Here is a 57,671-nt window from a genome sequence, read left to right as displayed (position 1 = left end):
AACAGATACGCATAACAGAAGAAGCTTAAACGGCCTACTTAACCAGCTTATGCTAAAGCAAACCCCATTCGCTATATTAGAAATTGATATCGACTTTTTTAAACGTGTTAACGATACTTTTGGACATGATAAAGGCGACGAAACTTTAGTTTCGCTAACAAATATAATTAAAAAACTATCAAGAAGAGACGACATAGTATCAAGAATCGGCGGTGAAGAATTTGTTCTTGTGCTACCAAATGAAAACAGCCAAAGTGCCTATAAAATAGCAGAGCGTTTACGTAAAACAGTAGAATCGACAGAAATAAACACCATAGGAAAAATCACTATTTCTATAGGTATTGCGACCTGGCCTGAGCATAGTACTGATATTACCCAAGTATATAAATGTGCCGATAAGGCGCTATACCATGCTAAAGAGCATGGTCGTAACCGATGCGTAGTGGCCGATATTAGCTAAGCGCAGCTTAGTTAAGTAATACACTGTATTACTTTAAATTGATAAATACTTTACAGAGAGTTTATTAAGCCAGCCATCTGCTTTTGATGGCTTGTAAATCATTACTATGCCTTTGCTATAGTGACTGTTAACCCCCTTTACAGTTATTTTTGTAAGCCCTAAATCGTCAATCACAAAATTTGGTAAATACGCTAATGCCAAAGCAGTTTTACTACCAAACTAACCTTTTAAAATCCGTTATATGTTGAAAAGCTAACGACAAATAAAACACAAAAAATGCATTTTCATTAGTAAAACTAACGCAGCAACAAGGCTTGGTAATTCATAAAATACAAAGTAATCGTTAAGCTTAGTGCCGCTTACTAGGGGGAAGTATAACGGGGAATTAGAGTGCGACAGCGCAATAAATACAACGCTTGCAAGTAAACTAACGGCATGTTTTAAAAACGCCCCCAGCTATTTAAAAACCCTTTACCTGAGTATACTCACCATTAAGTAATTTGACTTGAGTAAATATGTGCAATAAACGCTGCATACCCATGCAGCGTTTATTGCCATTTGTTTAGCCCTAATTAAAACTGATAGCTTACCCTTGCTGAAAAGTTACGCCCAGGTTGGGTGTATTGGCTAAAATCAGCACTTTGCGATTGACCTGCAATCAACTCAAAAGGTACATATTCTTTATCGAGCAAGTTAAGTACACCTACATTTAGCTGCCACGCTTGCCATTCGTAGTTTGCGTATAAATCAACAACGCCGTAGCTATGCCCTTGCGTAGTTTTATCATCGTTTGCATCAAGTACTACATCCGATTGCGATTTAGCTAAACGCAACGCAGCGTTCCAGTTAATATTACCCAGCTCTGTACTTAACAATATTGAGCCATTTAACGGGCTAATGCTGGTAAGTGGCTGATCGGTTTCTTTGTTTTCACCATCAACGTAGGCCAAGTTTGCCTCAAGTAATATATTTTCAGCGACATACATGGCAATTCCGGCTTCTACACCGCTTATTTGTGTTTCGCTAATATTTTGATATTGATACAAAGTTTTGTTTACGCCAGGAATGTACGTTGGCTCAACACCCACTACGGCGGTTTCAATAAAATCATCGAATGCTGCATAAAAAGCACTTAAGTTTACGCTAATATCGCTGCTGGCGTATCTTAGCCCAAGCTCAAACGAATCACTGCTTTCAGGGTCTAAATCGGCGTTTGGTAATATTTGATAAAACGGCTCAACGCCGTGGCTTTGATAGGCTTGGTCGTGTGGTGGTATTTTAAAACCTCGTACGTATTGCCCATACCACGACAAGTTATCATCCACTTGATATATTACACCTAGCTTAGGCGAAAAAGCAGATTCGGTAATATCATCAAGCTGCGCATCGGCGTATAGCTCATCACTTTTAGCTTCTAGGGTGTAGTAATCATATCGCACGCCTGCAATAACCGACCAGGCACTGTTTTTAAACGAAATACTGTCTTGTACATAGGCGCCAATTAAAGAGGTGTCAGCCCCCGGAAACGCTTTTTGTTTTTGGTCTGTAAAATCAACGGTGCCATCAGCTAAAACACGCGTTTTTAAACGTGGCCGAGTGGTGTCGTATAAATCGATATCAATCCCGTATACCACTTCGTGATCGGCACTCTCTGCGTTAAATCCTTTATTAAATACCGCTTTTAAACCTAAAATATTTTGCTCAAAACGATAGTCGTTATAATCGGTGTAGGTGCTTGCGCCACTAATTTGATCACTTTGTTGCTCGTAGCTACTATAAGACACTTGCCCATACCACTTATCGAACGCAGCTGTAGCTACCTCTGAATGATAATCTAGCGCCAGTGACCAATTAGTGTCGTCTTCTTCGGTTTCTTGAATGGCGGGAGTTATTACTTGCTCAATTGTTTGATTAAAGTAATCAAGGGTGTATTTAAGTGTGCGTTTTTCATCAAGCTGTTGCTCAAATTTAACTAATAAAGCATCCGACTTTGCATCGTAGCCGGGTAGGTTTTCGTCATAGTTTTGTACTTCTTCGCTGTCGCGGTGGCTATAAACGGCGCTTACTGCAAAGTCACCTAAGTCTTTTGCAGCGGTAATATCAGCGGCAATTTGGTTGCTTTGGCCTTGATACCCTAGCGCCATTTTTACAAAGCTGCTGTTATCTTTTAAGTAATCGCTTGGATCTTTAGTGGTTATAACCACAATGCCACCGAGTGCATCAGAGCCATATAAAGACGATGCAGCACCTTTGGCTACTTCTACTTGTTTTACGCCTGCTACATCAAAGTAATTACGGCCAACTAAATAACCCCCTCCGCCTGCATAGCCATCGTTGGTACGTCGGCCATCTTTTATAAATACAACACGGTTACCACCAACACCACGTACAGTAAGTGTTTGCGCGCCTGCGCCACTGCCTGTGGTTGCAATGCTTGAATCGTATTTAAACATAGTTTGTAAATCTACAGCTAGCTGGCGCTCTATGTCTTGCTCGGTAATAACAGTAACTGAGCCAGTTACATCTTTAAGCTTTTGTTCAAAGCGCGAGCCACTCACAACAATATGATCGTCAATTATGTTTTCGGCAAATGCAGTGCCCGATCCGAGTAATAAGGTTGCTATAGCAGTAAATTTAAATGTAGAGGGGTTCACTTTAACTCCAAATGATAATAGTTATTATTTATGGCGAGGATGTTACAACTAAGTCAAATTAAGATCAATTAATTATGATAATCATTTTCATTTAGATTTAACTGGTTATAATAGCCGAAAAATAAAAGCCGGAGTTTGTAATGAAATACCTATTTATATTGTTTGCTTTAGTCGCTCAACCTGCACTTGCACAGGAGCGCGTTATTAGTGCTGGCGGCACCCTTACAGAAATAATTTATGCACTGGGCAAACAAAGTACCCTTGTAGCAGTTGATCAATCTAGTATGTACCCGCAGCAAGCTACGCAATTACCACAAGTGGGTTATTACCGCGATTTAGCGGCAGAAGGCGTACTTTCAATGCGCCCAACCACCTTATTAGCGCTTGAAGGCGCAGGGCGAAGCCAAGCACTTAAACAAATTGAGGCAACAGGGGTTAAGCTAATTCATTATAAAAAGCCCACCTCAGTTAATGAGCTACTTGATCTAATTAAACGCCTTGGTACCGACTTAAACGCCAAGCAAAAAGCACAGTCACTTATTACGCACATTACAAACTCATTACCTGTAAAAGCAAAAACGCAAACACACAGCGCGCTATTTTTACTCTCAGCTAATGAGCGCGGGCTTGTTGCCGCAGGGAAAGAAACCGTCCCTAATTTATTATTTAGCTATGCGGGCATTACTAATATAGCCGCTACGCATACTGGCTTTAAAGCAATTAATAGTGAAGTACTTGCTGTAAATCAACCCGACTTTTTAGTTGCGCCAAAGCATGTTGTGCAAAGCATTGGTGGTAAACAAGCCTTTTGTAAGCAAGCTCCGCTACGCTTATTAAAAGCCGCGCAAAGCTGTAACTTACTTGTAATGGATAGCTTACTTTCGCTTGGCATGTCGCCGCGTATTGCCACAGCAATTAATGAGCTTAACGAATATAAAACCCAATTATGAACACCCTAACATTGAGCCGCTTTACGCGCATAACGCTTAGCCCAACCCATAAATGGATGCTATTAGCCTCTGTGTATATTTTTGCTTTGGCGCTACTAAGCATAGGGTACGGCCCTGCAGGATGGGATTGGCGTTTGGCCATTGCTTGGCTTGCGCCCGAGTATTTTAATCAGTTTGATGCACTGCAAATTAATGTAGTAATGCAAATACGCTTACCACGTTTTGTACTTGCTGTATTAGTAGGGCTGATACTTGCCCAAACAGGGGCGGCAACTCAAGCACTGTGTCGTAATCCATTAGCCGATCCATCTATTATTGGCATTAGTGCAGGTGCGGCTATGGTTGCTGTGGCGTTTATAGCACTTAGCGCGCAGTTTAATTTTAACGCGCAGCTGTACTTACCTTATGCCTCGTTTTTAGGAGCGCTTGGTGTTACCTCGCTGGTATATTTTATTGCCAAGCAGCAAGGGCAAATTAATATCACCACACTTATATTAGTCGGGGTTGCTATTAACGCGTTAGCATTTGCGATTATTGGGTTATTGAGCTTTTTTGCCGACGACAGTGCATTGCGATTAATAAATTATTGGACCATGGGATCATTAGGCGGGGCAAGCTGGAGCACGATTATTCAAGCGGCGCCGTTACTGCTTATTAGCCTTATTGGCCTTTGGCGATTAAAAGAACCAATGAACTTACTCCTGATTGGCGAGTCACAAGCTCAGTACCTAGGAGTAGACACTAATAAACTTAAATTATATGTAATTATACTCGTTGCATTAGGAGTAGGTGCGGTTGTAGCGCTTACCGGTTTAATAGGGTTTGTTGGCTTGGTAGTCCCGCATATTGCTCGCTTAATGGTAGGGCCGCATTTACGTAATATGCTGCCGCTTTGCATGTTAATTGGCGTAGTGGTATTGCTACTTTCTGACTGGTTAGCACGCATTGTTATAATGCCAGCAGAGCTACCCATTGGCATTATTACCGCGCTATTGGGCGCGCCATTGTTTATTTATTTAATCGTTAAAAATAAGCGAGGTTGGTCATGATCACGTTTAATAACTTAAGCGTTGGCTTTGATAATCATAACGTTTTAAACACCATTAGCGGCAGTGCTAAAGCAGGGCAGCTTGTCGCACTACTTGGTGAAAATGGCGCGGGTAAATCAACCTTACTGCATACCTTAGCAGGAATATATTCCTTTACAGGCAGTGTACTTTTTAATACAAAGCCTTTAGCCTCACACGCTAAAAAACGCCTTGCAACACAGCGCGCAGTCATGATGCAAGCTAACCACGTAGGGTTTGATTTTACTGTATTTGAGCTTATTGCAATGGGCCGCTACCCGTATGTAGAGTCATTAAAAATGCAAAGCGAAAAAGTACATAAATACGCCGCTATTATGGATTTAAGCCATTACTTAACTCGCCGCGTAAGTGCGCTTTCGGGCGGAGAGCAACAACGTGTTCATATGGCGCGTACTTTAGCGCAGCTTAATGCCTTTACACAATCGGCAGAGCCTAAACTAATGCTGCTCGACGAGCCTACATCAGCACTTGATATGCGCCACCAACATGCACTGCTCAGCTGCGTTAAAACCTTTGTAGAGCAGGGCAACAGTGCCATTATTGCAATACACGACCTAAATTTAGCCAGCCTTTATGCAACCGACGCTATTTTACTGCACAACAAAAAAGTGCTGCAAAGTGGGCCTATAAACACCGTATTAACTGAACAAAACTTACAACAAATGTACGCCATGAAACTGCACGTAAATCCTCATCCTTATAACGATGCACCCATGGTTTTTTCCCAACGTCAGGAGTTTTTATGAGAGAGCAAGCATTAAACGATGCACGCACCTTGGTTTACAAAACCAATGCCGGTGTTATGTCGACTATTTCAAACAATTTACGCGGCTACCCGTTTGGCTCGGTAACCCCCTATATGTGCGACGAACAAGGCCGTGTTTACTTTTTTATTAGCGATATAGCCCAGCACACTAAAAATCTAAAGCACGACTCTCGTATGAGCCTTACTATATTTGACGCCGCCGACTACGGCGACCAAAACGAGCACGGGCGAGTAACGCTTGTAGGTGATGGATCTGTTGTGCCAAGTGAGCAAGCAAACACTTTACTTAATAACTATATTGCCTTATACCCCGAAGCCGCCAGCTATCGCAATGCGCACGACTTTCAATTATGGCAATTAGACGTAATACGTGTGCGCTACATTGGCGGCTTTGGAAAAATATTTTGGCTTGAACAAAACGAATGGCAAGACGAGGCAAAGAGTTGGGACGAAAGCCAGCAGCAAAGCATGATTAATCACATGAACGACGACCATCAAGATGCGATGTCGCTCATATTAATGCAGCACTACAGCGTAGCTGATAACACCCCAATAATGAGCGGCTTATTACCCACTGGTTTTTATATACAAAGCCAAAAGCGTAATTACTTTATTAATTTTAAAACCCAGTGCAACAGCCCGTTAGAGGTACGTAAAGCGCTGGTTGAGCTAACCAACCAAGCCCGAAATAACTAAACTAAATACATGACGACATAGTTAACCTGAGCCCTGGTTAAGAGATTCACTAACTATGTCGTTATTTTATAAGCAAGCTGTTTGCTCGCCTCGTTTGGCTAACGCTTTAAAAGCCGCTTGTTGATGTTCTTTTTGCACATAACGGGGTGGCAAAGGGTTAACCTGCAACTGATATCCACTTTTATTAACTTGCACACTCGTTACCGGCGATATCCACACAACCTTAAGCTGCGGCGCTAAACGCTTAATAATACGCGCTATTCCTTCGCCATTTTTCACATGAAAATCGCCCGCTATATGCATTACCTGCGTATCTTTATGATTATTTAAATAGTTAACGATAGACTCCCCCATGGTTTCATCCCATGTAACTTGCGCAGCATAATAATTCTCGTTTTGACTCGGCGAGCCGTGGTGCATTGAGGTCATAAAACGTTGCTTGTAATCACTGGGAGACGTATCAATAGTGGCTGCAATATAGCTCTGCTGTGTTTCATCAAGTTTATTTAGGTAACTTATGCCTTGCCTGCCAATACACGTAACAATATTTTTAGGCGCATTTGCAGCTATTACATCGCTATTGTTCGTTTTTGCCAGCTCTACCAGCGCACGGTAATCACTTTTGTAGTTAGGCCACGCTTGGGTGTTATCAATTAAGTATTGCTCACCAATTTCACTCTTAACGTACTGGTTTAAAGTATGCTGATCCGCGCGGCTAAATTGCTCAAGCGACAGGGCTGAGCGTTTATTACTTTTGCTTAATTGCTCAAATAACTCAGCCTGAAATAAATGCACGCCCGGATGTGTATGCAATTCACCCACTAAAACCACATCGGCATTTAATAGCATAGGCTCTAATGATACAGAGCTAACAGGCTTTGCTTGTGCATTATAAAGTGCTGAGTAATAAAGCGATGAGCTTTTATCAGGCACCGTGGCTGTTGTGCTACAACCACTCAAACCCGTAACTAACGCCAGAGTTAACATAGACTTATTCATACACACCTTTAAAACCCTTTAATGCAAATAATTATCAATATCATATACTTGTAATACCTATTAAGCCAGCCAAACTGCTGCTTACTTACATAATCAAGGAAATGAGCGAAACGCGCATTTATATGCCTTAACTTTGCTTGTAAATATTAAATAGCTTTTGATAGCAATGCCTTAGGTAATTTGTTAAAACTGTATAAAGTAGAAACATGAGCGTGACATCGGCAGAAGTATGCTCGATTCGCGGCCTATAAAATTGTTAGATGTTAAATGGAGTTCTATGAAGCATCCACTTTTTAGTGAAAACATGGAAGATGGTTTTAGCCTATTCTTACTAAAATGTTCAGAATCAAGAAGCTGTCTCTTATTTGGTACCTCAGCTCTTTTGTTATTTATATTTGCAAGTCAAAACACCAGTTTTATGAGTTTCCTTAATGAACACTGGTTTGGTAACATTCTTAAGATTTAATGTGTAATTGGAGCTTTATTAAGTTGGTTTTCAGCACAAGCACATTCATATGAAAATGGACACTTTAAACTAGTAGCTTCCATATTCTTACTTTGGCCCATTATCTATATATACTTGTTTTATATACAGTTAACTGAAAAAACCTAACGTAAATATCAAATGAAAATTATAGTTGGCTTTTTTTTGTTCCTAAAACCATTTTGGTCAACTATATTTTTCCGCTTATGTAAGCGTTAGGCACTGGAGAAGGTTTAATAGATGGAACCAAATTATTCAGAATATTCTGTAACCGAATTGCAAGAAGCTATCACGTCTATTGATAGGGCTTTGTACCCTGAACGCTTTGAGCTATTAAAAGCCGAACTATTAAATAGAGACGAGGAAGAGCATAATGCTTCTCAATTAGTAAGTCTTTCATCAAAGGACTTACTTATTAAGCTCAGCAATGCATTTTTTGTAATTCCGTTGATGATCTATGTAGGAGTAGATGCACTTAATAGCGGTGAAATACTCCTTAAAGGAGCAGCTATATCAAAAAATGAAAACTTTATATTATTTACATTAAGCGTAATGTTTTGTTTTTTAATCTCAGCGGTACTGACATGTAGCCTGTTTGTGGATAAGAGCAAAAGTTCCTGACAAATACATTATGTCGTTCATAAATTCACTAGGACACAGTTCGATTGGTAGTGTTTTTCTGGAGGTTGATAATATTTTCAACTCAGGGCAAAACATGCTGCACAAGCTAAGCAAAAACAAGTTATAGAGAATAAGAAGACGGTGAAGTGTATTTAAAAACTCTATAACTGAAACAAAAAGACCGCAGTAATAAATACTGCGGTCTTTGTTTTTAGCTAAGTGCTATTTAGTAAGCGCCTGCGCTGTAAATTAGCTCGTAGCTGTGGCTGTAAATCTCAAGTATGTTACCAAACGGGTCTTCCATGTAGATCATGCGGTATGGTTTTTCACCTGGGTAGTAATAACGTGGGGCTTCCATACGTTTTTTACCGCCAGCTTCCACAATACGCTCGGCTAAACCTTCTACATCAGGGTCTTGAACGCAAAAATGGAAAATACCAGTTTTCCAGTATTCAAAGTTGTCTTTAGGGTTTTCTTGGTTTTTAAATTCAAAAATTTCGACACCAATACGATCGCCTGTAGATAGGTGTGCTATTTTGAATTTTTCCCATTTTTCACCAAACACTTCTGTACACATTTCACCAATTGGGCTTTTATCTTCGGTTATCAAAGTAGGTTCCATAATAGTGTACCAACCCATAACCTTTGTATAAAACTCAACGGCTTTTTCAACGTCGGGTACTGAAATACCAATGTGCGAAAAACTACGTGGATATGTATGACTCATAATGCTTCCTCTTTAACGTGTGACTTATTTTGTCTTACGACTAGTTGATGGAGTTAGTTTACGAACCGCTACATATTAAGTAAAATTATCATTAATCATCATTTTGAGTACATTTTGTAATGATAAATCCAACATGGCTAAACACCTTTTGCACTTTGGTTGAAGTAAATCACTTTACCCAAACAGCTGAGCGCCTTTATATGACCCAGTCTGGCGTAAGTCAGCATATTAAAAAGCTAGAGCAGCAAGTTAACTGCGCTTTACTTGAGCGCCATGGTAAGCAGTTTTCTCTTACTCCTCAGGGCCAAAACTTATATCAGCAGGGCAGCCTACTTCTTAAAGATTGGCAATTTTTAGAACAACAATTAAAAGATGATTCGCCGTACAGCGGAGCGGTAAAGATTCAATCTCCGGGCAGTTGTGGTTTAAAGTTTTATAATCAATTATTAGCACTGCAATCTGAGCATAAAGAACTAATTATTGATTACCGCTTTGCGCCCAATGTAAGTGTTGAACAAGCTGTAGCAAACCACAGTGCCGACATTGGGTTTTTAACTCAAGCTCCAACATTTAGCGAACTAACCAGCCATAAAATAAGCCAAGAGCCACTACTACTTGTAACGCCTGCAGGTATAAACATGCCTAATTGGCAAACCCTGTGTGAGCTAGGGTTTATTGCTCATCCCGATGCAAGCCATCATGCGCAGCTACTACTAAGCGAAAACTACAGTGAGTTTGAGCATATTGACCAAATAAGACGTACGGGATTTTCTAACCAAATTAGTTTGATACTAGAACCTGTAAGCTTAGGGCTGGGTTTTACGGTATTACCTGCTCATGCTGTTGGCGCATTCAATAAACCACAACTTATAAAAACACATCATTTAGAATGTCCGGTTAGTGAATCTATTTATGTGTGCCATCACCGAAATAGGCCGTTGGCAAAACGTATGAATACAGTGATTGAGCTAATAAAGGCGGGAGTAAATAGTTAAAACGTAAACCCCCTTTACACCCACGGCACTTAATACCATAAGCAAAAGGGGGAATAGAAAATTAGTTAACGCTTTCTAATTTTGCTTTTAAATCGAGTAAGTCGGTTGCGATAGTATTTGGCTGTATTTCCCACGGATCGAAAATAGATTCTTTAGATCGTTGAATCCACGCCGCGCGCATGCCGTGCGATATGGCACCGGTTACATCAAACGGGTTACTTGATACAAGCCACGTGTTTGCGCCTGTTGAATTGGTTTCGCGTAAAAAGTGGCTATAAACCCCTGGGTTTGGTTTAAAGGTTTTAACGTCGTCGGCACTTACTACCCCTTCAAAAAGCTCACTAATGCCAGCGGTTTCTAATAAGGTATGAACTGCGTCGGCAGCTCCGTTTGAAAATGCAAACAAACGGTAATCTTTTGCTTTTAATTGCTCAAGGCCTGCTTTTACATCGTCGAATGCAGGAAGCGTTTTATAAAGCTCTAGCAGTTGCCCCTTTTGATCTTCACTTAGCTCGGTTTTGTGCGCTAAGCAGGCGTAATCGAGTGCGTGTTTTGTACATAGCGAGAAAAGAATATAATTTTGCATTAATCCACGTCTAAATGAATACTCTAATTGCTTTTCGCGCCATGTATTTGAAAATGCTTGGGCGTTATCGCCAATCATGTCGTCGAGTAAGGACAGTACGCCGTGAGTGTTTATTAGCGTACCGTATACGTCAAATGCAAGTGTAGTTGCCATGTTTGCTCCGCAATAAAATAAATTAAGTTGGTTTTAGAGTACTTGCTTACAGCTTAACTTAATTTGAACGAACGCTCAAATTAATAAAACTTATAAGCATCGAGTGCCAAAATATCCATTTCTATACCTTCATGTATTTTTTTTGCTTTACCGTCACTACTTCCAAGCGCTGCAAAAAGAGGTAAAAAGTGCTCCTGGGTAGGGTGATTAAATAAAGCATAGGGTGCTTCATTTAAATAGTTAAGTAACGCTTGGGTGTTTTGCGCTATTAACTTTTGCTCAACCCAATGAGTAAACTCATTAACCATTTGAACACGATTAGGTGTAGCAGGGCTTTTAAATATTTCACGTAGATTGTGACTAATACCGCCGGAGCCAATAATTAATACGTTATCGCTGCGCAGTGGTGCAAGTAACTGTCCGTATTTATACATCGCCTGAGCGCCTAAACGCGTGTTAATAGACACCTGAACAATGGGAATATTAGCTGCTGGGTACATTAAGCGCAGCGGGATCCACACACCATGATCCCACCCTTGATCTGCACTTTGCACCGTTTTAATACCCGCTTTGTAAAAGTGCTCACTAATAGTATTAGCAAGCTTAGGGTCTCCTGGTGCTGGGTATTGAATTTCATATAGGGGCTTGGGGAAGTTATAAAAGTCGTGAATAGTATGCGGCGCATCTCCTGATGTAATAACTATATCGTGCGCTTCATCAAAGTGGGCAGAAAAAACCACAATAGCACGTGGTTTACTAAGCGTTTGAGCTAATGATGTAAGAAAATCTGACGTAGCCGATTGCTGAACAGCCATCATTGGCGAGCCGTGAGATATAAATAAAGCAGGCTGAGTCATACTAAAACCTTAAACAAATAGACGTGTTATAAACACTATATAAGTTTCTAATTTGACGATAAATATGATACTTATTTATACATTATCAACAAAGTATTGTTAAAAAATGGATAAGCTCACCACCATGAAGACCTTTTTAGCCGTTGTGCAAGAAGGATCGTTTTCAAAAGCGGCCGATAAACTCGATATTTCGCCGCAGTTAGTCAGCAAATATATTTCTGCGCTGGAAGATAATCTACGCACGCGTTTATTACACCGTACAACGCGAAAAGTAAGTGTTACAGAGGCTGGAAATCAATATTATCAGCGTTGTCAGCAGGTGATTATTGATATTGAAGACATGGAAAACTCACTAAACAACTTAAGCGAAAATGTCTCGGGTGTGCTTAGTATTAGTGCGCCTATGTCGTTTGGTACTAAGCATTTAGCAGTTTTGTTGGTTGATTTTCAAAAGCAGTATCCAAATTTAAAGTTAGATTTACGGCTCACCGACCAATATGTAGATATAGTAGAGCAGGGTATTGATATTGCTCTGCGCATTGGTGTATTAAAAAACTCAACGTTGATAGCTAAAAAAATTGCACCTATACACCTAGCGGTGTTTGCATCACCCGACTATTTAGAACGCCATGGCACGCCACAAACGCTTTTAGATTTACAGTCACATAATTATTTACGCTATTCCCACAGCGAGCCCACAAAGCGATTATTTGGGGTTAATGAGCTAAAAAGCGAGCTAAAGCTTGAAAGTAACTTTGTGGCTAACAATGGTGATTTGCTACTAAATACAGCCATTGCGGGTGGTGGTATTGCTATGCAGCCAACATTTATAGCAGGGGAAGCACTGGCTCAAGGTAAAGTAGTGCGCATTTTAAAAGACTATGAACCCGAGCCGATGGGGCTTTACATGGTGTATGCAAACAGACAGTTTTTACCCAGTAAAGTACGTGCGTTTGTTGATTTTGCAAGTGGCTATTATGGCGATACACCTTACTGGGATTTAGCGTAATAAAAAGTAAACCGCCTAACAGGCATTATATAAAAGCTAAATTTTTAAAAAATTCCGTAGTAAACTTCTTAGTACTTTAAACACCTCTTGATTACTGTGTTGCTGATGCTGTAATACATCAACATTAGCCATCCAACCCATTTCTTCAAACTCAAGAGGAAGTTTAACCAGCTCACCACTTTGTACTGCATCTACAGCTACATGGTTTGGTAATAAGCACCACCCGTTACCTTGTATTGCTAGCTCGAGTAATACAAAGTAATTATCGGCATACCAAATCTCTGGGCTAATTTTTAGCTGAAAGCTACTTGTTTGCGTATTGCGAGAACGAAGAAGAAGTTGTCGATGCAGCCGAAGGCCATCCATATTTTCACATCTGATCCCCGCTAAAGGGTGCAATTTAGCAACATATAAATCAAATTTTACTGATCCAATACATTCATAGTCTAAGTAACTCGGTATATTTAATTCACTAAAAATAATACCCGTTATAGGCTTTTCGCTGTTTAGCATGTCAATTATGTCATGGCTGGATGCACTTAAAAACTCAAGCGATACGTAAGGATACTTACTTTGCAGCTTGCTAATAATACTCGCGATAGTTTTAAACGGGATCCCTTCGTCAAGTGCGATAGTGATTTCGGTTGGTGTTTTTTCGTTTAGTGCTAATGCAGAGTTTGTTAATCGCTGGTGTTGATTAAGCACGGCCTTAGCCTGGGGTAGTAACTGTTTACCGGCTTCGGTTGATTTTGGATAGCGCCCTGTGCGCTCAAATAATGTCGCATTACAGTCTATTTCTAAATTAATAATATGCTGGCTTATTACCGACTGCGCTTTACTTAAACCGCGCGCAGCAGCTGAAAACGATCCAGCTTCAACGGTAGCCACAAATGCTTGAAGCTGTTCAATACTAAACATATCGCTTTTACCGATACTAAGTAACTAACACATATCTTTATAATGAATGAAAATACAGCCATCGTCATCAACTTAAGAAGTTATTTATATATGAACACAGCAGAACGTATTTTTCAGGCACTAATATTTGAGATGATAGCATTATCTTTTGTTGTACCTGCATCATCTTATTTTGGTGGGTTTGCAACAGGAGAAATGGCAATAGTAGGTATTGGTTTATCAATCTTCGCCATGCTTTGGAATTACATTTACAACATAGTGTTTGATAAAATAGTTGGGCATAACCGAATCGAGCGAGGTTTAGTAACCCGCATTACGCATGCATGTGGCTTTGAGCTGGGTATGTTAGTAATAACGCTGCCAATACTTGCTTGGTATTTAAATATTACATGGCTAGCCGCTACAGCATTAGAAGCTGGCTTTTTAGTTTTTATACTCATATACACGTATATTTTTAATGTGTTGTACGATAAGTACCAACCTTACAAAAGATGGGTTAATAAATCGCAATGTGCTTGATATTTTTAAGTTTATAAAAGCAACGCTGTGGAGTATTGAGATCGTTTTGGCAAAAGCGCAATGGCAATAAATAACGGTAAATGTGGCTTTTAATTAAACCAATTAGCACTGCTCAATTGACTAAGTAGTGCTAATTTACTATTTGTACTATTTACCGGCTAACTGTAATGGGGGTTTACAGTAACTTTTTGCTTTATATATTTAGCCCTTTCAATATGTTCCACACGCTCTCACCACTAGGATGAAGCGCAGCATGATACCGATACGCGTAATATGTAATAGGCACGTAATAATGCTTTTGACTACCTAATAACTAAGTTTAAAAACTTCGTTTTTAAACGCCAGCAAGCTGCGCTTATACAAATGCCCAACAATCAATGTACTTACTACTAAGCGTTGCTTAAAAATAAACCACACTGACTATAACTAGGTGTGCCAAGCAAATGGCACACCTATTTTGTTATGTGGGTATGGGGGCGTTTTCTGCAATAAGCTGTTTAGATTTCAATTCACTCCAAAATTCGCTTGGTATGGTAACTTTCATTGAGGCTACATTAGCTTTAATTTGCTCTGCCGTGCGTGCGCCAGGAATAATTGAGGATACCGTTGAAGGTGCCTCTGCGAATTGCAGTGCAGCTGTTTTAATATCAATCCCATGTTTAGATGCAATGTCGCTTATTGCATTAAACTTTTGCTGCATAGGCCCAGGAATTTTAGGTGAATAATTAAAGCGGTTACGACCGGCTAAAAAACCACCATTAAGCGGAGCACCAATGACTGCTGAAACACCTCGTTTATCAAGCATAGGAAAGGTTTTATCAAGTGCCTGCTTATGATCTAAAATTGAATATTGCAGCGCTAGTAAGCAAATATCAGGGTCTGACATATCAAGCGCTTTATAAATAGCATGAGGTGTATTTACTCCAAAACCCCAGCCTTTAATTATTCCTTCATCACGCATTTTAGTTAACTCAGGAATAGCCCCTTTTGCAGCCTGATCAAAATACTTAAGCCAATCATCTCCCATATCACTATTTTGCGGTGATAAATCGTGAATATAAACAATATCAAGTGAGGCGACACCAATACGATGTAACGTGTCTTCTATTGAACGACGCGTACCTGATGCAGAGTAATCATATTTATAATGAAAAGGTGAGTGATCAGCCCAATGCCAACTATTTTCTAGAGGCTCTGCTGAAGGGGTAAGAAGGCGACCTACTTTTGAGGATAAAACATAATCTTCACGCTTTTTGTTTCGAAGTAAATCACCGAAGCGCCTTTCACTTAAACTCAAGCCGTAAAAAGGTGACGTATCAAAATGACGAATACCAGAATCCCATGCTGCATTTAGCATTGTTAAAATTTCTGCATCGCTTGATATAGTATTAAAGCCATTCCCAGCGGCAAGACCGCCTAAGCCCATTCTTGATTCAGGCCGGTAATGCTTAGCGTTAGTAACATCGTTTGTGGGCAGAGCAGCGCTTTTATCTATTGATCCTTTAGTTTGCATAACACTGCCGTTAGACATTTTTACTTTTAATTGTTCAGCCAAAGCTGAAGCACTAAAAATAGAGCCTAAACTTAAAGCAGCGCCTGCTTTAATAAAATTTCTGCGAGATACCATGTAACTATTCTCCTTGAGTAAGGTTAAATATCTACGCTATAAACTAGTATAAATACCAACCAAACTCAAGCGAGAGGAAAGCAATAAATACCAATGGATTCAATAAGATGGTTAAATTAACAAACGCTGAACGCGCACTTGAATTAACATTTTAGAATGATTATTTTCTTTACTCGTACAGTACTTTAATATGCACAAAATAGTGCACTTTAATAGCTTGATAAAAAAGCAAACTTCCAAATTGGTGCACGCCTTAATACTCATTTACACAACATAAAAATGGTTACATTTATTCAAGTGTAAAAATTAGTAAACAAAACCGGAATACATAAAAAGAGTAAATACCAAAGCTTAGTTAATCTCTCTAGCAAAGCGATTGCGGTAACGCTTAGTTAATTTAACCGAACGTAGCTGGTCGCTAATTAAAGTAAATATTGGTGAAGCGTTTGTTTTTACAGGTTTGCCTTGGCCTAAACGGCGTATTTGCCTTTTTACCAGTGCCATAGTGGCAAGCCCTGCAAGGGTTTTATCTTGCCAAGTAACACTGGGTAATACGGCTAGTTGCAGTGGCTCATTTTGCCATTTGTTTGGTAAATTTGGTTGGTATGCAAGCGCAGTGGCAATACCCACGAGGGCCACTCCACTTTCAATCACGTTGTTGGCAATAGATAAGCGACTAATGCCGCCGGTGGTCATTATTGGGATTGATGAGCGGTGGCTAATCGCTTTTGCAAACTCTAAAAAGTATGCTTCGCGGGCAAGTGTGCGTTCGTCACCTGTTTTACCTTGCATGGCAGGGGCTTCGTAGCTACCACCCGAAAGCTCTACAAAATCAACATTGAGTTCATTCAATAAATCCACTACAACTTGCGCGTCACTGGGTTCGAACCCACCACGTTGAAAATCTGCAGAGTTTAACTTTACTGAAACCGAAAAGGTCGGGGAACAAACCGCTTTAATACTGCGGGTTATTTCGAGAAGTAAACGGGCTCTATTTTGTAAACTTCCCCCCCATTTATCGTCGCGCTTATTGGTAAGTGGCGATAAAAACTGGGCAAGTAAATAGCCATGCGCTGCATGTATTTGTACGCCATTAAAACCGGCTTTTTCGGCTTGTAGTGCAGTTTGTGTAAAGCGGGTAATAACATCGTCAATGTCGGTTTGCGTCATTGCCTTTGGTACGCCAAATAAGTGCGAGTGCTTACCCATATTAAGTGCAATACTTGACGCTGATAGAGCCTTTCCACCCATTTTTTTAAATACTTGCCTACCAGGGTGATTAATTTGCATCACCACTTTGCAATTATTTTGCTTTGATAAACGAGCAAGCTCGGCAAAGGCAGTAATATCGGTACTTTGCTCAAGCACAAGGCCACCAGGGCCTGTCATCGCTAAATGATCAACCATTACATTGCCAGTAATAATTAGCCCTGTACCGCCTTTAGCCCATGCGCTATAAACGTTTTTAAGTGCTTGGGAGGGTGTTTGGTCCTCTTGTGCTAGGTTTTCTTCCATAGCGGCTTTGGCAATACGATTTTTTAATACTAAACCACTTGGCAAGGTAAAGGAGGTAAACACAGGGTTGCGCATAATTATTGGCTAATTAAATTGACATTAAAACAACTATAACCTTAAAGTTAGCTTGAAGGTCAACCTACTAAGTTTATGTAAAGTGGAGTTATTATTAGTTATGAAAATAGGCGAACTTGCAAAACTTACCAATATACCCGCCAGTACTATTCGCTTTTACGAAAGCAAAGGGTTACTAAAACCGAGTATTCGCAATAACAATGGTTACAGGCAATACACATTAGGCAGTGTAGATGAGTTAAAACGCATTAAGTTTTCACAAAGTTTAGGGTTTTCAATCGATGAAATTACAACGCTAAAAAAATCTAATGATGAGCTAAACCATACCGTTATTATTGAGCGTTTAGAGAAAAAACAAAAAGAGGCTGATGAGCTCATTGCACAAGTTAAACGTAAATCAGAGCGTTTAAGTTCTTTAATCTATTTGCTAAATAGTCATTGGCTAAAAGGGCAATGTCTACCTGATAGTACTTTACGTGAATTATTAGATCAGTCAGATTATTGACTACCATAAAATTATAGAACAGATTACATCTGATGATTTATAGATGCCTTGAGGCAAAAAAGTGATTGAAGTAATACTTGAACAAGATGCTACAACAAATGACTTGTTGATAAGTTTCACGAATAAATATGACAAAGTATGTTTTATAGATCACATGCATGTATTCAAAAATCAAAGATACACTCTCGCTTGCCTCGATATTTATGATCAGGCGGGAACAAAAATACCAAGAATAAAATATTTAAAGCTACGCGCATCTAAATTTCCTGACGATTACCTAAAACTTGAACCAGGACAAATTTATTTAACATCGCTTGATTTAAATAAGCATTTCAAGATTGAAAGTAATGAAATAATTGTTCAATACAATTGTTGTAACAGCTCTCCTATTTCAGAAGAGCATCAGAAAATTAGTTCAAACAAACTAACGATGAAGATATGATTTTATAGCATGTCCATTGTAATTTGAATTAACGTTAAAAATTATCCTTAATGTTAAAGTGATGAATAAAAATATCACTTTAACTTTTTAATACCAATTAACACACAGATGGCGCCGCCAATAATACCCGCCCATGCTTCTATTGGTGTATCACCACTAAATGCGCGGCTTAACTGCGAAGCCGCCGCATCATAAACGTCATATCCCCACATAATTAAAGCGATACCTATAACTATTAAAACAATACCTATAATCTTATTATTCATAAACACCTCTGGTTTCTAACGTACATTATTTAACATACTTAATTGAAAACACTTAATAAATCTAATCAAGCTCTAGCTGCGCACGTTCAACGCTCTCACTAGGTAACTCTTTTTGTACCGATACACCAAGCTCTTTAAACTCTGATGCTTGTTTAATTAAATTACCTTTACCGCGGTATAATTGCGAGAACGCTTTGTCGTAACTTTCTTTCGCTTTATCAAGCTGCTTACCAACGCCTTCCATACTTAATAAAAAACCATTGAGCTTGTTATAAAAACGCTCAGCCCGATTTGCCAGCTCTTTTGAGTATTTGGTTTGCTCTTCAAAACGCCAAAGCTGTTTAACAATATTTAAACTAGTAAGCAGGGTAGTAGGTGTAGCTACCAGTATATTTTTTTCGATTGCTTGTTGGTAAATATCACTTTGATATTTAAGTGCTTCTACAAAAGCTGATTCTATTGGTACAAACATAACCACAACTTCAGGCGAATTAAGCCCTGGTAAACGGTCGTACGATTTACTCGCAAGCTCATTAATACGTGCTGTAACGGCGTTTACATGCTCTTTAATTGCTTGATTAGCATCTAGCTCATTTTCAGCGTTCACATAGCGTGTATAAGCATTTAATGATGTTTTAGCATCAATGACTAAGTGGCGGCCTTGTGGTAAGTAAACAACTACATCAGGGCGTAAGCGGCCATCTTCAGTGTTAAACGACACTTCGCGCTTATAATCAACGCCAGCACGTAAGCCAGCGCTATCTAAGACGTTTTCGAGCATGAGTTCGCCCCAATTACCTTGGGTTTTCTTTTGCCCTTGTAACGCGTTGCTGAGCTTGTCGGCTTGATCTGTTATAGCTTGGCTTTTAGCTTGCAAATGCAATAGCTCGGTTTTAAGCGCGGTTCGTTGTTTTATGTCTTCAACATGTATTGATTCCATTTTTTCTCTAAAGCCTTTTAACTCGCCTTGAACCGGTTTTAATAATTGTTCAATGCTTTCTTGATTTAAGGTTTTAAAGCTTTGTGATTTTTCTTCTAGAATCTTATTGGCTAGGTTTTCAAATTCTTTTTTGAGCATATTTTTACTTTGCTCAATTTGCGCGAGTTGCTCGGTAAAGCTTTGTTGTTTTTGCTCGAGGGTAGTGCGCATATTATTATATTCAACATCGCGTTGATTATATTGCTCACGAAGCGCTGCAAGCTCGCCTTCGGCTTTACGCCAAAAGTGATTGTATTGAATGCTTTGTTTTTCTTGTTCGCTAAAACGCGTTTTAAAATGCTGGGCTTCATCGCGCTGTTCTTGGTGAGTATGTTCTAGCAGTTCGTGATCTTCTTGCAAGGCACTATATTGCAGCTCTTTATTATCAAATTGATTTTGTAATAGGGAAAGCTGTTGCTGCTGTTCGCTTATTTGTAGATGTAGCTTTTTGCGAAGCTGTGTTGATACAACGCCGTAAAATACAACGCCTAACGCAACACCAGCACCGGCGCTTAGCCAATCAATATTAGTGAGTACTTGAGTGAGCATAAAATAAACTTATAAAATTTAGAGACATGCCATCATAACCAATAACACGCAATAGAAGTAGGGGAGCAAAGAAATTACAGACATAAAAAAACCAGCTCAAAATAAGCTGGTCAAATATTACTAAATTAAGTAATCAAAGGGAAAATCAACATGTGCCCGAGTAAGCTGCAACTTAAATACATAATCACCAAAATAACTAATATTACTGGGTGAGGCTATATAACAACAGGCATTAGAGTAGACCGGAAAACAAAATAATTAATTCAAATTAATTTACGAAAGATCATTTATTTTTATTCGGGTTGATTTAAACAAATCAAATTATGCGCATAAAAAAAGCCAGTTCAAAATGAACTGGCTTAATCATTACTAAAATTAGTAATCAAATAGGGGGAAATCAACATAAAACCTGTATTAACTGCAATTAATCAACAAGCATAATAGTAGACGCCGCTCTTTGAATTAAGTTCATAAAAAGATCAAAACTTTTAAAATAAAATTGAATGCTAAATTTAGGCATAAAAAAAGCCAACTCAAAATGGGCTGGCTCAATCATTACTAAAATTAGTAACTAAATGGGGGGAATCAACATGAAAACTTGTATTAACTGCAATTAATCAACAAGCATAATAGTAGACGTCCGTTTTTTAATTAAGTTCATAAAAAAGTAAAAACTTTTAAAATAAGTGCCGAACGCTAAATTTTAGGCATAAAAAAAGCCAACTCAAAATGGGCTGGCTTAATCATTACTAAAATTAGTAACTAAATGGGGAATCAACATGATGCTTGTGCTAACTGCAATTAACCAACAAGCATAATAGTAGACGTCCGCTTTTTAATTAAGTTCATAAAAAGATCAAAACTTTTTAAATCAATTTAGTTTTTAATTAGCGATAACATTTGTTGTTCATCAAACTTTGTAAAGCTCATTGATTTATCAGTAAATAACGCATCTACAAGGGCCTGTTTGTCTTGTTGCATTTTAAATACTTTTTGCTCTATTGAATTACTCATTATGAGCTTATACACAAATACAGGGTTAGTTTGGCCAATACGGTAAGCTCTATCAGTCGCTTGTTTTTCTACAGCAGGGTTCCACCATGGATCAAAGTGAATAACTGTATCGGCTTGTGTAAGGTTAAGGCCTGTACCGCCAGCTTTTAAGCTAATTAAAAACACTGATGTTTTACCACTGGTAAACTCGTCGATTACTTTATCGCGGTGGCGCGTTTGGCCTGTAAGCATACTAAAGTTAATGTTTATTTCTTCGAGGCGTTGGGCTATTAAATCAAGTGCCGATGTGAACTGACTAAATATAATAATTTTACGACCGAGACTTAACATAAGCGGTAAGTGTGTTGTTAACCATTCAAGCTTAGCAGAGCCTGCTTGAGTGTCTGGATCTATTAATTTAGGGTGGCAACAAATTTGCCTTAACTTTAAAAGTGCCTCTAAAAATGCAAGTTTACTTTTTTGTGCGCCTTGTTCGGCAAATAAGTCTATTAGCTTCTCTTCTAATGAACGTGTAATACCTTGATACATTTCTTTTTGCTTAGGCTCAAACTCAAACTCTTTAGTTAGCTCTGTTTTTTCAGGCAGCTCTTGCGCTACTTGTGCTTTAGTGCGGCGCATTATAAAAGGCATAATTAACGCTTTTAACTGCTCAGCTCTCTCCATATCAGCTTCACGCTCAATAGGCGTTTGAAAGTGCTGCTTAAAGTGGGCTTGAGACCCAAGTAACGATGGCATAGCAAAATCGAGTAACGATTTAAGCTCAAGTAAATTATTCTCGATTGGAGTACCACTTAAACAAAGTTTAAAGTCGGCATTTAAGCGTTTAACTAATCGCGAAACCTGTGCGGTATCGTTTTTAATGTATTGTGCTTCGTCGAGGATTATATTTTCAAAATATAATGGCGAATAATATGCAATATCACGCTTTAAAAGTGGATATGTAGTAAGTATACACTGCGCTTGCGCTAAGTGCTGTAAAGGATCGTTACGATTTGAACCAAAAATAGTGGTGACTTTTAAGCTTTTAGCAAACTTAATAATTTCGTTTTCCCAGTTACTCACCAAACTAGTTGGACACACTATAAGTGTAGGGCCTGCTTGCGGGCGGTTAAATGTACTGGCTAAAAATGCAATAACTTGCAAGGTTTTACCCAGGCCCATGTCATCAGCTAAAATACCACCTAATTGGTGACGTTTTAAAAAGCTAAGCCAGTCAACACCTTGCTGTTGGTACTCACGAAGTGTTACTGAGTCATTTAAGCCATGTAATGAAACCTTAGTAATTGCTTTATCGGGACTATTTAGCTCTTGTAAGTATAGCTCTAATGAATCGTCGTGAAGCTCTACGTTTATAGCAGTGTGCTTTACTAATTCAGGTAAATACGAAAGCGGAATATTAAATTCGTCTCGTGTTTTTACAAATTCAAAACGCTCTTTAAATTCATTTAATAAGTTAATTGCTGACTTATTGATAACCCCAAATTCACGACCAAGCGGATAGTAGTAAAATAGTTCACTTTGGCGATTTAATGACTGATATAGCGGGTCAGTATTAGTAAACAACAGCGATGCTTTAGCATCACATAGCAATACTTTGCAGTGCATTTGATGCCCTGCTGCGCGGTGTACATGTAAACTAACTTCACACTGCGGATTAGGACTCGTTACTTTACTTACACTTACTTGCCAACCACGTTGCTTAAAGCCAGGGAATACTTCGTATATTAGCCAATGCAAATGGATTGAAGACTGCTTTGTAAATACCAGTTCACTTTGTAAACCCCCTTTACAAAATTCAAATCCTAAGTTAATTAGTTCGTTAGTTACAGTATTTTCAAATGCACTATTAATCGTACTTGCAGGTGCTGCACCTGCTAAATAGTTTTTATTTTTATACTTAAATAACAACGAAAGAGATAAACCTTGATCGCCCATAGTTACTTTTAAAACAGCATTACTAGAGATTTTAGGCAATGTTGGCTGTAAATTAGTAGGGTGGGGTATTACACCTGCACCAAAGTTATCGGCAAGCTGCTTGTATATTCTATCAAAATTAGCGTCATGCAAAGCAGGCATAGTTTGTAAATGTGCTATTTCGTCTGCACTCAATGGGGTGCGAAGACGGCCCGCTTTTAAATGATCTAAATCGAGGTAAGTAGGTGGTGTTGTTTTTAATAAAGCCCAGTTTTGTGTTTGCTCAAGCTTAATAACTAATTGTGAGAGATCTTTATCTTGCTCCCAACTAAAACTTAATGCTTGGCCAGATTGCGCTTTAATTGGTACTCGAGAACGCTGGAAAAACAGGCGTTCTGTAGCTATCAACTGTTGTAAGGCACTAAAACCCCACTGGCCTTTTAGCTCAATACTTCCCACTGCATTTTGTGAGCGTATCCAACTAAATAATCTAAAATCACTTTCGAGTAAGTCACTCGGCGTTACAAAACTATTTAACTGCTGCTCAGTCAGGTTTCGACCTAGCGTGTAATTCTTTTTAGTCTCAACATTCGCTATTTTAGGTGTTAAGAATACTTTGTTATTTTCAATATCTAATACAAATAATAATACTTGCGATGGCGTGTTTTGATCACCACTTTTAAGTGCGCTTAATTCGCTAAACCAATCATTAATAAAATAATCTTCGCCATATTCACCAGAGTGCTCTATTTTGAGCTTAAATAAAATAGCAGCTAAGTGTCGGCATTTAGTTTTTGCATTACACGTACAATGCGTATCAACAGAATAGCCAGTTGGTACTTTACTGATCTCAATACGTTGGTTAAACGATGATCCATTATCCACTTGTACAGTAGAGTCGACTACAGAAAAATTAGGGGTGTGTTCTAGCCAAGTGATTTGACCTTTCTTGTAATATTCTTTGCCTTTATCTAAAACATTTTCACGGAAAAGCTTTTTGATAAAGCGTTCAGACAGAGGAAACTGGGTAGCCTGCTCATTTTTAATTTCTTCAAAAATAGCCATTAAATCATTTTTTGATAAGTTAGCAGACATGTCACTCTAAGCATTAAATTTTAAAAATAATCCTGCCAGTATATGCCTTATATGCTCTGAGCTAAAGCACTATTAACAAGATATAAACTGGTTGGAGCTGATAACTTAGTAAAAAATCGGTTTGTAAGTAAAAATAAGCATCCAATTTTACAAAATAATATTTAAAACAACTGCAATGGTAGAAGTTACATATAGTTAGAAACATAAAAGTAGGCATTACAGATCACGATTTTACTAACAATAATAATAAATGAAGGAATGTAGCTAAAAAGAGGAGATTAGTTAGTAAAAAAGTGATCTTGAAGAAGGAATATGATTATTTAAAGAGGAAATAGGCTAGTAAAGATCAGATTTTTACTAACAAAACAATCTGCCAGATCACTATTTAACTAAGTAAATATGCCTGACAGATCATTATTTAACTAACTAATTAAAGGCACTTAATAACTTAGTTAATTGCTCTAAGCGCTTGTCTGTCATTACTTTATTATCAATTTTGATAGAGACATCACCGCTTTTTAAATTGCGTTGTACCGATATGAAGTTATTTTCTAGTACAGCTTCGCGCTTAACAGCTACTTGTGGCTCTGAAGTTAGGCATCTAGTGATCGCCATTGCACGCTTGTCGTCGCTTGTAATCGCATTTAACTCTTCATCACTAGCAAGGGCACTAACAAGTTGATTAAACGCCTCTTCGTCTCGCTCCTTTGCGCTAACAAGCTTTTTAGCGACTTCGCGACCTACGTGATTAGCAGTAGGGTAAAGCGCAATGACATCAGCAGGAATTTGCTCATAAGCTTTAATTGCATCTGCAATTGCAGTATGCGATACACCTTCTACCGCGGCAATCTCTCTGTAAGATCCTTTATTACCTTGCTCAATAAGCTCATTTTTAGTTTGTTGGTATGCTTGGCCAAGCTCCCATAAACTAGGAGCAATGTATTGATCTGAAGATACCGCTAAAATTTTTGCATCTTGATCAGTAAAATCGCTTGAACTAAGTACTAAATAATCTGCGTTACCTAAAATACAGGCCATACGACGACGTGAACCTGCCAGAACTAAACTTTTGTCACCTTGATCCCAAAGTAGGGCAGGATGTTGATTTCGACCATCCTCACGAATTGCAGGAAGAATGTCTGATACTGACTTTTCGTTTAGAAGTGCCTGTACACGACGATTTTTGCCATATACACCAGTGGTAGATTCAATATCAGCATGTGCGATCACTTTACAAACAAGCGTAATTTGACGAGCGGGGTCACTCGGTGCAGGCATTCTAATTACATCGCCAGCATTGGCTTGTTCTAGTAATGCATCAAGACTACTGCTGCCTACAGCAGTTGCAAATGGATCTAAGCGGGTGTCATTTTTACGTTTTTTAGCCATTTTTATTTAACATCCTTACTTAGGGGTATTGAGTGTTGATTGAGTTGACTGCCAATTTGAACGAATAAGCATTTCTAGCTCATCGACCACATCTTTAATATTTTCTTGAGCGCGCATTAATGACTCACGACTTGCTAAGCTGTCTGATGCTTTTTGATCAAAAATAGTGTTGAAAGACGATGAACTAGCGGTAATCGCGGAGCTGTGATTGATTGGGTAGCTCATTACTTGGCGACCAAATGCACTACGAACATCTTTGACGATATCGCGCTGTGAGTGATTACCTTTCACATAGTTGGTCACTAAAAATTGCATAAAGTCCCAGCCCTCATGGCCAAGTGCTGCAACTGTATGGTAAATCTCACCTAGTCGTTTTAAATATTTGTTATTAGCATCAAAATCTACAGCTTCCGGATGAACAGGAATAAGCATCGCCGTAGAGGCCATTAATGCATTATAAAACATGAAGTTAAGGGTAGGTGCTGTATCAATTAAGATAATATCAAACTCGTCTTTAACGGGATCAATTACTTTCTCAAGTAACTTGTGGTAATGGCGAGTTTGCTCATAATTTGAGGTATCTTTGAGCAATGTTGCCGTTTCGTGCTCAAAGTAAAAGTCATCCATACCCGATGGTAATACACGAATATTTGGGATATGCGTTGGTAAAAATGAGTTAGACACAAATTCAGGCCATGTTTCACCCTCGTCTAAATCTATGCAATCACGCATTAAATCACCAACAGTAATCGGGTCGTGCTCACTTGAAGGAAAAAAGCTTGAAGAAGAGCCTTGTGGGTCTAAATCTATAATACCAATGCGATAACGTTTAATATTTGTAGTTGCAAGCGCTGCCGCTATATTAACCATACTGGTAGTTTTACCGCAGCCGCCTTTGAGAGAATTAATTACAATAACTTGCAGTTTGTCATCACCAGTACGATGATCTGGTTTAATGTCCATAATATCGGCCATAGCAAAAATATTTACTAATGTGTAAGCATAGTGACCGTTAGCACCGCGTTTTATGTTTAAATCATCGAAGTCACCATTATCATGACGTCTTTTTAAAGTACGATTATTACAACCTAATAAATCAGCAGCTGCTTTTTGTGTATACGTTCTTAATTCTTTTTCTTCTGATTTAAGATGGGCACGGTAGTGCTGAATACGTCCTTCTAATGATTTTTCAGCAACTTCAGCTGTGGCTTTCAAAAGCCGATAGGTACTTAATGCGTTATTGTTGATAGACATACTTTCTTCCTCAAAGTTAGGCAGTTAGTATAATGTCCATTCAAATAGCTGTAAACAACTATTTAAGACGACATGCATTTTAAAAACAAGACATCTAAAAATATTTTTACACCTTTAATATTGCTTAGTATAAATAAAGAAGTTTAAAGGTGGTTAAATATATAAGGTAATAAAGGTTAAGGGTGTAAAATTAGCACATAAAATTATGATTTATATGAATAATGTTTAAAAAAGCAGATCAGGTTTATACTTGGTTAAGATCAGATCTTTATCTACCTGCGGATCAGCTTTTTACTAAGGTCTATTTTAAATATAGAGTTATGCACAGGTTACGCATGAAGTTATGAACAAAAAGAGCCCTGCAGATCAGTTTTTTACTAAGTAAATTATAAAGTTATACACTAGTCGCAACATAAAAATACGCTTTTAATTAGTATAGATCTGATCTGTACTTGGTACAGATCAGATCTATTCTAACTCGATAAGGCTTTATCCACAGGGGAATATATTTTTTGGTGTATTTGTCGTGCTTAATTTTAAAATTAAGCCATTGTAATGGACAAAATAACAGCTGAGTTAGTAAAAATTAGATTTGTGATAGTCCAGTTAGTATAAATATGATCTGAAATCGTAAGTAATGTACATCACTTAGTATAATAGTGATCCAAACGTTTTATTTAAAGTCAGATCACTTTTATACTAACTTAAACATTTAACTTTTGTTGCTTAATGTGTTGTTATTAGCTGTCGCAATAAAAATGGAAATAAGAACAATGAGCCGAAAGGTCAACATCTCGGTAGATAACTTGCCCGATACACTTAGGGGCCAAATCCACGGGGTGGAAAGTGCAATAGATAACGAAAGTTTAGCACTATTTACAGACAACAAAGACGTGCGAATTTCTATTGAAAATGCAGCACATGGATTACGTGCATATTCAAACACGTTTAATCACTATGATTTGTGGGGACGCTTTGTTCGCTCGGGCTATAAAAAATTGCCACTTGAAGAAGCGCCTAAAAAAACAATTATTACGCGTAAAATATCTGAAAAAGTAGATGGTATTTTGTACGATGGCGAAATAAAAATAACGCCAGCTGTTGTAAGTACACGCAAAGATGGCGAAGATGTTGAATACCTTGTTTGGCCATCAGATAGAGAAGAAAAAGTAGAGCGAGCACTTATTCGTTTAGCTTCTAAAGGCAAAATAGTTAAAATTAATTTTAAATCCGGTATTCAATACGCGGTTGTTTTTTCTATGAACGAATTAGCACAAGAGCTCAAAGCGGTAGGGCAGTCAATGCCATATCCTGCAATAAAAGAGTCACTTGAAGCATTGCAAGGTTCTAAACTTTCATTTAAATATTCGGCAACAGATACTAAAAATTCTGATATAGATGATTCGTTTTACGAGTCAAACATGAACTTTTTATCGTCACTGCATTTTAGTGGCAAAAAAGGTCAGGGTGGCAATGTAAAATGCGTCGCCTGTTTAAATGCATTTGTTCATAACATGATTGATAACCTTGAATACAAAGGGTATTACTTTAATAGCGCACAAGAATTAAAACGTGGATTATCGCGTTGGATGATGCTTCGTTTGTATCACCTTTGGCGTTATGCAGCACCAGGTAAAACGTACCATTTTAGATTACTTTCTATTATGGAAAAATACGGATCTATTTATTCAACTGATGATATTACCGAAAATAAATTAAAAGCACTTCGTCGTGATATGACCACCACAATGAAAGATTTGATTGAAAAAGGTGCAATATCAGAATACAGCATTACAAACGTTAAAGATGACAAAACCGGTAACATTATCGATTACACATACGAAATGCACCCGTCTGATCAGTTTTGCGATGAAATACTTACATTGAACAAACACAATAAACGCATTGAAATCCAAGGCGGTAAACGCATTGTTGAAAATGCCGTGCTGATTGATGAAGATAAAATTGAAGAAATAGTAGAAAAATAATAACCGTTATTTTAAATACTGTACGCATAACTAAAAAGGCCACACTATGTGGCCTTTTTAACATAATGACTACCGCTCAACCTGTTCTAAATATAACCTATCAACCAAAAAATCATACTCGCGCTTACGAGGGTGAGTTTCGGGTTTTTGATAATCAGGTAATATACCTAATTTTACGTCTGGTTCTGGATTAATCAGAATAAAGGGTAATGCAGCACTCACATGATAGCGATTTTGCGCCGTATATCTCACATTTACCTGTGGACTCACTCGAGTAGGGCGGCGAATTCTAAGTTTTTCCTTTTCGCCTAAACTAGCAACCCGTAATTGTTCTTGAGCTACAAGTGATTGCCATTTTTGTTGATCTATCATTCTTGGATTTCGATAACTGGCCGATTTGTCGAGCATTTCGAGAGCCATTTTTTTAGTCAGCGTTTTAGTTGCGTGTTTGTGCATCCAAGTAAACCTAACCGAAAATGGCGATTCGCTTTCACTATGAATTTTACGATACGCAGCAAGCGTTATTAAATTTGGTATAGCATTGTGAACTGCTTCAAATCGAGCATCGTTGCTATCAATAGCTAAAATACATTCTTTAAACGTAGCTTTAGCTTTATTTACTTGAGCTATACGATTATTTAAAGCTTGTTTATCTGCATTTTTAATAACGAGCAAACCAGGGTGCCTTTTTAAAACACGACTGCTTAATCCTGATTTTTTATACATGTCTGAAAAAGAGTTTAGGATTGATTTTTGAGCAGGTACTCCAGTGATTTTAGAAACAAGTATAGATTCTGGAACTTTACTCTCATCGAAACTACTTACATCAGGTAATTGATAATATTCCGCTTTGGAGAATTCACACTCTTTTAGTTCTTCAATCAACCTCAAAGTTAATTCGTTCATTAAATCAAACTGACTTCTAATTTGTACTTTAGTTACCATTACACACCTCAAAGAACACATCTTACTAGTCTTATATTATTACATGCACTTTGCTTTGTCTAAATTAATAATTAACAGCACTCGGTGATTATACTTACATTATAATTAAAATAAGTATGATGTGTTCTTTATAGTGAGAATATATATACTAAGAAAGATTGAAACTCCTTACTAATTTATATGACATTGGAGTATTTACTTTATCGTATATAAAAAGGCTAATACGCCAAGTACTAGATTATCTACGTAGTAGGTGATAAAACTAAGTTTAGAAAAATGAGTTAAGCGGAGTTATATAATTTTCATATATTTATCTAACAGTCTTAGTATTTATAATTACTGACTCATATTACACCGTGTTGGCAGTACGGTGATCAGCCTAAAGGTTACAATGACTACAAATGCTTTTTGATATCAGTTCCTCTTTAAGGATACTTCAAGCAGTAGGGGCTTTAATCATGATGAATTGTAAATTAGCACTATCACTTTGAAGAGAAAACTTAATGGCCTACCACACCTTTAAGTTGTGGCACTTATGAATATAGTCCTGCATACGAGTGCTATACAAGACTATGCGTCTAGGATTTAAAGCGCAGATAAATGATTACTGCAAATGCTCATATCATACATTAAGGTCTGCACATAGCACTTGATAGCTATTAATTAATTATCCGCGTAAAGTTAAGATTACAGAAGTTGTCATTTAAGTATGATGTGTTCCTAGCTAAATTACGTATAACATACCCTTATGTACTATTTATTCTCAATGCGTTAAAATTGTAAATAGTTAGCTCTAAACGCATGTATTTAAACACTTTAGTTTCTTCGAAATAAAACTAAAGTGTATGTTATATAACCACCTAGGTTAAGTAAGATTACTTTTATACTTAACTCATAACTAAATAATTGGAAAATAGTGAATTTAGTCCTTGAACATAGGGGCCTGCATACGTTAATTTCTTCTTATCAGGTAATGTAGGAATGAGGAAAAATTATGCAATCGTGGAACCCAAATAGCTGGAGAGAGCTGCCAATACTGCAGCAGCCACAGTACCCGGATCAAGAAATACTTAAATCAGTAGAAAGCCAATTAAAAACGGCACCGCCTTTAGTTTTTGCTGAAGAAACAAGAAGCCTATTCAAACAGCTTGAAGATGTGTGCGAAGGTCGAGCTTTTTTACTTCAAGGTGGTGACTGTGCAGAATCATTTAGCGATTTTAATGCCGCTAACATTCGCGATACATTCAAAACAATCTTACAGATGGCTGTTGTATTAACTTACGGCGGTAAATGCCCTGTAGTTAAAATAGCGCGCATGGCTGGTCAATACGCTAAACCTCGTTCAGCAGACTTAGAAACAATTAATGGCGTGTCTTTACCATCTTACCGTGGCGACATTATTAATAATATCGAGTTTACAGAAGAAGCACGTATACCCGATCCACAACGCTTAATGACTGCATACCATCATAGTGCCGCTACGTTAAACTTATTACGTGCTTTTGCACAAGGTGGCCTTGCCGATCTTCACCAGGTAAATCGTTGGAACATGGGCTTTGTTGCTGCAAATCCACTTAAAGAAAAATACCAACAACTTGCTGATAAAATTCAAGACGCACTAGAGTTTATGGAAGTGTGCGGAATTAACTCTACAATTGCGCCAAGCTTAAAAGAAACCGATTTATACACTTCTCACGAAGCGTTACTACTTGGTTACGAAGAGGCGCTTACTCGTCGCGACCACTTATCTGGTGATTGGTACGATTGTTCTGCTCACTTTGTTTGGATTGGTGAACGTACTCGTCAACTAGACCATGCACATATTGAATTTTTTAAAGGCATTAAAAACCCAATTGGTGTTAAAGTTGGCCCAGGTATGGACCCAGATGACCTAATTCGTTTAATTGATGCATTAAACCCAGATAACATTCCTGGTCGTTTAACGCTAATTACGCGTATGGGTGCAGATATACTTCCTGAAAAACTTCCAGCACTAGTAAGAAGAGTTCAACAAGAAGGCCGTAAAGTAATTTGGAGCTCAGATCCAATGCACGGTAACACTGAAAAAGCGACATCAGGTTACAAAACACGTAACTTCGACAATATTATGCGCGAGATTAGTCAATTCTTCGCTGTACACAAAGCTGAAGGTTCATACGCAGGTGGTGTTCACCTAGAAATGACAGGCCAGCACGTTACAGAGTGTACTGGCGGTGCTTACGGTTTATCTGACGATGACCTAGCACAGCGTTACAAAACGCAGTGTGATCCACGCCTTAATGCCGACCAAGTATTAGAGTTAGGCTTTTTAGTAGCTGATTTACTAAAAGACGCACGTAAATAATATTTATTGATACTAAAAAAACCGCTTAGTTGCGGTTTTTTTGTTTTTAATTTTATTAGTAAGTTAGTACTTACGTCGCTCCAAGTCTGTTTCTATCAATATTTTTGCAGATATTTCTTCAACAGAATGATGCGTAGAATTAAAGTAAGCAATTTTATGACGCTTATACAACATTTCCACTTCGCGAACCTCAATACGACACTGTTTAATTGAAGCATACTTAGAGTTCGCCATACGTCGATGCCTAATAGCCGCAAGTCTCTCAGGGTCAATCGTCAGTCCAAATAACTTATGTTTGTAAGGGACTAAACATTTAGGCAAACCTTCATTATCTAAATCTTCTTCTGTAATAGGGTAGTTAGCCGCTTTGATGCCGTACTGCAGTGCTAAGTATAAGCTTGTGGGTGTTTTACCACTTCTGCTAACACCAATTAAAATGATGTCTGCTTCAGAAAAGTTTTTAATATTTCCGCCATCATCATTCATAAGTGCATAGTTAACCGCATCAATTCTAAAATCATAACTTTTTTCGTGGATAGAATGCGTACGATGCATTTTAGGAACTGGGGCTACATTGAGTTCTTTTTCTATTTTTTCGCTATATGTAGTTAAAAAGTCATACGTGACTGCATCAGCCGATTTTATAATTTCACTTAAATTGTGGTTAACAAAAGTAAAAAAAACAAATGGCTTTTCGCCTGTTTTTGCAGCGGTTGCATTAATTAATGCTTTAATTTCGTGCGCTTTCTCTTCAGTTTCTACAAATGGAATTGTTTTATGATTAAAATCGATAGGAAACAACGACAAAGTCGCATGCCCAAATACCTCTGAAGTAATAGCGGTTCCATCTGATATATAAAAAGCAGTTCTCATAATTAACCTTTTTATTGCGTTTAAATCCCTAAAATGGGTTTCTCACGGTTTACGTGAGGACTATTGCCAGTGTAGAATGATGATGACCTTTATAAAAGGTTTTCTTTCTTAACTCTCACAGTTAGACCTACAATTTGTTTTTTTTGGAGAAAGATCCGTGCAAGAATACGTTCTCTGGTATCAAGAGCTTGGTATGCAAGATGTTCCTCGAGTTGGCGGTAAAAACGCTTCACTTGGCGAAATGATTTCAAACCTAGCAAACGCTGGTGTACAAGTACCGGGTGGTTTCGCAACTACCGCAGATGCTTTTAATGAGTTTTTAGATCAATCAGGACTCACAGCAAAAATTCACAACATTCTAGATACACTCGATGTTGATGATGTAAATACACTCGCTAAAGTCGGTGCCGACATCCGCCAATGGATAATCGACACACCATTCCAACCAAACCTAGATCAAGCCATTCGCGACGCATATAGCCAACTTCATGGCGATACTGCAGCAGATGTATCATTCGCAGTACGTTCATCAGCTACCGCTGAAGATATGCCAGATGCATCATTCGCAGGCCAGCAAGAAACTTTCCTTAACGTTGTTGGTATCGATTCAGTCATGGTCGCTATTAAACACGTATTTGCTTCATTATTTAACGACCGTGCAATCTCATATCGAGTTCACCAAGGTTACGATCACCGTGGTGTGGCCCTATCAGCGGGTATTCAGCGCATGGTACGTTCAGATAAGTCAGCATCTGGCGTAATGTTTAGCATTGATACAGAGTCTGGTTTTGAAGACGTTGTATTTATTACATCAAGCTACGGCTTAGGTGAAATGGTTGTACAGGGCGCAGTTAACCCTGATGAGTTTTATGTTCATAAACCAACACTCCTTAAAAATAAACCTTCAGTAGTACGTCGTAATATTGGCTCTAAAGCCATTCAAATGATTTACTCAGAAGATAAAGCACACGGTAAGCAAGTAGACATCGTTGATGTTGCCCCTGAGCTTTCAAATAAATTTTCGATTACAGATGAAGAAGTGCAAGAACTTGCCAAGCAAGCTGTAATCATCGAAAAACATTACGGTCGTCCTATGGATATCGAATGGGCAAAAGACGGTAACGACGGCAAACTATATATAGTTCAAGCACGTCCAGAAACTGTACGCTCAAACGAAGACTCTAACGTAATGGAACGCTTTCAATTAAATGGTACAAGCAACGTTGTTGTTGAAGGCCGTGCAATTGGTCATAAAATTGGTAGTGGTGTTGTTCGTGTTCTTGATTCAATCAAAGAAATGGATCAAGTACAAGTAGGCGATATTTTAGTTACCGATATGACCGACCCTGATTGGGAACCAATCATGAAACGTGCAGCCGCGATTGTTACAAATCGTGGTGGACGTACGTGTCACGCGGCAATCATTGCACGCGAACTTGGTATTCCAGCAGTTGTAGGGTGTGGTAACGCAACTGATTTAATTAAAGCGGGCCAAGAAGTAACAGTATCGTGCGCCGAAGGCGATACCGGCTTTATTTACGAAGGTATTTTAGATTTTGAAATACTAACGTCACGCGTTGATAAAATGCCAGAACTTCCAATGAAAGTTATGATGAACGTGGGTAACCCCGATCGTGCATTTGACTTTGCACGCTTACCGCATGCAGGTGTTGGCCTTGCGCGAGTTGAATTTATTATCAACCGTATGATTGGCGTTCATCCTAAAGCGTTATTAAATTTTGATGCTCAAACAGATGCATTAAAAGCAGAAATTACTGACATGATTGCCGGTTACGAATCACCAGTAGAATTTTACATAACAAAACTGGTTGAAGGTATTTCTACTCTAGGGTGTGCATTTGCACCAGAGCGTGTAATTGTTCGTATGTCTGATTTTAAATCAAACGAATACGCAAACCTAGTTGGTGGCCAGCAATACGAGCCAGAAGAAGAAAACCCAATGATTGGTTTTCGTGGTGCCGCACGTTATATCTCTGAAGACTTCCGCGATTGTTTTGCACTAGAGTGTGAAGCAATAAAACGTGTAAGAAACGACATGGATATGGCGAATATTGAAATCATGATCCCATTCGTACGTACCCTTGAAGAAGGCAAACGCGTAATTGAACTACTAGAAGAGCATGGCCTTAAACGTGGCGAAAATGGTCTTAAAGTAATCATGATGTGTGAGCTACCTTCAAATGCATTACTTGCAGATGAATTTTTAGAAATGTTTGATGGTTTTTCTATCGGCTCTAACGATTTAACACAGTTAACGCTTGGTCTTGATCGTGATTCTGGTTTAATCGCACATTTATTTGATGAGCGTGACCCTGCAATTAAAAAGCTACTTTCTATGGCAATTAAAACAGCTAAAGCAAAAGGAAAGTACGTAGGTATTTGTGGTCAAGGTCCTTCAGATCACGAAGACTTTGCAGCATGGTTAGTAGAGCAGGGTATTGACTCTGTTTCATTAAACCCAGATACAGTAATAGAAACATGGTTATACCTAGCTAAAAAATTAGCAAAGTAATAAATAGGTAAGCTATAAAAAATGCCAGCAATAAATTGCTGGCATTTTTTTATACTCAATTAAAAGTAAATTAACGGGCTAATTTTTTATCTAAATAAGCACATGATTTAGTTAACGCCTTTTGACAAAATGATAAGTAATGTCGTGCTTTAGGATAGTAAAACGAAAAACACAATAAACCCGCCATAAAAAATATAAGTGAAGGCTAAGGGCGTGTTGATCTTTGTGGATTGAAATTTGTTCAATCTAGGGGCGATTTAATCGCGGCGCGAGGTTTGTAACCTAGTGAGCTAAGTAAAAACCGAGCAACAAAGAGTTAATCGTCCCTAGAAAGAACCCATTGGGCAGCGCATGTTTGGTATTTATGCTGCGTTATCGCCTATTTATGGGGAGCAACCACACTACATAGGCTCTGCCTTGCCTAAAAAACAAACATACTGCTGCAAATTCAACAACCAAAGGTCAACACGCCCTAGCTACAACCGCAAAAAATAATCCTAGCAAAATAAATAACACGCCACTGATCTGTAATAGTAATTTTTTCATATAACACACCTCATTACTTGTTAACTTGAGTATAATTTAAGCTGCATTAAAATCGACTAAAAGAGTGTTACAAACTGTAAAATCTTCAATTTCTATTCGCCATCACCATGATATAATTAGTCAAATGCCCTAAAATATCGCCGTCATGATAGCAACAATTACACAGCAAGATGCCGCGACAGAACTTGTCGCAAACTACCTAAATACCATTGCAAACCAAGGTTTTACCGGAGATACCGACGCAAGTTATGCAACGCGTATTACCGCTTCAACCGATAACAGTGTGTATCAGCAAATACCGCAAGGTGTTATTTTTCCAAAAAGTGAAAAAGATATTCAGCTCGCATTGCAAACAGCATCTCGCGACCCGTTTTTATCATTAACTTTTGGTCCTCGTGGCGGTGGAACAGGCACTAACGGACAATCGTTAACACCTGGTATTGTTGTAGATTTGTCTCGCTATATGCGCGAAATCCTCGAAATAAATGTAGAAGAAGGCTGGGTACGCGTTCAAACCGGCGTAATAAAAGATCAACTTAATGACTTTTTAAAACCTTATGGCTTTTTCTTCTCACCCGATTTATCTACCAGTAACAGGGCAACTATTGGTGGCATGATAAGTACTGACGCATCGGGGCAAGGCTCGTTAGTTTACGGTAAAACGAGCGATCATGTTTTAGGGCTAACAACTTATTTAGTTGATGGCACACCTATGTGCACCTCCCCAATAGACATCGACAAAGCACAAATTATAGCGAATCAAGACTCACTAATTGGTAGTTTATATAAAACAGTTTTAGATATATCAGTTAATGAACGCGCTGCTATTTTAGCTAAGTTTCCACGGTTAAATCGTTTTTTAACCGGCTACGACCTAGAGCATGTACTAAGTGATGACTTACTTACCTTTGACATGAGCCGACTAATAACGGGTTCAGAAGGCTCATTAGGTATAGTAACTGAAGCAAAATTAAACCTAACGCCTATTGCCGAATTCAAAACGCTTATTAATATTAAGTATGATAGTTTTGACTCAGCACTTCGTCATTCACCATTTTTAGTCGATGCACGTGCAACATCGGTAGAAACCGTTGATAGCAAAGTTTTAAACTTAGCGCGTGAAGATATCATTTGGAATTTAGTATCGGACTTAATAACTGACGTACCAAATAAAGATATGCAAGGCCTTAACATGGTCGAGTTTAATGCAGTATCAAACGATGATATAAAAGACAAAGTAGACACGCTTTGTAAGCTTCTAGATGAATGCGTAAAAAATCAAACTAATGGCGTTATTGGTTATCAGTTAACCAGTGATAAAAGCGATATACTAAAAATTTACGCAATGCGTAAAAAGTCAGTGGGTTTATTAGGTAATGTAAAAGGCAGCCAAAAACCGCTCGCCTTTGCAGAAGACACCGCTGTACCGCCTGAAAATTTAGCAGATTATATTGTCGAATTTAGAGCATTACTCGACAGTCATAATTTACAGTATGGTATGTTTGGCCATGTTGATGCGGGCGTTTTACACGTACGCCCAGCACTTGATATGTGTGACCCAGAACAAGAAAAACTACTTAGAACTATTTCAGATCAGGTCGTAAAACTAACCGCTAAGTACGGCGGTTTAATGTGGGGCGAGCACGGTAAAGGTTACCGTAGTGAATATAGCCCTGAGTTTTTTGGTGAGCATTTATATACGCAACTTCGAAAAATAAAAACAGCTTTCGATCCTAACAATCGCATTAACCCCGGTAAAATATGTACTCCTATCGATAGTGAAGACTCACTAGTTAGTGTAGATGGACAAAAGAGATCGCACTTCGATAAGCAAATATCAATAGAAGTTAAAACCAGTTTTAACAATGCAATGACCTGTAATGGTAATGGCATATGCTTTAATTACGATGAAAATTCACCTATGTGTCCATCGTATAAAGTAACTGGCGATCGCCGTAATTCACCAAAAGGACGCGCAAGTTTAATGCGCGAATGGCTTCGTCTACAAGAGTCAAAAAATGTAGATTTGCTCGAAGTAGAAAAGCAACTTAACAAAGGTGAAGTCATTACCTGGTGGGAACGTTTTGTTCATAGCCGCGAAAAACGAAAAGGTATTTACGACTTTTCTCACGAAGTAAAAGCGTCAATGGATGAATGTTTAGCATGTAAGGCATGTACAACAGCATGTCCAATTAAAGTAGATGTGCCCACTTTTCGTTCGCGCTTTTTAAATTATTATCATAGTTATTATGCACGCCCGCTAAAAGATTACCTTGTTGGTAACATAGAAAACAGCGCGCCATTAATGGCAAAGTTCGCTAAAGTCATAAATCCAATTGTTAAAACATCATTAGTTAGTAATGTTATTAAAAAAACGGTTGGCTATGTTGATACACCACAGTTAAGTATTCCTGCACTTTCAAAGCGTGTTACTAAAACACAAAAATTCGATTTTGATTTACTAAATAAATTAAATGCAGAGCAACAAAGTGAATATGTATTAATAGTACAAGACCCATTTACGAGCTTTTACGAAGCGGAATTAGTAGAAAGTTTTATTACTTTAATAACCCAACTTGGCAAAAAACCAATGCTATTACCTTTTAAACCAAATGGTAAACCGCAACACGTAAAAGGTTTTTTACATGAATTTAAAGTTACAGCTAAAAATGCAGCCGAGTTTTTAAATAAATTAAATGATATTAATGCACCGTTAGTCGGTTTAGACGCGTCACTCGTTATGTGTTACCGCGATGAATATAATACAATTTTAGAAAATAACCGTGGTGAATTTAATGTGCAACTTGCCCATGAATGGCTCGAAACACAATCGTTTAAATCACTAAGCGCAAAACAAAATACAGATACCGAATTTACATTACTGAGTCATTGTACTGAAACAACTGCGCTGCCAAAAGCAGCAAATGTATGGCAAACAATTTTCAATGATATTGGTTTAACATTAAAAACAACAAATACAGGTTGTTGTGGAATGGCGGGAACTTATGGCCACGAAGCACAAAATCAAGATAACTCACGTGCGCTTTACGAAATGAGCTGGAAACCAATTGTAGATAAAAATAAACCTGAGCAACTTTTATCTACGGGATTTTCTTGTCGTAGCCAAGTTAAACGTTTTGAACAATTTAAACCAAAACACCCAATTGAATTACTAGCACAGGTTCTTAAATAACTTTATAAAATAAGAGTGCTTAAATAAGAACACTTATATAAGAGTACTTAAATAGTTTTATCTAAATAACTATTTAGTAAATTATTTATAAAATACAAAAAGGCGCAACGATTAACTTCATCAGTGATGAAAATAACCGTTACGCCTTTTTTAATACGTATTCTTAATTTATCTAGTTTAAATAATTATTTTTTAACAAAACTATCGGCAATAGGTCTAGTGCTAATACCATGTATAAATACACTAAACAAAATAGTCGTCATTGCTATTGTCGCTATTTGATATTTGTTTTCTATTTGCGTATCTATCACCATCAATGTAAAAACAATTGATGCTAACCCTCTTGGTCCAAACCACGCAAATGTAAAACGCTCTTTGATACTCAGTGCCGTAAACTGCAGAGACAGCATAACTGGAATTATTCTAATCAATGTTGTACTTAACAAAGCGTAAATTATAATTTCAGTATTTAATTTAGGAATAACTAAGTAAGCACAAACAAACCCGAACAAGCACCAAATCATTAACGATGTGAAATCTGCGATATGCTCTGAGTCTTCAATTAATTCTGTTCTAACTTCTTCGGTCGAAAATTTATCAAATAATAAGCCTGCAATAAACACCGCAATAAATCCACTGCCATGAAAATACTGAGTGACAGAAAACACAGCCATAGCAAAACCGAGTAATAAAAACGGACTGGTATTTTGTGCAAAGTAATGACGTTTCATTGCAAAGTTTAAACTCGGTATAAAAACAGCAATACTTGTAATAGCTATTAATAAAGCCAAGCCAAGCTCTCGTCCAAACACACTTAATGTTTGTGTTGCGGTAATAGCTGAATCAGGATTTTTAGCGAGTAATATAAATATTAAAAATATGGGTACGCATAATCCATCGTTCAAACCACTTTCAGTATTTATTCCTTCGCGTATTTTTTCAGGCACTTGTGTACTTGCTAGTAACCCTTTACTTAATGCCGCATCGGTAGGTGTTAAAATAATAGCGAGCAACGCTGCTTGAATAAGTGAAAGCTCAGCAAAGAAAAATAAAGCAACAGCAATACCAAGTAACAAAGTTAAGGGTAGGGCAACAAACAACAGTAAACTAGGATACTGAAAACTATGCCTTAATACACTCAACTTTGATTTAGCTGCATCAGAAAATAAAAAAATACTTAGCGTAAGCTCTATAGATGGTAATAAAAGATCAACGCCTTCTTTTATTTTATGCCCTTCGTTGGGTAGCACTAAAGCTAAACATATTCCGCCAACAACAAAAAACATTGGGCCTGTTACTTCTGTTTTTTCTAACTGGCGAAGTGTTAAAGAATAAATTAAAAATAATCCGCCTATAAATGCTATTACTAAATACTCCATTAAATTTTCCTTTTAAGTCCTGACTTTGCTCGCTCTTTAATATTTGTTTGAATATAAATTTGATCGGTAGTCGCAATTTTAGAATGACCTAAATCTTCTGATAAATGTTTAAGCGGTCTGGTTTGCGCATCATGTGTGGCACCAGTATGACGAAGCCAATGTGCAGTTGCAGCGCCAAGTTGTTCAGCATCATCTTTAAAACCATCATCAAGTAATGATTGCTGTGCATAATCAAAACTTTGTTGAACTAAACGCCTAATTTGCCTTACGGTCATACCACCTTGCCCGCGAATTTTATGAACCAAGGGATCTGATTCATCAACACGGGGAAGGGCAGGTAAACCTCTGTATAGTCTATAACGTTTTAAATATTCAACAAAATCATCGCTTAAGGTTACATCTCGTAATTTATTACCTTTGCCCATAATACGTAAAAACCAAAAACCATCATTATCTTGCCAAAAATGGGACATCACCGGCGACCATTGTGGGCGCTCAGATAATTCTGAGATTCGTAGATAAAGACCTTTTAAACATGCAAGCGTAAATAAGTTTCGCTCTAAATCAGGGTTATGTTCGCATAAATCACGCGTTACACCAAAAACGTATTCCCATTGAATATCGCTTAATGTGTCTGGAATTTGAATTTGTGATTGAATAACTAAGTACGGACTATTTTTTTTAACAACAGGGACAAAGTTAGCAAATGTTTTTTCTTCTAGTAAGGCAAACTTATAAAACACATTTAATGCTGTAAACATAGACGATAAAGTTTGCTGACTAGCAATGGATTCTTTAAGCATAAAAGGGCGCCAGTTTTGGTTTAATCGACGAATTCCTTGTTCATCTTTATAACGCCATTGCACTGAAGTTGCAGCCCATGCTTTATCGGGTTCGACCATAAAATCAACGTAAGCTTCAATATCTTCACGTTTTAAATCGAATACTGATTTTTCTGCTATTAACCATGACCATAAATAAAAGCGTTCAAGCTCATTTCGAAAACGACTATAAGTCGCTTCTGACTTTCGGCCATAAACATATAAAAACTGATACAAGAATGTCAGATCGGCTTTTGATTCAGTTACAGTCAAGCCAATTTCCTGTATAAAGGATGCAAGTTCTGGGTATTCTGAATTTAAAGTACCGTCATCTAGATGGGCAATTTGATATCTTAATTGTTTTAACGTATCAACCAAAGCAACAAGCATAATGTATAAATATTCAATTAAATAATAGACTTACAGAATAACGTTAAAGTCCGATACTGTCTAGTATTGGACATAGTAAAGTTCTAATTATTTTAATATCGTGATTATTCTATGGTTGTTGGTTGCTATATCTTATTAAGGAAAACATTATGAAAAAACTAATTATACTAAGTGTACTTGCTTTAACTGTTGCGTTAACTGGGTGTGCTACTACAGGTAGTGCATCGCCAAGCGAAAAACGTTCACTTGTACAAAGTATGAAAGCAAACACATTAGATAAATTATACGCTGAAAAACCTGATGTTAAAAAACAAATTGCTAACTCTGCTGGTTATGCTGTATTCGATAACGCAAATGTAAATGTAGTGCTTGCTAGCTTTGGCGGTGGTTACGGTGTTGTTAGAAATAATCTCACAGGTAAATCGACTTACATGAATATGGGCGAAGCCGGTTTAGGACTTGGTTTAGGCGTTAAAGATTTTAACGTTGTAATGGTTTTTCATAACCAAGCTGCACTAAATAGATTTATTGAACATGGTTGGGCATTTGGCGGAAACGCTGATGCAGCAGCAAAATATGAAGATAAAGGCGGTGCACTAGTTGCCGAAGCGATTGCAGATCAAGTTACTGTATATTCTGTAACCGAAAATGGCCTTGCACTACAAGCTGTATTAAAGGGAACTAAGTTTTGGGTTGATTCAGAGCTTAATTAACCACCAAATTACTCTCCTAAAAGCGAGCTGGTTTGTATAATCACGCTCGCTTTATTAAAACCCAACCAATTTAACATAACGTAATTTATGGGCAGCTACAGTATAAGGCGTTCTATGATTATGTATTCACGTTATATAAGTCCCTACTAATTTTTTCAGTATTTATACTACCTAATCAATCATAATTTGTATAAAAGTTACCATGTTTATAATTACTTACACTATTTGACTAACTATATACTAAGCAACTAAAGAGCTAGGTTTGAGTGAAAGGTAAATCAGTAGCTATGATTAGTATGTAAAGCTAGCCTACCCAAAGAAAACCTAGTAGCTATAATATATCGAGGATATTTACCCGAAAAAGGTGCGTAGGCAGACTGTATAATTTCGATAAAAGATTATACAATGTTTACTTCTTAGAGAAAGTTAAACCCTCGGATGTTCAGTTAGTTCAGCGTTAAAGTGGTCGGCAAGGAAATCCGAAGTGATGTATAAAACACTGAAAGCAAATCATAAAACTCAGAATGTTTATTTATCTGATTTACAGCATCAGTTATTAAATATTATTTGGGAAATTTCAGAAAGAACAGGAAGTTAAAATAGTGTACATAACTAAAAGAGTTCTACCCAGTAAACACTTAAATTTTTTACTAGCCTTAACCATAACCTTACTTTTAATTATCGTGTTTTTTTCAAACTACATTCCAAGCATATTTTATTGGGGAAGTGATTTTGAGAAGCTTATTTATACAATATCTTTATCCTTTATAACTAGTTATATATTTTACTATGTGGTTGTATATAGAAAGGAATTAAAAGATAAGGAGAATATTTCTACCTATATTTATACTGTATTATTTCGTATAACTTCTAGAAATAATATTCTGATTGATAATATTTTTAATAATATTTTTAATAATATTTTTGACCCACCTGATATAAAGGTTGCAGGCAATATATCTTATAACGAAATGAAGGTTATCTTATCTAAAGTAGATACTAACTCTGTAATAACTGATTTGAAGTTTGAATCCATTGGTGAAGGCATAACTTGGCTTGAGTACCTAAAATTTTATTCACTAAATGTTCAAAAGGATATAAATAAATTACTTAACCTACTTCCTTACCTTGATAGTGAGCTTGCTAAATTATTAATAGAGCTTGATGACTCAGCTTTATTTAGATTAATCGACCAATTGGTAGTTTCTGATACACTTACATCTAACTCTTTTTCTAACTTGGAACCAACAACTAGATTTTTTCATTATCATTATGAAAACTGTAAAACCCTAAGTGATTACAGAGAATATAATTATATTTTTAAATAATTAAGTTAAGGGCTTTCGCCCTTTTTCAATTTGTATAAACGAAAACCTTGAAGAGTTCAGACGATTTTTCATGAAGCTTTAATAAGTCTTTTCGATATTCGTCTGCTTCTGGTGTATGAATATTCCCTTCTTTTTCAAGGTTAAACTCAGTAAATTCTCTAACTAATTTATCTATTTTATCTTCTACTAGATGCCACTTTTCTGCTGCTTCTATTTCTTTATGTAACATTATCTAATCCTTAAATCATGTGAGAGTTAATTTTAGTTGATTTAAGGTATTATACAAAAAACAATCTGTCCTTTTTGACAGTTAATTTAACACACTGAATTTAATATGAAATATTTATAGAGTACATACTGTAATTTATGAGTTGCCAATTTTCAGTTATCAAATTAGTAATATGATAATAAATTAAAGTTTTCATTATTTAATTTAGTATCAAACGCTTCAGCTAATTTTTCAGTTTCACTAAAAACGGTATTCCAATATTTAATACGTGTGTCTGCATCTAGATCGGTAAAGTCATTCCTGTCTGGAATTTTTCCGTAAGGTAAGCTTGCTATAAATTCTTTTGATGGGGTGATCATCACTACATTATCGTAATTAATAGGTGACACTTTGCGTTTTAAATTTTTATCGAACCACCCTGCTTTTGGCTCTGAATTAAAATGCGGATATAAAATTAAGCCTGGGTTATTTATTTTTAAATCAAAGTGGTAGTCAATAATTCCGCCGTCGCGATATATTCCAGGTGGTGAGCCTGCAATATTTTTTATACCTTGCATAACAAGCGGTATAGAGCCTGATGCAAGTAATGCATCTTTTAAGTTTGTTTGTGTGAGTGCTATGTTTTGTGTTTTAAAATTGTAGCTGTCGGTAATTGATAAGTCACTTGTTGCTGGGCCAAATATAAAACGCTCATACTGCGAGCCTAATAACTTTCGGTTAACGCGGTTGAGCATATAACTTTTTGATAAACCCATAAGCTGTATTAATTTATTTTCGCTGGCAATAAATCCATTTGATTTAGCCACTATAAAATGCGCTTTAAATACGGGGTTATTTATAATTTCGTTTACGCCGTTATCGCCAAAAACATCTTCAAGTAATGCGCGCGCTTTTATTGTTATTTCACTTGGTGTTGGTTTGTTACTTGAGTATCGGGTTTGTGAATACGATTTTGCTAAGCGCTCAATGGCAGCAACGGGATCGTTTTGTGCAAAACATGCAGAGCGAAAAGCGCCGGCAGATGATCCAATTAAATTAAGTGGTTGAGTTCGGTTTTTAAAAAATTCACCAAAAATATATTTATCTAAACCAAATAACGTAAACCATTTTGGGCCACCACTTGCGCCTAAAAATGAGGTGAAAAGTTCTGGTTTAAAGCCTTGTTCGTTTATTATTTTTGCTGCGGTTTTACCTGCGTGAATCTCTATCATCTAAAAAACTGTGCCTTTATTATTGATTATTTTAGTTGTTTATTTAAAACTGAAAGTGAATAATTATTCAAAACAAAAAGCGGTTTCATGTTGCCATAAAACCGCTTTTTATCGTTAAAAGTGCTTAAAATACGTTAATCAGTCCCAAATGCCGTCTTCGCATTTGCCCTGTACTTTTACATCTTTTACTTTAAATTCGGGCTCTAAACCTTTGTCTCTTTGTGCGTGGTAATCGCTGGTAACAGACAAAATAGTCGGCGTTAACAGTATAATAGCGATAACGTTAACTACTGTCATTAGCCCTAAGGCAATATCGGCTAAATCCCACACTTCTTTTAACGTAGCTGATGCGCCCCACAACATCATTGATAAATAAAGCAAAGTGTAAATGCCGCGCCCTACTTTGTTGTCGAGCTTAAAGAGGTGCAAGTTACTCTCTGCATAGGCGTAATTTGCCACCACCGATGTAAATGCAAATAAGGTAATTGCAGCTGCAACAAAGTAAACACCACCTTGTGCTAAGTGAGCGGTCATCGCGCTTTGTGTTAAACGAATGCCTTCCATTTCGCCGCTAATGTCTATATCGGCTAATAAAATAATAACGGCGGTACAGCTACACAGTACGATTGTATCGAAAAATACGCCTAGCATTTGTATGTAACCTTGCGTTACTGGGTGATTAGGAATTGGGCTGGCACTTGCTGAAGCATGCGGAACACTACCTGCACCGGCCTCATTAGAATATAAACCACGTTGAATACCGTTTTTAATTGCTGCGCCCATTGCACCCGCTCCGGCTTCTTGTAAACCAAATGCTGATAAAAATATATCTTTAAGCATGGCAGGTACTTGCGTGAAATTTATAATAGTAATAATTACGGCAGCAAGTACAAACACAATGCCCATTATTGGCACAACACGCTCTGCAAAACGGGCAATTGCTTTAAAGCCACCGAGTATAATTGAGCCTGCGAGTACGGTAATAACCAGACCTGAATAAAATGTAGGAACTTCAAACGCGTAATTAAGCGCGTCGGTAATTGTGTTAGTTTGCATTGCGCTAAACGTAAAGCCGTAACCTAAAAACAAACACGCGGCAAACACAATTGCAAACGCCCGGCTACCCAAACCTTGTTGAATATAATACGCAGGGCCGCCTCTAAACTCGCCGCCACTATCGCGCACTTTATATACTTGCCCAAGTACGCTTTCGGCAAAGCCTGTAGCCATGCCCAATATGGCGATTACCCACATCCAAAATATAGCGCCGCTGCCGCCAAGTGAAATTGCCACTGCCACACCGGCTAAATTACCTGTCCCTACTCGTGCGCAAAGCCCTGTACACAACGCTTGGAATGATGAAATGTCGTCTTTTTTACATTTACTGCTGCCTTTTAAAAGGCTAAACATATGTTTAAATTTAAGTATTTGAATTGCTTTTAGTCGTACCGAAAACCATATACCTGTAAACAAAAGTATATAAATAAGTACCTGACCCTCTCCCCACAAAAGGTTGTTTACACTTTTGACGACGGTATCGAACATTACTAATCCTTTTTTATTTTATACTTTTACTTTATGTTAGCACCGACTTTAAACTCTGCATGTAGCGCTACTTAACTTAAAAAATCCGGCAGCTCATTATGCATTAAATATAATAATGTTTAATGTTGGCTTTACCCCAAAGTGAAGTGTGTATTGATGTTTAATAATCTGTAAGCAAGCACATTTAGCATTGAATTTTATTTCTATAAATGCGAATAATAAATCACACCTACACTTTATATTGATTAGTTAAAAAATCAATAATATCTTTTTAAGATTCAGTATTTTATTTTGCGCATAGGTGCGGGATGCAATATTTTTTATTTTGATGCAGTAAGGTTTATATGAGGCGTAATGAGGATTAAGAATGGCAAAAAAATAGCGCATAAAGTTATGCGCTTTTTTGTAATTATATTTAATTAGTTATAGCTGTATTGTGTAGGTGCACTGTAATGGTTGTTGCTGTTAATCTGTAAATTTTGCATTGCTAAGTATGAGCGACCAGCATCTAAGCCTAATTTATGATCAAAACGTAAATCGTTATTTGAACTGCCTAATAATTTGCTATGCAGTTTTTCGTCTGCAAAAATTTGTATTATTTCTACATCATCAGGTGGGTTTGCAATAAATTCAAGTTCATCTAAATACGCTTTCTCGTGCTGTATTAAGTAGTCTAATGTTTTTGGACAATAGCCTGATGCAATAGCAAATGTTCTTAGCTTTTGTACCCATGCAGATTGCGCCTGAAAATTAGCGTCAACTGTTCTTATTACCACAATTTTACGAGCGCCTCGATTGTAAGCTTCACGTACTGGGAGTGGTGCAGCTAGGCCGCCATCAAGATAAAAATCAGCTTGTGTTTGTTCTTCAACTAAGTGAGTTTCGCTCGCTGTCTTTGCACTTGACCAAGGTGTTAATTTTACACCCTCTTTGTACAAAAATGGCAGTGCGCTTGATGCTTTTAAAAGATCGCGCCATTGATTATCTTCACCTGTTGGCGATAAGTAATATGGCTTTCTGTCTCGCGCATTAGTAGCTGTAATAAGTAGCTCACGTTCGCCTAAACTTATTTTTGCTGTTTTAAAGTCTATCGCTCTTTTTACTTCAGTGGTTTTGTCAAAGTACCAATCTAGGTCAACTATGTGTTTACCCACTAATCCGCGACCAAGCTGAAAAAAACGTTTGTTACGCGAAAGCCCTCTAATTAGGCGTTTGGCATAGCCTTTTTGACGCGCTAAGTAACTAGTTAAGTTTTGCGAACCTGCAGAGGTGCCAATGAATAAATCGAATGGGTCATATTCTTGCTCTAACCACGCATCAAGTACGCCAGCTGTGAAGATCCCTCGCTGCCCGCCACCTTCAGCAATCAGTGCAACTTTTGGTTGCGCTGTTTTGTTAACTGAATTAGCTGTTGCGCTATTTAGAGACTTCACGGTGAACCTACCTTTATTTAATGATGTTTGGTTTAATACATACATTATAAAAAACAAAAGTGATATCTTAAAATTGATTATTTAAATCAGTTCGATTGAAAAAACAGAACGATATATAAAGCAAAATATATACTAAAAATAGCAATCAAATTTACTTTGAATATTTAAATAACAAATACAGACATCACTTAAAGTTAATAAAATGAGTTAAAAAAGTTTAACTTTTGATGATGTCTGTATGTTAACAAGCCCAGAGTGTACGCTTGCTTAACTAACTATATTTTAGTGTTTTATTTCCATTAAAATTTCGAGTGCACGGTGGCGTTTTTCACTATCGAATACATCATTGGTAAATATAAACTCATCTACTTCTAGCTGCTTCGCTATCATCTCTAACTTGTGTTTAATACTTACATGTCCGCCTACTACGCTTAGACTTAAAAAGTTCTCTACATGAGCGCGTTCTTGTTCGCTCCACAACCCGTCCATACTTTCAACAGGTGGTTTTAGCCACAGCTCGTTACCGCGTATCAGTTCGAGCACACGTTGCTTAGAAGTAGTCGACAAGTATTGCGCTTCATCGTCGGTGTCTGCTGCCACTAAAGGCAGTGCAAGCATTACGTATGGCTTATCAAGGTCGCTTGATGCTTTAAATTCGCGCTTATACAACGCTATTGCATCGTGCACGAAGCGCGGTGCAAAATGTCCTGCAAATACATACGGTAACCCTTTTTGCGCCGCTAGTTGCGCGCTAAATAAACTCGAGCCTAATAACCAAATAGGAACGTTTGTGTCCTCACCCGGTATAGCACGTATAGGGTGCGTACCGTTGTAAGGACCTAACAATGTTTGCAGTTCAGTTACTTCACCCGGGAAGTTTTCTGCACGGCTCATATCGTTGTTTAATGCACGACTCGTTACAGGGTCGCTGCCTGGTGCGCGCCCTAATCCTAAATCTATTCGCCCTGGATATAAGCTCTCTAACGTACCAAATTGTTCAGCAACAACTAATGGGGAGTGGTTTGGCAGCATAATACCGCCCGATCCAACGCGTATCTTTTTGGTATTACCTGCAATATGGCCAACCAAAATAGAAGTGGCAGCGCAAATTATACCAGGCATATTATGATGCTCAGCAAGCCAAAAGCGGTTAAAGCCAAGTTCATCTGCACGTTGTGCGTATTTAGTACTTTTATGAAGAGTGTTAGTAACGCTGTCCCCTTTGATCATGGGGGCAAGTTCTAATAACGAAAAAGGAATGGAAGTTAACAAAATAGCAGCTCCTAAAAATGCATGCTAATAATGGATTACATCATTAGCATAAAACACTTAAATGGGTCTGCTATTAGGTCAATTCAAGTTACGCAGAGGTATTAAAGCAAAATAGGTATATGTTATTTTGCTCTAAGGTATTCAAGCAAGTTGCGCATCACGTTGACGCTGCTTTTTATAGCCTTCTGAGTCTACGCCTTTTTTCCAATAACCAGAGGATACAATATTACCGCGCGGTATATTAAGGTGCTCAGTTAGCAGCGTTTTTACTGTACGTACAAGGCCTGCCTCTAATGCCATAAATACAATAGGTGGCTGCTCTGTAACGTGAAAATTTTTAAGTGCACTTAGTATTGCTGTATCGGCACTATTGGTAATTAACCAGTTTATATCGCGATTTGTTTCTAAATCGATAATGTCTTGCTCAGTAGGGGCATGTACAAATGCATCAATTATTGCAGCTTCAGGTAACTGCTGCACATAGCCTTTTATAGCATTTACTGAGGTTAAATCGCCCAGCAATATATAATGAGGGTGCGCATAATTATCTAACTTTTTAGGGCCTGGTCCTGCAATACCTAACGCATCGCCTACTTTTGCAATTTTAGCCCAATCGGTTGCCAGGCCTTGGTGCATATTTATAACAAAATCAAGCGTTAGTGCGCCGGTTTGCGCATCCACATGCCTTATTGTGTATGATCGCATACACGCTGTTTTTAAGTTAAAATCTACTTCACCATTTTTTGGGAACAGTACTTTTACATAATTACCAATGTGCGCGGAGGTTATATCTGCAAAATCGTCTGAGCCTACAACAATGCGCTGTAAGTGCGGTGTAATTTGCTCAGTGCTTAATACTGTTGCTTTGCGAACTTGTTTACCCATTTTAAATCACCTCGTTTACAAAACTTAGGTTTAAATAATTAACTGCTATAAAAGCAGTCATTGCACAACGCCCCATTGGTTGATAAAATCAACTATAGCAATTTAATTGACTTTGTCAACCATATTGAGAGTTCTATGAATACACCTTTATCAAATACCTTGTTTGAACTAATGCAAAATTACCGTGTAACAATTCGCGAAGCGATTAACGCAGGCGAACTGGGTATTAATGCTATGCACGTACGCTGCATACATATTATCGCGAACATAAATAACTGCACGGCTAACGATATTGTTACTAAAACGCAGCGCGACAAAGCGCAAATAGCACGGCTAATTAAAGATCTTATTGGCTTAAATTTAATTAATAAACAGGCGAGTGAGCACGATAAACGCTGCTTTATTTTGTCGCTCACAGAGCAAGGTAAAGTTCTTTTTGATAAGTTATTAGCATCAGAGCAGAAAATAAATAATCAAATGTGTAAAAACTTAAACCCTCAACAAATCAAAGACTTTTTAGATACCGCACAACAAATGATCAAAAACATGGATTGATCAGCCATACATTTCTTGGCATAACTTACACAAAACGCATATACTGTACACTTATACAGTATATGCATTTTAGGTTGTGTTATGTTTGTCATTCCCATTTATATAGAAGCAGGCGTGTGTGGTTTTGAATCCCCCGCAGCGCAGTACACCGAGCTAGGTGTAACCCTTGATGAGCTTTTAATAAAGCATCCAGATGCTACGTTTATTGGTATTGCATCGGGTAACTCTATGCAAGAAGTCGGAATTTTTGAAGGGGACTTATTAGTAATCGACCGTGCAGAGCCTGCAGAAAATGGTGACGTTATTGTTGCTAACTTAAATGGTCTTTTTGTATGCAAACTACTTGATAAAACCAATGCACGGCTGCTTTCTGCTTCTTCTTTACATAAGCCTGTACAACTAACCTCTGCAGACGAGTTTCAGCTAGAAGGCGTAGTAACGCTATCAATAAGAATGCACAGGCAAAGCCCAGAGTTACTAAAATGTATGCCTTAGTTGATGCTGTGTCGTTTTATGCCAGTGCCGAAAAAGTATTCGACCCTGCTATTCGATCCAAACCCGTGGTTGTACTTACCAATAACGATGGCTGTGTATGCGCTATTTGCCCTATTGCTCGGCGCTTAAATATTCCTAAATTTGGCCCGTACTTTAAAGTTAAGCATTTACTTGAGCAAAACAACGTTGTTATTCGCTCTAGTAATTACGAGCTTTATGCTGATTTAAGCGACAAAATGATGAATATTATTGGCCGCTTTTGCGATACACAGCACATATACAGTATTGATGAATCGTTTTTGCACTTTAATGGCTACACATCATTAATTAAAGACTGGCATGAATACGGCCATACAATAAGGCGCACAGTATGGCGCGAAACAAAGCTTCCTGTAGGTGTTGGTTTTGGCCCGACCCCTACTTTAGCAAAAGCCGCTAACCATGCCGCTAAAAAGCTCAGTGGCTTTAATGGTGTTGCAGTAATAAATAGCGAGCAAACTCGCCAAGCTATTTTACAAAGAATGAGCTGCGAAGATGTGTGGGGAATAGGCCGGCGACTAGCTAAAAAGCTTAAAATAATGAATATACACACCGCTTGGGACCTTGCTCAGCAAAACCCTAAAACTATGCGCCGTGCATTTAGTGTGGTGGTTGAGCGCACGGTAAGCGAGCTTAATGGCGTAACGTGTTTAAATTGGGACGATGTACGACAAGACAAGCGCGAGATATTTTCGACCCGTAGCTTTGGTGAGCGGATATGTGAGCCAACCGCGCTTAAAACAGCCCTTATTAATCATGTAACTACAGTGGCTAATAAACTACGCGCCCAGCGTTCGCTCACTCATCAGCTTTATATTTTTGCAGCCAGCGGCGCACACGAAAATAGATATTATAAAAAGTCATTTGTTTATAAATTTGCCAGCCCCACTAACGACACCTGCGTGATGGCTAATGCTGTATCTGAGGTATTTAATCAAATTTATCAACCGGGAGTTCGATTTTATAAGTGTGGTGTGGGCGCGGTGGAGTTAACGTCGGTGCAGTTTCAGCAAAGTGACTTATTTAGTAAAAGCCCTGATAACCCAAAGCTCATGCAATGCCTAGACACAATTAACAATCGATACGGAAAAGGGATGCTCAGCCTTGCAAGCAGTAAATTAAATGACCGATGGCACATGAACCGTGATTTTTTATCGCCGCAGTACACTACGCGTTGGCGCGATATCCCTAAAATATACTGCGAATGATTTACTACTTACTAGATGCTTTATTTGCTCTCGTCTGCTTTTTTAAATGTGCACTCTACACTAGGTTCGCTTAATGTGTATTTTAGTGTGTTATCAGCTAAGAATTTGATACTTTGACTGATTGTTTTTTCGTTTGCAGGGTTTTCACAACGGCTCATTCTTAAACCGTTTTCAAGGCCATCACTTTTATATTTAAGCGTACTGGTTATAAAACAAAAGTTTGGTTTTTTAATAGTGCGAGTACCATTGTGGAGCGATCCAAATACAATTTGTTCTCCAAGTTTAAAACCTGCACTTAAATCACTTTCGTCTGTCAAACTCAAATCGCTATTAACGCATAACCCTGAATTGGTCGACACAACTTCGTATGCCCCCAGTTTTGACTTTAAAAACGGTATAAATCGTGTTTTATTACTCGGCTCAGAAAAAGCATTTGCACTTGTAAAAGCGACAGTTAATAAAGCGAGTGTTAAATATTTCATTTCGTGGGTGTATCCTCGTGAGTCAGCGTGTTAAATAATAGCAAAATGCCTAATCACTTAGCTTTTATAACTTTTAACAACTATAACAGAGATTTACTATAAAAGGAGAGAAGTCGTATTACAGGAGCGAGCGCGTGAGTAGGACACGGAAGCTTTGCTCGGTTTTTATTATTCTTACTAGAATAACCCAGGAGCAGTTGTCGAGCCCACTAGTTTACAAATTTCGCGCCGCGATTAAATCCTTCTTGGATCGAACAAATTCAACCACCAAAGGTAAACATGCCCTAGATACTCATTACAAACCATTTTGTTGTTAAGCACTTTATTTAATACGTACTTAAACAACAAAACGATTTATACCAATGCGCTTAATTGTAAGGGTCAACTGAACTCATTAGATTGTTTAACTAGTTATACGAATTGGTATTTATTTTATTGCCAGTACTTTGCAAATAATAAAGGGTAGCTTTGCTTTAAAAACTTAGGTTTGTCTTTAAAACGTTTACCTTTGGGTTCATCACTGCCAGATGGGATAAACGGCAATTCGTCTTCACTGCGTTCTTCAAATAATAAACCGGCTATTAAGTCATACTCATCAATGTACGGATAAGGCTGCTCGTTTAAGTAATAAACGGGTGTACACTGCGCTATCGAATCAGCATTTTCTAAGGCGTTTTCGAAAACTGTTTTACCGCGCGAAATTAACCAACATCTAAATTCGCTAAAGCCGTAATCGTCGTTACATCCAGCCATCACAAAAGCGGCACCAAATAAATCCCAGGTAAAACACTTGCGCATATGTATGCCAAAATGCTTATCAAAATCAATAAGGTGTTGATCGCTTAAATCATTAAGTTTAGTTTTTAGGTTATCGCTCACACTTTGCGGATCGAGCCCTAAATCAGGCGTTGTTACTAATTCCCAAAAAGCCTGTTCTGTTAACGCTGCCATTATAAAATCTCTTTTACTCGGCCAACTTGACCATCTTCTAAACGTACTTTAATGCCGTGTGGGTGATTTGGTGATTTTGTTAAAAGGCGCTCAACAACACCCTCAGTTAATGTGCCGCTGCGTTGATCTTCTTTTAATACAATATTTACTGTGATACCTGGTGAAATTTGCGAACGCGTAGGAACAGCCATAATTTAAACCCTAAAAATAATTTATCTAATTATAACGTCCATGTGCTATCAAACCAACAAAAGCCCTGTTAATTAGCTGAAAATGAAATATGTGCTGGTTTTGCGTTCAACTTAATACTCGTAAGCTCTTTGAGTATTATATTTGTTAATTCGTTAAGTTGCGGTTTTGCACTTTCAAGGGCTATATCATCGTTAAAATAGCACTGTACTTTTAACGTATTGGCCTCGTTATTTAAGTCAATGGTATGCGTTAGATAATCAAAACCAATTACGCTTTCTTTTATTGCCTCGCATGCATTAGTAAGTGCTAGTCGAATGTGCTTATCGCGCTGCTTTTGAGTTTTAGTCATAAATATAAAGGTTACTTATTTAGTTTCTGCTTGTTGCTGTTTTTTAAACTCTTCGTAGTTAGAGTCTTGTTTATCTAGGCATTCGTAATATTCTTTGTCGGCTTTATAGTTACATTCATCAAGGCGCGCCGATTGAACTTCATGAAAACGCGCGTCAGAGCTACAACCAGCTAAAACACATAATCCAACAATAAGTAATGCGCTACTTTTTAGTTTATTGATAAACATTAAATTTCCTTACACTTTCTATATCGAAAAAGCGTTAAATTATTACAATATTATTGTATATTAGCGCCATAAAATCTTAATCTCCAAAGGATCTATTTCTATGATGTCGCAGTTACAAAAGTTGTTTCAGCGTATAGACAAAAGCAAGATATTTCAATCATTTGTTATAGCTGTAATTATTGTTTCTGCTCTTACAGTAGGTGCGCACACTTACTCACTACATCCTACCGTAGAGCTTGCTCTAAATTGGATGGACGTTGGTATTACCGCATTCTTTTTAATTGAACTAATAATCCGCTATGTTGCAAGCAAAGGCATAAAACACTTCTTTTCGAAGGGGTGGAACATATTCGACACCATCATAGTATTGGGCAGTTTATATCCTGCTGCTGGCTCTACTATGTTAATTGCTCGTCTACTTCGCATATTTAGAGTACTGCGATTGGTATCGATGATCCCAGAGCTGCGCTTATTAGTTAACTCATTGCTTAAAGCCATTCCACAAATGGGTTATATAGCCCTATTAATGTTTGTTATTTTTTATATATACGCTGCAATGGGCAGCATGATGTTTGCGGAAATAAACCCCGTACTTTGGCAAGACGTATCAATCTCTATGCTCACCCTATTTAGGGTGGCGACGTTTGAAGATTGGACCGACATAATGTACGAAACAATGGCGGTGTACGAACTAAGCTGGATTTATTACCTTACGTTTATATTTTTAACCGCATTTGTATTTTTAAACATGATGGTAGGTGCCATTTTAGAAGTTATGAGTGAGGAGCACCGCAAAGCACGAGAAGAGCTCGCAGATGATAGCTCATTACCTGCAACGCAAGGGCAAGTAAACGAGCTGCAATCACAAATTGCTGAGCTTAAAGAGCTTTTGAGTAACCGCAAAAACTAATCTGTTCAGAGTACTAAAGCACCCACTTAAAGTTTAAAAAGTGGGTGCCGTTTAAAATTCTAATTAAACTAAAATTACCAAAGCGCTTTAATTTCCCTCGGTATTAGATTTATTATCTGTATCTTCAAAAGAAATAACGTTATCGACTTTCATTTTAAAGGCATCAAAAAAAGCATTTTTTAGCACCGAAATAACTGCTTGGAAAGTCGATACATCTGCATTATCCAATTGCCCCTCTATGGGAATACGTGCAGCTACAAGCTTAGATTCATCGTTTTCAAGTATAGAGCTGAGCAAATCAACACTACCTTCAAATATGGCCGTAAATATTCCATCGTCATCTTTTTCTATATCTTCACGCCACGAAAACACACTCAAGTTTTGAACGCCCGCTTTTACATAACCATTTAAGTTATTATCTTTAGCTACAAGCTCCATTGCTCCATCAATGCCACCGGCTTCAATATCAAATGGTGTGTACACTTTAAATACAGTGTCTAAATTTTTAACTGAAAAACGCTGTACCTCTGCGTTTAAATCAAAATTAGCCTGTTTGCTAAAAGGGTCTAATTTGCCATTAAGCTTTAATGCAGCCTGCCCCATTAATGCTCCCTCTACGTTTAGAGTAGTCACAAGTGTTTTTGATAGGTTTTGCGCATTCGTTATATTTTCAATTTTGGCGTTAATACTTGATATAAAAGTAGGATTTTCACCGCTGTTAGTTGAATTAACTAAGGTTAACTTTCCTTGCTCAATTGTTAAGGTATCAATAGAAAACAGTACTAAGTTATTGGCGAGCCCTACCCAGGTAGTTTCGTCTTTTACTTGTTTATTTTGCTCAGAAGCATTGGGGTCTTTATCGTAAATAACTATTTCAGGACGCGTAAAGGCCATGTTTGTTACTAAATTACCCTTTAAAAGGGCTGACCACGCGAGTGAAAAATCAAGAGTTTGAATACTCAGTAAAGGCTTCGGAGCTGAAGTTGCATCAACAGCGTAAATTTCAACGTCGTCAATTGCGTAGGCACCGCGATATAAAAACAAATCTACATCACCAACATGCCCCGTAACACCTTGCGTATGTTTTAACTGATAATTTACGTAGTATTGAACTACATAAGGCGCGGCTATTCGCATTAGTATAAGCAATACAATCAGCGCTATTACACCTTTAAAATATTTGGTGTGAAATGTTGTAGATGAAAAATGCATTGTAATTTCCTTTGCTAAAAACCAGGGCCTATTGACCTTTAAGGATTAAACTCTGTTCTATGTAGGGCAACGTATGTTTGGCATTTATGCTGCGTTATCGCCTATTTATGAAGAACAACCACACAACATAAACTCAACCATACCTAAAAACCAAACGTACGGCTGCACATTTAACCTCGAAAGATAAACAGGCTCTAATTAGTTAAACTTTTTAATTAAGTATATAAATAAACGTGTAAAAATTACTAATATTCGTAACTTAAGTACCTGTTAGGTATAAAATTACAAATAGAGCAAAGCCATATAAGCTTAAACT

General features: G+C 37.7%; 50 protein-coding genes (1 of these 50 only partly in view). 21 read left to right on the top strand and 29 right to left on the bottom strand.

Annotated features, from left to right (window positions below; translation table 11 throughout):
* Window positions 1–460 carry the end of a sensor domain-containing diguanylate cyclase gene (locus I6F54_RS01775; protein ID WP_197139445.1) on the top strand. 1,064 nt of this gene lie to the left of the window's left edge, so 460 of the gene's 1,524 nt are visible here — the last part of the coding sequence; its start codon lies off the left edge, out of view; its stop codon occupies window positions 458–460.
* A 572-nt stretch (window positions 461–1,032) separates the two neighbouring features.
* Here I6F54_RS01775 and I6F54_RS01770 read toward each other — a convergent pair.
* Entirely contained in the window at window positions 1,033–3,114 is a 2,082-nt protein-coding gene (locus tag I6F54_RS01770; protein ID WP_197139444.1) for a TonB-dependent hemoglobin/transferrin/lactoferrin family receptor, read from the bottom strand.
* 140 nt (window positions 3,115–3,254) lie between these two features.
* Between I6F54_RS01770 and I6F54_RS01765 the strand changes: the two genes are divergently transcribed.
* From I6F54_RS01765 to I6F54_RS01750, 4 genes are read left to right on the top strand one after another with little or no spacing between them, the layout of a single operon-like run.
* On the top strand, window positions 3,255–4,064 hold the full coding sequence (locus I6F54_RS01765; RefSeq protein WP_197139443.1) for a heme/hemin ABC transporter substrate-binding protein: 810 nt from the start codon (window positions 3,255–3,257) through the stop codon (window positions 4,062–4,064).
* The gene (locus tag I6F54_RS01760; RefSeq protein WP_197139442.1) at window positions 4,061–5,113 is read left to right on the top strand and encodes a FecCD family ABC transporter permease; all 1,053 of its coding nucleotides are present in this window, start codon (window positions 4,061–4,063) and stop codon (window positions 5,111–5,113) included. Before I6F54_RS01765 ends, I6F54_RS01760 begins: the two co-directional genes overlap by 4 nt.
* Window positions 5,110–5,898 (top strand): heme ABC transporter ATP-binding protein, encoded by a 789-nt coding sequence (locus tag I6F54_RS01755; protein ID WP_197139441.1) that lies wholly within the window; start codon window positions 5,110–5,112, stop codon window positions 5,896–5,898. The genes I6F54_RS01760 and I6F54_RS01755 overlap by 4 nt, the downstream gene beginning before the upstream one ends.
* On the top strand, window positions 5,895–6,614 hold the full coding sequence (locus tag I6F54_RS01750) for a HugZ family pyridoxamine 5'-phosphate oxidase (RefSeq protein ID WP_197139440.1): 720 nt from the start codon (window positions 5,895–5,897) through the stop codon (window positions 6,612–6,614). Before I6F54_RS01755 ends, I6F54_RS01750 begins: the two co-directional genes overlap by 4 nt.
* Window positions 6,615–6,680: 66 nt before the next feature.
* Here I6F54_RS01750 and I6F54_RS01745 read toward each other — a convergent pair whose 3' ends face one another.
* The gene (locus I6F54_RS01745) at window positions 6,681–7,613 is read right to left on the bottom strand and encodes a ChaN family lipoprotein (protein ID WP_197139439.1); all 933 of its coding nucleotides are present in this window, start codon (window positions 7,611–7,613) and stop codon (window positions 6,681–6,683) included.
* A 724-nt stretch (window positions 7,614–8,337) separates the two neighbouring features.
* Here I6F54_RS01745 and I6F54_RS01740 point away from each other — a divergent pair.
* Entirely contained in the window at window positions 8,338–8,718 is a 381-nt protein-coding gene (locus I6F54_RS01740) for a hypothetical protein (protein ID WP_101163553.1), read from the top strand.
* Between the two features lie 226 nt (window positions 8,719–8,944).
* Here the strand turns inward: I6F54_RS01740 and I6F54_RS01735 are convergent, their stop codons facing one another.
* Complete coding sequence (locus I6F54_RS01735) at window positions 8,945–9,445, bottom strand: lactoylglutathione lyase family protein (RefSeq protein ID WP_002959229.1); 501 nt, start codon at window positions 9,443–9,445, stop codon at window positions 8,945–8,947.
* Window positions 9,446–9,564: 119 nt separating this feature from the next.
* On the opposite strand from I6F54_RS01735, the gene I6F54_RS01730 reads away from it, so the two are divergent.
* On the top strand, window positions 9,565–10,440 hold the full coding sequence (locus I6F54_RS01730) for a LysR family transcriptional regulator (RefSeq protein WP_121954817.1): 876 nt from the start codon (window positions 9,565–9,567) through the stop codon (window positions 10,438–10,440).
* 61 nt (window positions 10,441–10,501) lie between these two features.
* Here I6F54_RS01730 and I6F54_RS01725 read toward each other — a convergent pair whose 3' ends face one another.
* Window positions 10,502–11,179 carry a haloacid dehalogenase type II gene (locus I6F54_RS01725; protein WP_197139438.1) on the bottom strand — a complete coding sequence of 226 codons (678 nt, stop codon included), beginning with the start codon at window positions 11,177–11,179 and terminating at the stop codon, window positions 10,502–10,504.
* Window positions 11,180–11,259: 80 nt separating this feature from the next.
* On the bottom strand, window positions 11,260–12,036 hold the full coding sequence (locus I6F54_RS01720; RefSeq protein WP_197139437.1) for a DODA-type extradiol aromatic ring-opening family dioxygenase: 777 nt from the start codon (window positions 12,034–12,036) through the stop codon (window positions 11,260–11,262).
* Between the two features lie 106 nt (window positions 12,037–12,142).
* On the opposite strand from I6F54_RS01720, the gene I6F54_RS01715 reads away from it, so the two are divergent.
* The gene (locus I6F54_RS01715; protein ID WP_197139436.1) at window positions 12,143–13,045 is read left to right on the top strand and encodes a LysR family transcriptional regulator; all 903 of its coding nucleotides are present in this window, start codon (window positions 12,143–12,145) and stop codon (window positions 13,043–13,045) included.
* A 36-nt stretch (window positions 13,046–13,081) separates the two neighbouring features.
* Here the strand turns inward: I6F54_RS01715 and I6F54_RS01710 are convergent, their stop codons facing one another.
* Complete coding sequence (locus I6F54_RS01710; RefSeq protein WP_197139435.1) at window positions 13,082–13,963, bottom strand: LysR family transcriptional regulator; 882 nt, start codon at window positions 13,961–13,963, stop codon at window positions 13,082–13,084.
* A gap of 90 nt (window positions 13,964–14,053) precedes the next feature.
* Between I6F54_RS01710 and I6F54_RS01705 the strand changes: the two genes are divergently transcribed.
* Window positions 14,054–14,482: a PACE efflux transporter gene (locus I6F54_RS01705; protein WP_165739558.1), complete on the top strand. Its 429-nt coding sequence runs from the start codon at window positions 14,054–14,056 to the stop codon at window positions 14,480–14,482.
* Between the two features lie 460 nt (window positions 14,483–14,942).
* Here I6F54_RS01705 and I6F54_RS01700 read toward each other — a convergent pair whose 3' ends face one another.
* Both I6F54_RS01700 and I6F54_RS01695 read right to left on the bottom strand, forming a co-directional pair.
* Window positions 14,943–16,109 carry an aldo/keto reductase gene (locus I6F54_RS01700; protein ID WP_197139434.1) on the bottom strand — a complete coding sequence of 389 codons (1,167 nt, stop codon included), beginning with the start codon at window positions 16,107–16,109 and terminating at the stop codon, window positions 14,943–14,945.
* A gap of 351 nt (window positions 16,110–16,460) precedes the next feature.
* The gene (locus I6F54_RS01695) at window positions 16,461–17,699 is read right to left on the bottom strand and encodes an NADH:flavin oxidoreductase/NADH oxidase family protein (protein ID WP_165739554.1); all 1,239 of its coding nucleotides are present in this window, start codon (window positions 17,697–17,699) and stop codon (window positions 16,461–16,463) included.
* 100 nt (window positions 17,700–17,799) lie between these two features.
* On the opposite strand from I6F54_RS01695, the gene I6F54_RS01690 reads away from it, so the two are divergent.
* Window positions 17,800–18,204 carry a MerR family transcriptional regulator gene (locus tag I6F54_RS01690; protein WP_165727940.1) on the top strand — a complete coding sequence of 135 codons (405 nt, stop codon included), beginning with the start codon at window positions 17,800–17,802 and terminating at the stop codon, window positions 18,202–18,204.
* A gap of 61 nt (window positions 18,205–18,265) precedes the next feature.
* Entirely contained in the window at window positions 18,266–18,646 is a 381-nt protein-coding gene (locus tag I6F54_RS01685; RefSeq protein ID WP_165727941.1) for a hypothetical protein, read from the top strand.
* Window positions 18,647–18,720: 74 nt separating this feature from the next.
* Here the strand turns inward: I6F54_RS01685 and I6F54_RS01680 are convergent, their stop codons facing one another.
* The 5 genes from I6F54_RS01680 to I6F54_RS01660 form a co-directional block, all read right to left on the bottom strand.
* A complete protein-coding gene (locus tag I6F54_RS01680; RefSeq protein ID WP_007583678.1) occupies window positions 18,721–18,912 on the bottom strand; it encodes a DUF3185 family protein in 192 nt (63 codons plus the stop codon).
* A gap of 61 nt (window positions 18,913–18,973) precedes the next feature.
* On the bottom strand, window positions 18,974–20,440 hold the full coding sequence (gene rmuC, locus I6F54_RS01675; RefSeq protein ID WP_007583680.1) for a DNA recombination protein RmuC: 1,467 nt from the start codon (window positions 20,438–20,440) through the stop codon (window positions 18,974–18,976).
* An 876-nt stretch (window positions 20,441–21,316) separates the two neighbouring features.
* The gene (locus I6F54_RS01670) at window positions 21,317–24,463 is read right to left on the bottom strand and encodes a DEAD/DEAH box helicase (protein ID WP_197139433.1); all 3,147 of its coding nucleotides are present in this window, start codon (window positions 24,461–24,463) and stop codon (window positions 21,317–21,319) included.
* A 426-nt stretch (window positions 24,464–24,889) separates the two neighbouring features.
* Complete coding sequence (locus tag I6F54_RS01665) at window positions 24,890–25,852, bottom strand: transcriptional regulator (RefSeq protein WP_197139432.1); 963 nt, start codon at window positions 25,850–25,852, stop codon at window positions 24,890–24,892.
* Between the two features lie 15 nt (window positions 25,853–25,867).
* Window positions 25,868–27,106 carry an AAA family ATPase gene (locus I6F54_RS01660; RefSeq protein ID WP_007583176.1) on the bottom strand — a complete coding sequence of 413 codons (1,239 nt, stop codon included), beginning with the start codon at window positions 27,104–27,106 and terminating at the stop codon, window positions 25,868–25,870.
* Between the two features lie 773 nt (window positions 27,107–27,879).
* Between I6F54_RS01660 and I6F54_RS01655 the strand changes: the two genes are divergently transcribed.
* Complete coding sequence (locus I6F54_RS01655) at window positions 27,880–29,094, top strand: hypothetical protein (RefSeq protein ID WP_024591590.1); 1,215 nt, start codon at window positions 27,880–27,882, stop codon at window positions 29,092–29,094.
* Window positions 29,095–29,163: 69 nt separating this feature from the next.
* Here the strand turns inward: I6F54_RS01655 and I6F54_RS01650 are convergent, their stop codons facing one another.
* Window positions 29,164–30,039, bottom strand: a complete 876-nt coding sequence (locus I6F54_RS01650; protein ID WP_197139431.1) for a DNA replication terminus site-binding protein — start codon at window positions 30,037–30,039, stop codon at window positions 29,164–29,166.
* Window positions 30,040–31,033: 994 nt separating this feature from the next.
* Between I6F54_RS01650 and I6F54_RS01645 the strand changes: the two genes are divergently transcribed.
* On the top strand, window positions 31,034–32,383 hold the full coding sequence (locus I6F54_RS01645; RefSeq protein ID WP_008167282.1) for a class II 3-deoxy-7-phosphoheptulonate synthase: 1,350 nt from the start codon (window positions 31,034–31,036) through the stop codon (window positions 32,381–32,383).
* Window positions 32,384–32,446: 63 nt separating this feature from the next.
* Here I6F54_RS01645 and ppsR read toward each other — a convergent pair whose 3' ends face one another.
* Window positions 32,447–33,256 (bottom strand): posphoenolpyruvate synthetase regulatory kinase/phosphorylase PpsR, encoded by an 810-nt coding sequence (gene ppsR, locus I6F54_RS01640; RefSeq protein ID WP_007583184.1) that lies wholly within the window; start codon window positions 33,254–33,256, stop codon window positions 32,447–32,449.
* A 157-nt stretch (window positions 33,257–33,413) separates the two neighbouring features.
* On the opposite strand from ppsR, the gene ppsA reads away from it, so the two are divergent.
* Both ppsA and ydiJ read left to right on the top strand, forming a co-directional pair.
* Window positions 33,414–35,789 (top strand): phosphoenolpyruvate synthase, encoded by a 2,376-nt coding sequence (gene ppsA, locus I6F54_RS01635; protein WP_165727947.1) that lies wholly within the window; start codon window positions 33,414–33,416, stop codon window positions 35,787–35,789.
* A 691-nt stretch (window positions 35,790–36,480) separates the two neighbouring features.
* The gene (gene ydiJ, locus I6F54_RS01630) at window positions 36,481–39,528 is read left to right on the top strand and encodes a D-2-hydroxyglutarate dehydrogenase YdiJ (RefSeq protein WP_165727948.1); all 3,048 of its coding nucleotides are present in this window, start codon (window positions 36,481–36,483) and stop codon (window positions 39,526–39,528) included.
* Window positions 39,529–39,713: 185 nt separating this feature from the next.
* On the opposite strand, the gene I6F54_RS01625 is transcribed toward ydiJ, so the two are convergent.
* Both I6F54_RS01625 and I6F54_RS01620 read right to left on the bottom strand, forming a co-directional pair.
* A complete protein-coding gene (locus I6F54_RS01625) occupies window positions 39,714–40,907 on the bottom strand; it encodes a cation:proton antiporter (protein WP_197139430.1) in 1,194 nt (397 codons plus the stop codon).
* A complete protein-coding gene (locus I6F54_RS01620; RefSeq protein WP_197139429.1) occupies window positions 40,907–42,118 on the bottom strand; it encodes a tyrosine-type recombinase/integrase in 1,212 nt (403 codons plus the stop codon). Before I6F54_RS01620 ends, I6F54_RS01625 begins: the two co-directional genes overlap by 1 nt.
* A 149-nt stretch (window positions 42,119–42,267) precedes the next feature.
* On the opposite strand from I6F54_RS01620, the gene I6F54_RS01615 reads away from it, so the two are divergent.
* Both I6F54_RS01615 and I6F54_RS01610 read left to right on the top strand, forming a co-directional pair.
* On the top strand, window positions 42,268–42,831 hold the full coding sequence (locus tag I6F54_RS01615; protein ID WP_007583197.1) for a YSC84-related protein: 564 nt from the start codon (window positions 42,268–42,270) through the stop codon (window positions 42,829–42,831).
* A gap of 602 nt (window positions 42,832–43,433) precedes the next feature.
* Window positions 43,434–44,159 carry a hypothetical protein gene (locus I6F54_RS01610; protein WP_197139428.1) on the top strand — a complete coding sequence of 242 codons (726 nt, stop codon included), beginning with the start codon at window positions 43,434–43,436 and terminating at the stop codon, window positions 44,157–44,159.
* Between the two features lie 25 nt (window positions 44,160–44,184).
* Here the strand turns inward: I6F54_RS01610 and I6F54_RS01605 are convergent, their stop codons facing one another.
* The 6 genes from I6F54_RS01605 to I6F54_RS01580 form a co-directional block, all read right to left on the bottom strand.
* Complete coding sequence (locus I6F54_RS01605) at window positions 44,185–44,388, bottom strand: hypothetical protein (RefSeq protein WP_165727951.1); 204 nt, start codon at window positions 44,386–44,388, stop codon at window positions 44,185–44,187.
* A gap of 164 nt (window positions 44,389–44,552) precedes the next feature.
* Window positions 44,553–45,599: a patatin-like phospholipase family protein gene (locus tag I6F54_RS01600; RefSeq protein ID WP_197139427.1), complete on the bottom strand. Its 1,047-nt coding sequence runs from the start codon at window positions 45,597–45,599 to the stop codon at window positions 44,553–44,555.
* A gap of 138 nt (window positions 45,600–45,737) precedes the next feature.
* The gene (locus tag I6F54_RS01595; RefSeq protein WP_076924661.1) at window positions 45,738–47,144 is read right to left on the bottom strand and encodes an alanine/glycine:cation symporter family protein; all 1,407 of its coding nucleotides are present in this window, start codon (window positions 47,142–47,144) and stop codon (window positions 45,738–45,740) included.
* Between the two features lie 419 nt (window positions 47,145–47,563).
* Complete coding sequence (locus I6F54_RS01590; RefSeq protein ID WP_197139426.1) at window positions 47,564–48,577, bottom strand: patatin-like phospholipase family protein; 1,014 nt, start codon at window positions 48,575–48,577, stop codon at window positions 47,564–47,566.
* 282 nt (window positions 48,578–48,859) lie between these two features.
* Window positions 48,860–49,849, bottom strand: coding sequence for an LLM class flavin-dependent oxidoreductase (locus I6F54_RS01585; protein WP_165727955.1), 990 nt, complete (start codon window positions 49,847–49,849; stop codon window positions 48,860–48,862).
* A gap of 141 nt (window positions 49,850–49,990) precedes the next feature.
* Window positions 49,991–50,734: a siderophore-interacting protein gene (locus I6F54_RS01580; protein ID WP_197139425.1), complete on the bottom strand. Its 744-nt coding sequence runs from the start codon at window positions 50,732–50,734 to the stop codon at window positions 49,991–49,993.
* 135 nt (window positions 50,735–50,869) lie between these two features.
* Between I6F54_RS01580 and I6F54_RS01575 the strand changes: the two genes are divergently transcribed.
* The 3 genes from I6F54_RS01575 to I6F54_RS01565 all read left to right on the top strand — a co-directional run bounded on the left by I6F54_RS01575 (window position 50,870) and on the right by I6F54_RS01565 (window position 53,031).
* Complete coding sequence (locus tag I6F54_RS01575; protein ID WP_197139424.1) at window positions 50,870–51,289, top strand: MarR family winged helix-turn-helix transcriptional regulator; 420 nt, start codon at window positions 50,870–50,872, stop codon at window positions 51,287–51,289.
* A gap of 81 nt (window positions 51,290–51,370) precedes the next feature.
* On the top strand, window positions 51,371–51,784 hold the full coding sequence (locus I6F54_RS01570; protein WP_010552918.1) for a S24 family peptidase: 414 nt from the start codon (window positions 51,371–51,373) through the stop codon (window positions 51,782–51,784).
* The gene (locus I6F54_RS01565) at window positions 51,772–53,031 is read left to right on the top strand and encodes a Y-family DNA polymerase (RefSeq protein WP_197139423.1); all 1,260 of its coding nucleotides are present in this window, start codon (window positions 51,772–51,774) and stop codon (window positions 53,029–53,031) included. Before I6F54_RS01570 ends, I6F54_RS01565 begins: the two co-directional genes overlap by 13 nt.
* A gap of 20 nt (window positions 53,032–53,051) precedes the next feature.
* On the opposite strand, the gene I6F54_RS01560 is transcribed toward I6F54_RS01565, so the two are convergent.
* The 5 genes from I6F54_RS01560 to I6F54_RS01540 form a co-directional block, all read right to left on the bottom strand.
* Window positions 53,052–53,513, bottom strand: coding sequence for a hypothetical protein (locus tag I6F54_RS01560; RefSeq protein ID WP_010552920.1), 462 nt, complete (start codon window positions 53,511–53,513; stop codon window positions 53,052–53,054).
* Window positions 53,514–53,945: 432 nt separating this feature from the next.
* Window positions 53,946–54,464 (bottom strand): DUF4240 domain-containing protein, encoded by a 519-nt coding sequence (locus I6F54_RS01555; RefSeq protein ID WP_007377587.1) that lies wholly within the window; start codon window positions 54,462–54,464, stop codon window positions 53,946–53,948.
* Window positions 54,464–54,655 carry a YwbE family protein gene (locus tag I6F54_RS01550; RefSeq protein WP_007377588.1) on the bottom strand — a complete coding sequence of 64 codons (192 nt, stop codon included), beginning with the start codon at window positions 54,653–54,655 and terminating at the stop codon, window positions 54,464–54,466. Before I6F54_RS01550 ends, I6F54_RS01555 begins: the two co-directional genes overlap by 1 nt.
* Before the next feature lie 68 nt (window positions 54,656–54,723).
* Window positions 54,724–55,005, bottom strand: coding sequence for a hypothetical protein (locus tag I6F54_RS01545; RefSeq protein ID WP_007583225.1), 282 nt, complete (start codon window positions 55,003–55,005; stop codon window positions 54,724–54,726).
* Window positions 55,006–55,020: 15 nt separating this feature from the next.
* Window positions 55,021–55,233 (bottom strand): hypothetical protein, encoded by a 213-nt coding sequence (locus I6F54_RS01540; protein WP_007583226.1) that lies wholly within the window; start codon window positions 55,231–55,233, stop codon window positions 55,021–55,023.
* 100 nt (window positions 55,234–55,333) lie between these two features.
* Between I6F54_RS01540 and I6F54_RS01535 the strand changes: the two genes are divergently transcribed.
* The gene (locus I6F54_RS01535) at window positions 55,334–56,143 is read left to right on the top strand and encodes an ion transporter (RefSeq protein WP_165727960.1); all 810 of its coding nucleotides are present in this window, start codon (window positions 55,334–55,336) and stop codon (window positions 56,141–56,143) included.
* An 87-nt stretch (window positions 56,144–56,230) separates the two neighbouring features.
* Here I6F54_RS01535 and I6F54_RS01530 read toward each other — a convergent pair whose 3' ends face one another.
* A complete protein-coding gene (locus I6F54_RS01530) occupies window positions 56,231–57,355 on the bottom strand; it encodes a DUF748 domain-containing protein (RefSeq protein WP_165727961.1) in 1,125 nt (374 codons plus the stop codon).
* Window positions 57,356–57,671 lie beyond the last annotated feature (316 nt).

It is taken from the genome of Pseudoalteromonas sp. SWXJZ10B (genome assembly GCF_015864475.1).
Taxonomy (GTDB): Bacteria; Pseudomonadota; Gammaproteobacteria; order Enterobacterales; family Alteromonadaceae; genus Pseudoalteromonas; species Pseudoalteromonas arctica.
The sequence above is the reverse complement of the archived record's forward strand: the minus strand, read 5'-3'. Positions and strand labels throughout refer to the sequence as shown.

What these genes read in the sequence shown, in the direction of transcription:
- I6F54_RS01545 (WP_007583225.1), bottom strand. Translation starts at nt 55,005, where the DNA reads ATGACTAAAACTCAAAAGCAGCGCGATAAGCACATTCGACTAGCACTT.
- I6F54_RS01620 (WP_197139429.1), bottom strand. Translation starts at nt 42,118, where the DNA reads ATGCTTGTTGCTTTGGTTGATACGTTAAAACAATTAAGATATCAAATT.
- I6F54_RS01595 (WP_076924661.1), bottom strand. Translation starts at nt 47,144, where the DNA reads ATGTTCGATACCGTCGTCAAAAGTGTAAACAACCTTTTGTGGGGAGAG.
- I6F54_RS01715 (WP_197139436.1), top strand. Translation starts at nt 12,143, where the DNA reads ATGGATAAGCTCACCACCATGAAGACCTTTTTAGCCGTTGTGCAAGAA.
- I6F54_RS01710 (WP_197139435.1), bottom strand. Translation starts at nt 13,963, where the DNA reads ATGTTTAGTATTGAACAGCTTCAAGCATTTGTGGCTACCGTTGAAGCT.
- rmuC (WP_007583680.1), bottom strand. Translation starts at nt 20,440, where the DNA reads ATGCTCACTCAAGTACTCACTAATATTGATTGGCTAAGCGCCGGTGCT.
- I6F54_RS01750 (WP_197139440.1), top strand. Translation starts at nt 5,895, where the DNA reads ATGAGAGAGCAAGCATTAAACGATGCACGCACCTTGGTTTACAAAACC.
- I6F54_RS01570 (WP_010552918.1), top strand. Translation starts at nt 51,371, where the DNA reads ATGTTTGTCATTCCCATTTATATAGAAGCAGGCGTGTGTGGTTTTGAA.
- I6F54_RS01540 (WP_007583226.1), bottom strand. Translation starts at nt 55,233, where the DNA reads ATGTTTATCAATAAACTAAAAAGTAGCGCATTACTTATTGTTGGATTA.
- I6F54_RS01555 (WP_007377587.1), bottom strand. Translation starts at nt 54,464, where the DNA reads ATGGCAGCGTTAACAGAACAGGCTTTTTGGGAATTAGTAACAACGCCT.
- I6F54_RS01550 (WP_007377588.1), bottom strand. Translation starts at nt 54,655, where the DNA reads ATGGCTGTTCCTACGCGTTCGCAAATTTCACCAGGTATCACAGTAAAT.
- I6F54_RS01605 (WP_165727951.1), bottom strand. Translation starts at nt 44,388, where the DNA reads ATGTTACATAAAGAAATAGAAGCAGCAGAAAAGTGGCATCTAGTAGAA.
- I6F54_RS01720 (WP_197139437.1), bottom strand. Translation starts at nt 12,036, where the DNA reads ATGACTCAGCCTGCTTTATTTATATCTCACGGCTCGCCAATGATGGCT.
- ppsR (WP_007583184.1), bottom strand. Translation starts at nt 33,256, where the DNA reads ATGAGAACTGCTTTTTATATATCAGATGGAACCGCTATTACTTCAGAG.
- I6F54_RS01725 (WP_197139438.1), bottom strand. Translation starts at nt 11,179, where the DNA reads ATGGCAACTACACTTGCATTTGACGTATACGGTACGCTAATAAACACT.
- I6F54_RS01650 (WP_197139431.1), bottom strand. Translation starts at nt 30,039, where the DNA reads ATGGTAACTAAAGTACAAATTAGAAGTCAGTTTGATTTAATGAACGAA.
- I6F54_RS01575 (WP_197139424.1), top strand. Translation starts at nt 50,870, where the DNA reads ATGAATACACCTTTATCAAATACCTTGTTTGAACTAATGCAAAATTAC.
- I6F54_RS01665 (WP_197139432.1), bottom strand. Translation starts at nt 25,852, where the DNA reads ATGGCTAAAAAACGTAAAAATGACACCCGCTTAGATCCATTTGCAACT.
- I6F54_RS01645 (WP_008167282.1), top strand. Translation starts at nt 31,034, where the DNA reads ATGCAATCGTGGAACCCAAATAGCTGGAGAGAGCTGCCAATACTGCAG.
- I6F54_RS01745 (WP_197139439.1), bottom strand. Translation starts at nt 7,613, where the DNA reads ATGAATAAGTCTATGTTAACTCTGGCGTTAGTTACGGGTTTGAGTGGT.
- I6F54_RS01615 (WP_007583197.1), top strand. Translation starts at nt 42,268, where the DNA reads ATGAAAAAACTAATTATACTAAGTGTACTTGCTTTAACTGTTGCGTTA.
- I6F54_RS01705 (WP_165739558.1), top strand. Translation starts at nt 14,054, where the DNA reads ATGAACACAGCAGAACGTATTTTTCAGGCACTAATATTTGAGATGATA.
- I6F54_RS01690 (WP_165727940.1), top strand. Translation starts at nt 17,800, where the DNA reads ATGAAAATAGGCGAACTTGCAAAACTTACCAATATACCCGCCAGTACT.
- I6F54_RS01565 (WP_197139423.1), top strand. Translation starts at nt 51,772, where the DNA reads ATGTATGCCTTAGTTGATGCTGTGTCGTTTTATGCCAGTGCCGAAAAA.
- I6F54_RS01680 (WP_007583678.1), bottom strand. Translation starts at nt 18,912, where the DNA reads ATGAATAATAAGATTATAGGTATTGTTTTAATAGTTATAGGTATCGCT.
- ydiJ (WP_165727948.1), top strand. Translation starts at nt 36,481, where the DNA reads ATGATAGCAACAATTACACAGCAAGATGCCGCGACAGAACTTGTCGCA.
- I6F54_RS01740 (WP_101163553.1), top strand. Translation starts at nt 8,338, where the DNA reads ATGGAACCAAATTATTCAGAATATTCTGTAACCGAATTGCAAGAAGCT.
- I6F54_RS01670 (WP_197139433.1), bottom strand. Translation starts at nt 24,463, where the DNA reads ATGTCTGCTAACTTATCAAAAAATGATTTAATGGCTATTTTTGAAGAA.
- I6F54_RS01755 (WP_197139441.1), top strand. Translation starts at nt 5,110, where the DNA reads ATGATCACGTTTAATAACTTAAGCGTTGGCTTTGATAATCATAACGTT.
- I6F54_RS01765 (WP_197139443.1), top strand. Translation starts at nt 3,255, where the DNA reads ATGAAATACCTATTTATATTGTTTGCTTTAGTCGCTCAACCTGCACTT.
- I6F54_RS01655 (WP_024591590.1), top strand. Translation starts at nt 27,880, where the DNA reads ATGAGCCGAAAGGTCAACATCTCGGTAGATAACTTGCCCGATACACTT.
- I6F54_RS01535 (WP_165727960.1), top strand. Translation starts at nt 55,334, where the DNA reads ATGATGTCGCAGTTACAAAAGTTGTTTCAGCGTATAGACAAAAGCAAG.
- I6F54_RS01625 (WP_197139430.1), bottom strand. Translation starts at nt 40,907, where the DNA reads ATGGAGTATTTAGTAATAGCATTTATAGGCGGATTATTTTTAATTTAT.
- I6F54_RS01660 (WP_007583176.1), bottom strand. Translation starts at nt 27,106, where the DNA reads ATGTCTATCAACAATAACGCATTAAGTACCTATCGGCTTTTGAAAGCC.
- I6F54_RS01760 (WP_197139442.1), top strand. Translation starts at nt 4,061, where the DNA reads ATGAACACCCTAACATTGAGCCGCTTTACGCGCATAACGCTTAGCCCA.
- I6F54_RS01730 (WP_121954817.1), top strand. Translation starts at nt 9,565, where the DNA reads ATGATAAATCCAACATGGCTAAACACCTTTTGCACTTTGGTTGAAGTA.
- I6F54_RS01580 (WP_197139425.1), bottom strand. Translation starts at nt 50,734, where the DNA reads ATGGGTAAACAAGTTCGCAAAGCAACAGTATTAAGCACTGAGCAAATT.
- I6F54_RS01530 (WP_165727961.1), bottom strand. Translation starts at nt 57,355, where the DNA reads ATGCATTTTTCATCTACAACATTTCACACCAAATATTTTAAAGGTGTA.
- I6F54_RS01735 (WP_002959229.1), bottom strand. Translation starts at nt 9,445, where the DNA reads ATGAGTCATACATATCCACGTAGTTTTTCGCACATTGGTATTTCAGTA.
- I6F54_RS01700 (WP_197139434.1), bottom strand. Translation starts at nt 16,109, where the DNA reads ATGGTATCTCGCAGAAATTTTATTAAAGCAGGCGCTGCTTTAAGTTTA.
- I6F54_RS01695 (WP_165739554.1), bottom strand. Translation starts at nt 17,699, where the DNA reads ATGCGCAACCCTGTGTTTACCTCCTTTACCTTGCCAAGTGGTTTAGTA.
- I6F54_RS01560 (WP_010552920.1), bottom strand. Translation starts at nt 53,513, where the DNA reads ATGAAATATTTAACACTCGCTTTATTAACTGTCGCTTTTACAAGTGCA.
- I6F54_RS01600 (WP_197139427.1), bottom strand. Translation starts at nt 45,599, where the DNA reads ATGATAGAGATTCACGCAGGTAAAACCGCAGCAAAAATAATAAACGAA.